This is a genomic window from Thiothrix lacustris DSM 21227 (assembly GCF_000621325.1).
In the GTDB taxonomy this organism is placed as follows: Bacteria; Pseudomonadota; Gammaproteobacteria; order Thiotrichales; family Thiotrichaceae; genus Thiothrix; species Thiothrix lacustris.
Genome location: NZ_JHYQ01000021.1, coordinates 1 through 57185 on the forward strand (window position 1 = coordinate 1; position 57185 = coordinate 57185).

A 57185-nucleotide genomic window follows, 5' to 3' on the forward strand; every position below is an offset into this window, starting at 1 on the left:
GTCAACAGTCCGAAAGGTAGAGCAGGACTTGGAATAAGAGAATGGACATGCCCCGACTGTGGGGAGCTGCACGACAGAGATGTCAATGCAGCCCGGAACATTCTCACGGCAGGACATTGCCGTCTCGCAGGAGGAATCCCCCGGCTTTAGCCATGGGGAGGATGTCAATATAGGCTACAGGTATTGCCATACAATCACAGCAGGGAGAGAACATGAAAGTACGCGCATTCTTATGGATATTCCTCTGGTGTTTGCCGCTGTTCAGTAGCAGCTTGCACGCGGATGAGCTGACGAATTTGCTGACAGGCAAGACGGATAGCGCAGTGGCGGGTACTGACAAGGTGATTTCGACCGGCAGTTCTGTGCAAAGCGATAAAAAAATCCGCGAACGCTTGCAAAGCATTTTCCGGGAGCTGGAGGCTATCAAAACCGTCAGCATCAGTGTCAACAATGGCGTGGTAACGCTGGATGGCGAAGTCGACTCCAGCGCTTCTGAAACCAAAGCCTTGCAGTTTGCCAAGCAAGTAGAAGGCGTGGTGGAGGTTCAAAACGCTCTGGTCATCAACCGCAGCATGAGTAAACGCCTGCAAAATACTTGGGACAAGTTGCTGGTCATGGGCAAGCAGACGATTGCTGCCTTGCCGCTGTTCCTGTTGGGTTTGCTGGTGTTCCTGTTGTTTTGGATGCTGGGGGGCTGGATTTCTCGGCGGCAGAACCTGTTTCGTCGCATTAGCCCGAACGCTTTCATTGCCAACTTGCTGGGGCAAATGACGCATCTGGTGTTTATTATGTTTGGGTTGGTGTTGGCGCTGACTCTGTTGGATGCCACCGCCTTGCTGGGCACGATTTTGGGTGCTGCGGGGATTGTCGGGTTAGCGGTTGGTTTTGCGGTGCGTGATACGGTGGAAAATTACATCGCCAGTATTTTGCTGAGTGTGCGTAACCCGTTTGAAGTTAACGATTTGGTGAATATTGATAACTTCGAGGGTAATGTTGCCAGCCTCAATTCACGCGCCACCGTGTTGATTTCACCGGATGGCAATCATATCCGCATCCCCAACGCGACGGTGTTCAAAGCGATTATCACCAATTTTACCCGTAACCCTGAACGGCGTTTCCAGTTCGATGTCGGTGTCGATACGAATCAAAACCTACTGGTTGCCCAGACGCTAGCGTTAGAAACCCTGCGAATCATGCCCGGTGTCATGCCAGACCCTAAGCCTGCGGTGCTGATTGAAGCCTTGGGGGATTCCAACGTGCAACTCCGTATTTTCGGCTGGGTTGATCAGCGCCAGCATAACTTCGGCAAGGTACGTAGTGAAGCTATCCGGGGCGTGAAACAGGCATTCGACCAAGCCAGTATTGTCATGCCAGAACCGATTTACAATTTGCGCATCAGTCAGCAAACAGAAACGCCAACGGCACTGAAACCGTCGGTGGCTTCTGTGATAGATCGGCGTGACGTGCAAGATGTTAGCGCTGACCGCACCATTGCAGACAAAGTGCAGGAAGAACAGCAAGCCAGTGACTCGGAAAACCTGTTGACAGCCAACGCCCCGAAAGAATGAGCCATGCTTCAATCTCATCCTTGACAGCCTGACAGCTTTCATCAAGGATGAACGCATGATTCCAAGGTGTGAGAAGCGCAATGTTTGATATTTTGATTGTCGGTGGTGGCATGGTCGGCGCAAGCCTTGCGGTTGCGCTTAAACCCCTGAAACTGAAAATCGGCCTGATCGAAGCTTTCAACTTCGGCGTGGCGGAACAGCCCAGTTATGACGACCGTTCCATCGCCTTGTCTTACGGTTCCAGCCGCATTTATCAGGGCATGGGCTTGTGGGAAAAGCTGCGTGCCGGGGTAGAAAGCATCCAGCATATCCACATCTCTGACCGGGGACATTTCGGTGCAACCCGGTTGGAAGCGACACAAGAAAAGGTTCCCGCCTTGGGGTATGTGGTAGAAAGCCGGGTATTGGGCAAGCTGCTGTACGAAGAACTGACGCAAGACGCCAACATCGAGCTGATCGTTCCGGCGAAAGTGTTTGCGGTGACGCAAGACGCCGACAGCGTGCAGGTAAGTATCGAACGCGATGGCGTGGTGGATAGCGTGCAAACCCGTTTGCTGGTGGTATCTGACGGCGCGAATTCGGCAGTGCGCGACATGCTGGGGATTGCAGCCACCCGCCGTGAGTATCACCAGACGGCACTGATTGCCAATGTCACCACCGCCGAACCTCATCAGCAGCGGGCTTACGAACGTTTTACCCCGAATGGCCCATTGGCCTTATTACCTTTGACCGAAGGCCGCTATTCATTGGTGTGGACACATCGTGATGAGGATGTGGCAGCAACAATGGCGCTGGATGATGCTGCATTCCTGCGCAAGTTACAGGCTGAGTTTGGCTATCGGCAAGGCGAATTCGTGCGGGTCGGGCAACGTGCCACCTACCCCTTGGTATTGCAGAAAGCGGTGCGCGAAGTAGCAGGACGTGCGGTGGTGATCGGCAATTCTTCGCACGCGCTGCACCCGGTGGCGGGGCAGGGCTTGAACCTGGGTTTGCGCGATGTGGCAACCTTGGCGGATTTGCTGGCGGAAGCGGCGCATCATGGCACTGACCCCGGCGACGCTACTTTGCTGGCGGATTATGAGCAGCGCCGTCAACCCGATTACCAAGCGGTGGTGCAATACACGGATACCTTGGTGCGGATTTTTTCCAATGATTTTGCGCCCTTGGGTCATGCACGGGCAGGGGGCTTGCTGGCGGTGGATCGTGTACCCGCGTTGCGCCACTGGATTACCCAACAAAGCATGGGCTTACGGCATCGTCAGGCGCGTTTGTCGCGGGGGTTGGGCTTGCAGGTATGATGGATGCGATCGTGGACGGTTTGGCAGACCGTGGCTGGTTGGTCGTGCCGGGCTTGCTGACACTTGCTCAGGTGCGAGCTTTGCGTGAGCAGGCACAAGCGCAATGGGCGGCTGGGGAGTTCCGCGCGGCAGGCATCGGGCGCGGGCAGGGGTTGAATGTCAACGAGTCCATCCGGGGTGATCAAGTGCAATGGCTGGAACAGGCTGAGTCGGGGGCATTAGCGGACTATCAGGCATTCATGGAAGCCGTGCGGGTAAACCTGAATAGGGCGCTGTATCTGGGCTTGTTCGAGTTTGAAGCGCATTTTGCCGTGTATGCGCCGGGTGCATTCTACCGTGCGCATCTGGATAATTTTCGTGGCACTTCAGCGCGGATTGTGACCGCGATTCTCTACCTGAATGAGGATTGGCAAACGGCCGATGGCGGGCAATTGCGCCTGTATACCACGGGTGAAGAAGGCGGCGAATATGTCGACCTATTGCCCGAAGCCGGGCAATGGATCTTGTTCGACAGTGCCCGCTTCTGGCATGAAGTGTTGCCTGCCCGTCGGGAACGTTTCAGTTTGACGGGCTGGTTACGGACGCGCGGCACGTTGGTTTAAGCGTCGTTGGCCGCACCCGCTGTGTCGGGTTTGCCATTGCGTTTGGGGTAGGGGTAAAGCTTATCCAGCGGCACTATCCTGCCATCGGCTTGTACGATGCGGCAATGCTGGCGGCGCAAGTCACGCGGCTCTTGCACACCACAGGAATGCGCCACGGTGCTGACTTCATGCACCAGATTGCGGTGGTAATGGGCAACCCGTGCGGCTTTGTCTTCCACCACCAAGCCTTTCTGAAGTTTCGGGTCGTGGGTGGTAATGCCGGTGGGGCAGGTGTTTTTATTGCATTGCATGGCCTGAATACAGCCCAGTGAAAACATAAAGCCGCGCCCGTTATTGATGAAATCAGCCCCGGCACACAATGCCCACGCCACTTGCGAGGGGTTCAGCAATTTCCCAGCAGCAATAATGCGGATGCGTTCCCGTAAGCCGAATTTGTAGAGCATATCCACCACGTTGGGCAGCGATTCCTGAATCGGCAGGCCGACGTAATCCATCAAACTCATGGGTGCTGCGCCTGTGCCACCGTCCGAACTGTCGAGAGTGATGAAATCGGGGGCGCTTTCGAGGCCACGGCGGTTGATTTCGTGCAAGAGTTTTTCCAGCCAGCGATACCCGCCAATTACTACCTTGAAACCGACCGGCTTCCCAGTCACTTCGCGGATGTGGTTGAGCATGTCCAGTAAGTCTTGCTCATTGGTGATTTCCGGGTGGCGGTTGGGGCTGATCGAGGCTTGGTGTGCGGGGATGCCGCGAATTTTGGCAATTTCCTCACTGACTTTTTCTGCCGGTAAAATGCCACCTTTGCCCGGTTTCGCGCCTTGGCTGAGTTTTAGCTCGAACATTTTGACTTGTTGAAGCGCGGCGACTTCGCGCAATTTGGTGTCGCTGAGTTTGCCTTCCAGATCGCGCACCCCGTATTTCGCCGTGCCTATCTGAAATACCACGTCACAACCCCCTTCCAGATGCACGTCTGCTAGCCCGCCTTCGCCGGTATTCAGCCAGCAACCGGCCTGTGCTGCCCCACGTGACAGGGCGCGAAGTGCAGGTTTGGAAAGTGCACCGTAACTCATGGCAGAAATATTGAAAAACGACCGTGCATCATACGGGTGGCGGCAATAGGGCCCGATGCGGCGCGGCTCGGTTTTGGCGATGTCCGTATCCAGCACCGGATAGGCACAGTTGACGAACAAGGTTGTACCGGGAACATTGAGGTTGATGGTTGAACCAAACGCCACGGTGTTATCCAGGTTTTTGGCGGCACGGTATACCCATGAACGTTGAGCACGGTTGAAAGGCATTTCTTCCCGGTCCATCGCAAAAAAGTATTGGCGCAGGAATTCCCCCATGTGTTCCAACCCGTAGCGAAAATGCCCGATCACCGGGTAATTGCGCAAGATCGCGCTTTTAGTCTGGCGGATGTCATGCAAGTAAACACCTATGCCAAGGAGTATCAAAACCCCCACGGCAACAATGAACAAGGTTGCCATAAACTCCAGTAGGCCGAGGAAAATACTGCTATTCATTTATCGTTCTCATCGTAGATTAACTTTTTTTCATCAAAATCCAATCCAGTTTCTAGCAGTACTCCGTAAGTAATAGCAAGTGGTTTAGACGAACCACGTTAATCACCCGATTATCCCTGCTCTTGGAGAATGGCTATGAGAACACATCACACACTGGCACTGGCGACCCTGACACTGGCAGTATCCAGTGCCGTACAAGTACAGGCATCCAGCCACCGCGAAGCGCCTTTCATTACCGAAAACCCCAAGGTTGATGCCACTGACTTCTACGCTTTCCGCAGCTATGAGGGGGGGCGCGAAGGCTACGTTACCCTGATTGCCAACTACAACCCGCTGCAAGACCCGTATGGCGGCCCCAACTATTTCAGCCTGTCACCCGATGCGCTGTATGAAATCCACATCGACAACACGGGCGATGCTAAAGAAGACCTGACCTTCCAGTTTCAAGTGACTAATGAGCTGGGCAATGACGGCAAAGGCATTAGCTTGTCGATCGGTGGCAAAGACATCCCTGTCCCGCTCAAGAATATCGGTGCGGTTACGGATACGGATTCCAGCAACCTGAATTTCCGCGAATCCTACAAGCTGACCATGGTTAATGGCGACCGGCGCACCGGCGAAAAGCACGCCGCCGTTAACGCTGCCAACGGTAGCACCACCTTTGCCAAACCGTTTGACAATGTGGGTAGCAAAACTTTCAGCACACAGGCTTATGACCAATACGCCCACAGCTTCATCCAGAACGTGCAACTGACCGGCTGCCCGGCTGGGGCGCAAGACGGGCGGGTATTTGTCGGGCAACGTAAAGATCCTTTCGCCGTCAACCTCGGGGAAATCTTTGACTTGGTGAACCTCGACCCGACAGCTTCAGCGGATGCCAAACCAGATGCATTGGCAGATAAAAACGTCACGACCTTTGCCCTCGAAGTCCCCATCGGCTGTTTAACCGGCGGCAACAGCAACGGCATTTTCGGCGCATGGACAACCGCCAGCTTGCCACAGGTTAGCGTGCTTGACCCAACCCCGGATAAGCTCAAAGCCAAAGTCAGCGGGGGCGCTTGGACGCAGGTTTCCCGCCTCGGTATGCCACTGGTCAACGAAGTGGTCATTGGCCTGCCCGACAAGAACCTGTTCAACGCCAGCCAACCCAAAGATGACGCTGCGCAATTCCTGAATTACGTCACTAACCCCAGCCTGCCGGTTCTGCTGAATGCGCTGTTTGGCGTGACGGCTCCAACGGTTGAAGGCCGCCCTGACTTGGTGGCCGCTTTCCTGACAGGCTTGAAAGGCGTGAATGCTGACGGTTCAGCCGCAGAAATGCTGCGCCTTAACACCGGCATTGCCCCGACCATGAAAGCTAACCAGAACAACCTCGGCGTAGCCGCTGGCGATTCCGCTGGTTTCCCCAATGGTCGTCGCCCCGGTGATGACGTGGTAGATGCGGAACTGCGCGTTGCAATGGGCTTGCTGTGCCACCTGCCACTGGGTTTGTGTACACCGGAACAAGCGCCTAGCGGGACGATTCCTTACACCGACGGCACACCGCAAAACGCGGGTCAGTTTGGTGAAGCCTTTCCTTACCTGACCACGCCTCTGGCTGGTTCACCCAACACAAACTAAGGGAGGCATGTCATGAAAAGCCAATACTGGAAACTCTCCACCAGCACCGTGTTGCTCACGTTATTAACCGCTTGCGGTGGTGGCAGCGGCGGTGGTAATACGACCGATAACGGTGGCGGAACCAGCACCTCCGCCAGCCGGGTACAAGCCATCGCCAATGCTTCGATGACCGCGCAAGCAACCGATGTCACCGACCCCGTGGGTCTGCAACAAGACATTACCAGCGTGTTTGGTGCGGCTGACGGCACACCTATCCCGGTCAATACGGGCGATACCGTGCAAACGGTTATCAGTCGGGCAGCGGGGCAATAACCATGAACCTGAAACAGATACGACCCTCATCTGTTTCCCCTTTGACAGGGCGGCGTTACGGCACTGTCCTGTGCTTTTCCCTCCTGTTGGGCTTGCCTGCCACGTTGCAGGCAGCCCCCCATATTCCAAGCAGTGAGAGCGAAGTGCTGGAAGTGTTACCCACCCAGCTACGGGGAAACAACGACCCCATCAGCCGCCTGCGGGCGCAATGGCGTGCTAACCCGCAAGATGTGACGACAGTCGCGGCGCTTTCCCGCCTTTATATCGAAACCGGGCGCGAACAGTCCGACCCGCGTTACTACGGCTACGCCGCCGCACTCTTGCAACCGTGGTGGCAACAAACCGATCCACCCGATGAATTGTTGCTGTTGCGTGCCACCATCCGCCAACATAACCACGAATACGTTGCCGCCACCCAAGACCTTGAGCATTTGGTGAAACGTAATCCTGCCAAGACCCAAGCATGGTTAACCCTTGCCACGGTTCAGTTGGTCAATAAGGAATATGCTGCCGCCCGTCGTAGTTGTTCCGCGCTGGCAACGCACGCTTCAACCTGGTTTGCGACCCTCTGTTACAGCCAGGTCATGAGCCAGAACGGTGAGGCGGAACGTGCTTACCCCCTGCAGATCACGCTGTTGCCGTCCTTGGGCAAGGAACAAGTGGAATTACGCCAATGGGTACTCACCTTGCTGGGTGAAACGGCTGCCCGTATCGGTAAAGTGCCTGAAGCTGACCAGCATTTTCAGGCGGCATTAGCCGAACCGCGTCGCGACAATTACCTGTTGCGGGTGTACAGCGACTTCCTGATCAGCCAACAACGCCCGTTGGACGTTATTACGCTCTTGCAAGATAAAACCAGCGATGATGCGCTGCTGTTACGCCTCGCCATTGCCAGCCGCGATGCTCGGCAAACGGCTGAAACCGCCCGCTACCAAGCCCTGCTCGAAGCCCGCTACCAAGCTGCCAAGCTGCGCGGTAGTACGCTGCACGCAGAGGATGAAGCCTTGTATGCACGTACTTTTGGAGCAGCAACATGATGATGAAACACCACCTCTATTACTTCTGGGGAATCTGCTTGTTGCTATTGCCACTAGCGGCTTTCGCTCACAAACCCAGCGACAGCTACCTGTTTTTGCAGGATCAGCCGGACGGTAAGACCGGCTTGCGCTGGGATATTGCATTGCGCGATCTGGAACAGGCTATCGGGCTGGACAGCGATGCTGACGGCAAGATTACGTGGGGCGAATTGCAACGCAAACAGGCCGCGCTGGATGCTTACGCCCTCAGCCGTTTGCATCTGCAACAGGGCGGCACGGCCTGCCAGCCCCAGACCACAGGTTTGCAAACCGAAACCCATACCGACGGCGGTTATGCGGTGGTAATGATGGACGCGGGTTGCCCGGCTACTGCCAGTGGAGCCTTGCAGGTGGAATATAGCCTGCTGTTTGATATTGACCCGACGCACCGGGGTATCCTGCTGGATCAGCGGGCAGATTCGGGGGCGGCTTCCTACATTTTTTCCACCGACCACCCCACGCAGGAATTGACCGTGCAAAACAGTGGTTGGTTGTCGGTTTTGCTGACGTATATCCGTGAAGGGGTCTACCACATCTTGATAGGGTTCGACCATTTGCTGTTCATTGCCATGCTGATCCTGCCTGCTGTGCTGGTGTTGAAAAAACGCCAATGGGAACAGGTGGAATCGTTCCGCCCGGCTTTGATGAATTTGCTGAAGGTGATTACGGCGTTCACGGTGGCGCATTCCATTACCTTGTCGTTGGCGGTGCTGGGTGTGGTGGATTTGCCCTCGCGCTTGGTGGAAGCGGCGATTGCGCTGTCGATCATTGTGGTGGCGGTGAATATCCTGTACCCCATCATTACCCATGATCACTGGAAGCTGGCGTTTGTGTTCGGGCTGCTGCACGGTTTTGGTTTTGCCAGTGTGCTGAGGGATCTGCAAATGCCTGCCGGAGCACTGGCGGAAGCGCTGTTCGGCTTTAATGTCGGGGTGGAACTGGGGCAATTGCTGCTGGTGTTACTGGTGTTCCCGCTGGCTTACTTGTTGCGCCCGACCCGCTTTTACCGGGTGGGTGTGCTGAACGGGGCGGCGAGTATTACCGTGGTGTTGGCGGGGTTGTGGTTTGTGGAGCGGGCGTTTAATACCAAGCTTCTGTGGTCGTGAGGAGTTTAAAAAACGCTTATCTATTCAGGAAAAGCGTAATGTTACGCGGAACAATTCGCCAATTTCCTCAAACGTAATCCGTTCCTGCATTAACTTCAGCATCATGGGAATTCCCCTGCCCAAACCGTCGAAGTAGCGTAGGTTATCGAGGTATTTCATCAGGAAGATATTGCGCGGGGCGGAGTTTCCGTAGCGGATTTTCGTCAGTGTCAGGGTATTAGCGAGCTTACCGGGGGATGTGATTTCAATCCTGTTACTGTAGACATGCACCTGTATTTTACGCTGGCTGAGGGAGTAATCGCGGTGGGCAACAGCGTTCACCATCGCCTCACGCAAGACTTTGAGCGGAACCAGCACGGTTTCACTGCGGCGAGTGCCTTCAATGACGGATGGGTTTGGCAGGAAAAGCTGGAGTAAGGCTACGGTCTTGTCAATCAGTTCGGGCAGTGTTCCCAGTATTTCCTTCTTGTCCACAAGATCATCTGTAATGTCATTACCTTTGAAAACTGCAAACATGATGGAACTGTGAGGCAGGCGGCGTTGGGGTTGTTTGCCGAACATCAGCAAGCCACCCACAGTTGCCACCTGTTTACCTTCGAGTTCGGTCAGAATGTCGGCATTCAGCAGCAGGCTTTGCTGTTCATCGTCTGGCAGGTCGATGAAGGCGGTGTCGTAGTAGGTGCGGTAGTAATGGTCAACCAACCGGAAGTCGATGCCTTCAATGCCCGTATCAGCAACAGGGGCTGTATCGAAATGCACTAATCCCGCTTGCTGAAACAGGCGACTCAATTCCTCTTTGGTTGCGGTGCGGTTGGTTGAGCCGATTCGTAGCCAATACTTGCCATCCAGCGTTTGAACGTCAGCCGACTTGAATTCAAGCTGGGCATTTTCGCCTTGGGTGATCAGTTGTTGGATATTGTTAGGCATAAATTACACACACAGCACGCATTAAAGGAAAGATTATTGTTTCTGCATTCTAGCAAAATCTTTCAACGCATCACGGGGCATCTTCAGCATGAATCTGATGAATAGAGTCAGGAATGGGTGAATCGTTCGAGGGGAAGATACCGATGGTGACTGGCTCATGCTACTATAGCTATAACTATCCACATGGAAATAGCTATGCGTACCTTGCAAATGACCTTCGACGATGATTTGGTAATAGAACTGGATCAGGTTGTCCAAGAAAGCCACACCAACCGTTCAGCCTTCACCCGCGAAGCGCTGCGGATGGCCATTGCTCTTTATTACCAACGTAAGCTGATTGAAAAACACCGCGCTGGCTACCTGCGTCATCCTGTCGCCCCCGATGAATTTTCAGTGTGGGAAGATGAGCAAGCATGGGGTGATGAATGAAGCGCGGTGAAATTCGCTGGTATACGTTCAAAGAACCAGACAAGCGTCGCCCTGTCATGATTTTGATACGCTCCGACATTATCCCGTATTTGGGTGAGGTGACGATTGCGCCTATCACCACCACTATCCGCGACATCCCCAGCGAAGTGGCATTGACCACGCAGGACGGTATGCCCCGTGAATGTGCCATCAATTTTGACCACATCCAGACCGTGCAAAAAGGCAAGCTGGGAGCTTTGATTACCACGCTTTCCGCGCATAAGCTGGCTGAAGTTGATCAGGCGGTCAGCTTTGCTTTGAGCTTGAATGGTCTTGATGGGTTTTAATGTCAACCCTGATCGCCCGCTTTCCCCGGTCGACTCAGTTCTTGCGGCAACTGCGTAATCTCGCAAGGGCCGCGATACTGTTCCGGTACATCGCTTGGGCATTCACCGCCCGCTTCATTACCCGGCACGGCGAAATCAATCTTGCGGGGGTAGGGCAGATTCAGCCCGTTCATGATGGCGATAAATGCTTCCTGCGAGGTGTTGTTACCCAAGCGCGGGTTGCGGTTTTTTTCCTGCCCGATGGTGGTGATTTGTCTGCCTTCGTAGTCATGCGCCGGGTAAACCAGCGTTTCATTGGGCAAGGTAAAGAATTTCTCGGTAATGCTTTGGTACAGCGTGGCGGGGTCGCCTGACTGGAAATCGGTACGTCCGCAGGCTTCAATCAACAGCGCATCGCCTGAAAACAGGATTTTTTGCATCCCGTTATCCAGCAGGTAGGCGTGGTGATGACCCGTGTGCCCCGGTGTAAACAGCGGGTGCAACTCAAGCTGACCCACCCGGAACACGCGGTTTTCCTCAACACCCAAGTCGGCGCAAGCGAGTTTGTCCATCGCTGGAACCACGATTTTACTGCCGGTGTAAGCCCGCAATTTACGCGCACCGGTCAAGTGGTCGGCGTGCATATGGGTTTCCAGCGTATAGGTCAGCTTCAACCCCAGCTCCTGCAATACCGCCAAGTCGCGCTCAACCGTGTCAATCACCGGGTCAATCAGCACGCACTCGCCCGTGTGTTCACAGGCTAGCAGGTAGGTGTAAGTGCTGGAGTCTTGCTCGAAAAGTTGTTTGAATATCATTTGTTTTCTCCTGTTGCCTAAAGAGGGTTTACGGGATGGTTGCGAGAAATTGCTGAACATCGCCGTAGCTAGGGCTAAGCAACCGCAACGGCGCTGCCAGACTGCCAATAATCTGCACATGATCGACACCGGGGTACAGTTTCACCTGCACCGGCACGCCCGCTTGTTGCAAGGCTGTGGCAAAGCGGCGGGTATGCAGCGGGCGTACACGGGTATCCGCTTCGCCATGCAGTAACCATACCGGCGGCATACCGGGGTGAACATTCCTCACCGGCTTCACCACTTGCGGGTCAGCCTTGGGGAAAACGGGGATCACTTCCGGGTCATCCAGCGGCAAATCGTAAGGCCCCGCCAGTGCAATCAAACCTGCCAAGCGTGCAGTAACGCCGCGTTCCTGCACGTAGTGTGTATCCGTTGCCAGTAGCGCTGCCGTGTGTGCGCCGGAAGAATGTCCCATCAGGATATAACGCTGCAACGGCTTGCCCAGCAAACGTTGGGCATTCACCTCAGTATAGCGGATAGCATCCGCCACATCGTCAATGAAAGCGGGGAAACGCACCTGCGGATACAGGCGGTAATTGGGGATAATGACGGGATAGCCCAACCCGGTCAGTGCTTGCGCAACAAAGGTAAAATCGGCCTTGTCGCCTTCCCGCCATGCCCCGCCGAAGACAAACACAATCGGTGGCTTGTCTGTCGCCGCTTTGGGAAGGTAAATATCCATATCATGGCGTTCACCGCTGGCGTAGGTGGCGTGTTTAAGCGTATAGCCGTCGGTTGGCAGGACAAAATTCAACACATCGGTGGATTTCAAGGTGCTGCACCCGACAGCAGTCAGCAAGATGAAAACGACTATAATGGCAAACCCTGTTTTCATCTTGCTATCTCCTTAAGCGGGTAACGCACCTTTCAAAAAGGCCAACGCGCCGGTTTCTGTTTTCAATCTGCCATGATGCACGCCTTTGGAGGCAAAGTGGTAATCACCGGCTTTCAGATGTAAGTCGCCGAACCACAATTCGCCTTCCAGCATGATGCATTCCTCATCGAAGGGGTGCGGGTGGCCGGGCATTTCAAAACCGGGCGACAGTTTTGCCAAATAGGTTAGCAGACCGGAATCGCCTTCCCGATGCAAAATCTTGATTTGCGCACCGGGCATGGCTTCAAACCATTCGCCTTCATTGGCGCGGACGGTGGTGAAACCCGGTAAAATACCCGCTTCTTCCTGCGCAATGTTGCTGAGGATGTTATTGCGCATCCGTGCATTTAACTCCGGCGGAAGCTCCACTTCCTCCTGATTCTCTGCCAACAGCAGCAGGATGTCTTCGTCCAGCACAGGCGGGGCGACGCTTGTATTTTCATGATTTGCCATAATATCCCCCTTCTACGAGGTCAGTTTTTGTCAGTGCTGCACGCAAAATGCTTTGGGCGCGGCGCAGGAGGGTCTTCACCGTACCCAATGGCTCGCCGGTGTATTCGGCGATTTCCTGGTGGCTCATGCCACGGTAGAACGCTAATGCAATCATTTGACGTTGCTGCCCATCCAGTAGTTTCAAGGCTTCTGCCAATTCGTGACCCTGTTCCACACCCAGCGTGTTAGACAGCGGGTCAAGCATGGCGGTGTCGGCCACATCGTAATCGTCTTCCAGCGGTATTTGGTTGCGGGTGGCGCTGCCTTCCTTGCGCACAGCGTCGATGGAACGGCTATGTGCCATCATCAACAACCAGCCCAGCGGGGTGGCGCGTTCGGCGCTGTAGCTGGATGCGTTATGCCACGCTTGCATGAATACATCGCTGACGATTTCTTCCGCCAGTTCTTTATTGGCAGTCACTTTGAGGGCGACGGCAAATACGCGCCTGACGGTTGCATCGTAAAATACCCCCAGCGCTGCCTGATCGCCTCGCTGGATTTTTTCCAGCAAGACGTAGAGTTCACCCTGATCCTGCAACATTTATACTTCTCCACTAAAACAAGTACCTAAATACTAGCATAGAGATGATCAGGCTCACGATCTCCAGTAGCAATCCTGTAGAAAAAGGCGCTTGTATCAGGCAGTACGTAAGTCAGTGCCCAAGTGGATTGCGTTGGCGATGCGTTGCGGTGACTTATTTCCCGCGCACCTGTTCACGGTAGAACAAATTCCAGGTATCAAACGGGTAAATCTTGCCGTTTGGTTCGACGAAATGGGTGCAGGAACGTTTCACCGAGCCAATATCGAAATCGTATTTGTCCATGAAGGCCATGATGACGATGCGGAACACGTTGTCGTAACTCAGCCCCGCGCTTTCAATTTTCGGCAGGCAACACAGCAGGGTTTGCAGGTTGTCGGTGGTTTGTTCGCTGCACGCATCCAGCGAAAACAGTTTCAGGAAAGCGTCTTTCAGCCCGGCACTTTTTTCAAAGGTAATGGTGTTGTCTACGCCTTTGAGCAATTCTTCGCGCGGTAGCAAGCCCGTCACCGGCACGATTTCCCCGCCCATTTTGATGCCGTAGCCGATGGAAATGTTTTCCGGGTGGCAGGGCAGTGGAATCATGTCTTCATCGCCAAACGGGTTATCGGCTTCGACGATGCGGGTACGGATTTCGCTTAGGGTAATGCGGTTGGCGGGTTTATCGCCGTCGTTGCGCCCCGCATCTTGCACGGGTTGGAAAGTAATGCCGCGCACGCATTGCCATTGCTGGGCAAACTGGATGAGCTCGCCGATTTCAGCATCATTCACGCCTTTACGGATCACGCAGACCAGTGTGGTGGAAATATTGTGCTGTTCCAACTTTTCCAGTGCTTGCTGGCGAATCTTGCGCATATCTTGCCCGCGAATGTTTTGCAGTGCGGCAGCTTGGAGCGAATCAAATTGCAGGTAAACCTCGAAACCCGGCTTGAGGGTGGCGAGTTCTTCCACCAAATGCGGGTCGCGGGCAATGCGGATGCCGTTGGTATTGAGCATCAAATGGCGGATCGGGCTGGCTTTGAGGCGGCGCAAAATGTCCATCAATTGCGGATGCAAAGTCGGTTCACCCCCAGATACTTGCACCAGATCGGGCTGTTGTTCGCTTGCTAGCAGGGTTTGCAGCATGATTTCAATGTCCTCCATGCTGCGCGGATTGCCCATGCCGGGCGCGGAATTGGCGAAACACACTGGGCAGTGCATATTGCATTCGTCGATGATTTCAAACAGCGCCAGGCAGGAATGCTGTTCGTGATCGGGGCACAAGCCGCAGTCGTGCGGGCAACCTTTGTTGATGTCGGTCTGGAATGTGTTCGGCATGTCGCCCGGTTTCAGGTATTCCTTGCAGCGCTTGTAATACGCAATGTCGGTGGAAACCAGTGTCTTTTGCACCCCGTGTTCCGCACAGCGTTTCTGGTAATACACATTGCCGTGCTGAAACAGGATTTTGGCAGGCACTACCGCGAGGCATTCCTCACACAAGGATTGCGTTTGCCCGTAGAAAATATACGGACGGGCTTTATTCGACATGGTGTTGACTCCGGTTGAGCATGAACAGCGCATACACCAGCAGCGCCAGACAAATCCAGTGAAACAGGTTCAAGCCTGCTAATACGGGCGGATAGGGTTTGAGAAATTCCCAGATAAAGCGTTGCCCAGCGTACACCAGCACGAACACGTAAAAACCTTGCCGTTGCCAGAAGGCAGGCTGGCGCGGGTAATTGACCAGCAGCACCACGAGGAAAGCCAGCATGGTAAAACTTTCATACAACTGCACCGGATGCCGCTGGAGGCCATCACCAAAATTCACCCCCCACGGCAGGCTGGTTTCCGTGCCATACGTGAAATCCGGCAACCCGGCAAGGAAGCAGCCGACCCGCCCGACAGCAATCAGCATGATCAGGCCGGGTACAAAGGTCAGCCCGGTCGACTGGCGGATTCCGGCAAAATACTTGAACACTTCCGCCGCCACAATTGCGCCAAACACGCCACCCAACAGGCTTTTGGCAGTACCCGCATGACCGGACAAGTGCAAGTTGAGCGTGCCGAACAGTGTACTGCCTACGACTAATCCCAGTAGCAAGGCCAGCAGGTAGTAATGGTGTTGTGCGGCTTGGGTGATCCCCGCCGGGCGTGGCAGCCCAACCTTGCGCCGGAACCAGAGGCTCATCAGCACGCTGCTTGCCAAGGCTAGCAAATCAAAGACAAAGTGGATAATCACGCTGGTTTAGCCCCCAATGCGCAAGCCACCGCCAACATTATCGACCATGATGCATCCGCCGGTTGCCAGCAGCGGAATGCCAATGGCGGCTACAGCGGCCAGCAATAACAGTTCGGATGCTGGTTTATCCTTGCGAACAAAATGCCGGGCAGTTTTGAATAGCAAAAAGCCTTCCGCCAGCACAATCAGCGCGTTCCAACTTGATGCTAGTGGGGCATTCGTTGCCGTGACTAAAAGAAAAAATCCGAACAGTAATAAAGCCAGCAAGCCCGCTGACCACAGCAGCCAGAACACAAGGCTCCAGCCTAATGAATAGGTATTTGATGTCATGATGACTCCTTCAATCGTCGTGTATTGAAGGAGTATGGGATAAATTGGGATTCAGGTGTTAGCGGTTTGCGCTATCAGGAGAACTCATCCCATTTCCAGCGGTCATCTTTTTTGACTGGTGCAGGCTTAACAGGTGCAGCAACGGGGATGGGTGTCGCTTTCACAGTATTGCGCTGAACGGGTCTTCCATTGCTCGCCAGTTTGCTATAGGCATTCAATACACGGCGGGTATAAACCGCAGTTTCTTCAATCGGCACGTTCGCACCATAACGGTCAACACGTCCTTCACCGGCATTGTAGGCCGCAATAGCATGGGGCATGCTGCCACCATAACGATTGAGGAGCCAGCGTAAATAGCGTGTGCCTCCATCAATGTTTTCAGCAGGGTCGAAGCGGTCATTTACCCCAAAGCGCTTGGCCGTTGCGGGGATAAGCTGCATTAAACCACCTGCACCCTTGTGGGACTTGGCTTCATTGCGGAAGCAACTTTCAGCGGTAATCACGGCTTTGATCAAGGCAGGGTTGACGCGGTATTTGATGGCAGAGTTGTTAATGGCCTCATTGTAAGCGTAGGCTTTTTGGTGCAGGACGCTTACCTGTTGTTGATCACACGACCCAGCAAAACTGCTGACCGACACACTCAGCAAAGCAATCGACGCACCGAGTTGCTTGGCAAATTTCTTTATTTCCATGAATAAAACACAATCACTACTATAAGAAGACTCGAACCATTCTAGCCCATAACTTTTATTACTAACAGGCTTTGCTTGAATTGTTGTCGTTTAAGGGGGGGCTTGTGTAAGCTATTCAGGCTGTGTCAGAAACGAAAGGTACTTGATTCGCATGAATGTTATTGACCTCGACCGCCGCCACGTCTGGCATCCCTTCACCCAAGCCCAGACTGCGCCCGACGCTATTCCCATCACTTCGGCAAAAGGCATTCATCTTTACGCTGAAGACGGGCGGGAGTTTCTCGACCTGATTTCTTCGTGGTGGGTGAACCTGCATGGCCATGCGCACCCCACCATTGCCGCAGCGATTGCCAAGCAAGCCCACACGCTGGAACAAGTGATTTTCGCCGGATTCACCCATCAACCCGCTGCGCAATTGGCGCACGAACTGGTGCAACGTTTACCCAAGGGGCTAAACCGCGTGTTCTTCAGTGACGACGGTTCCACAGCGGTAGAGGTGGCGTTGAAAATGGCGCTGCAATATTGGCGCAACCACGGCGAAGGCCAGCGCACTCGTTTCCTTGCGTTTGAAGGTGGTTACCACGGCGATACAGTCGGCGCGATGTCAGCGGGGAAGGGCAGCGGATTCTTCAATACCTACGGGAGCTTATTGTTTGAGGTCGGCTTGCTGCCTTTCCCAGAAACATGGGATGGCGACACTGAGGTTGAGGCGAAAGAACAGGCTGCATTGGTTCGGTTGGATGAGTACCTCGCCGCCCACGGCAATACCCTTGCAGCAGTGATCATGGAGCCGCTGATTCAAGGGTCATCGGGAATGCGTATGTGCCGCCCCGAATTCCTGCAAGCCTTAGCAGCGCGGTTGCGTGCCGCTGGTATCCTGCTGATTTTCGATGAAGTCATGACCGGCTTTGGACGCACGGGTGCTATGTTCGCCAGCCTCAAAGCGCAGGTGACCCCGGATATTATTTGCCTGTCGAAAGGGCTGACGGCGGGTTTTCTGCCCATGTCGGTGACGGTGGCGACTGAGGCGATTTATGCTGCGTTTCTGGGCGATAGTTTTGATCGGGCGCTGGTACACGGGCATTCGTTTACCGCTAATCCGCTGGGATGTGCGGCGGCATTAGCTTCGCTGCAAGTGTTTGAGGATGAGCAAACCTTGGCGAAATTGCCACTTATTGAAGCATGGCATCGCCAAGGATTGGCAACATTGGCAGCACACCCGATGGTGCAACGGGTACGGGTGATGGGGACGATTGCTGCGTTTGACGTGGCGGTAGCGGATGCAGGTTATACCTCGCCAATCGGGGCGTACCTCAAAGCGTTTTTCCATGAGCGTGGTTTATTATTGCGTCCTTTAGGTAATGTGGTTTACTTATTGCCACCGTATTGTATTAATGAACAAGAACTGGTTCAGGCGTATTCTGTGATTTTATCTGCATTAGAATCCCTATCGCCGATTTGATTGATTAATGTATTGATGCGGATTAATTTCTGGGTTTTTTTCATCATTAAGTTGGATGATGGTTTTGAGTGTTGTTGGTGTATTTTTAGCTTATATTGTTAATTCTATTAACTTGACGATGAGCGAGGAGTATAGCTGATGAGTATAATAACTTTTCCAATAAAATCTTATAATGATGAATTAGCCGTTAAGAAAGCAAATGTGGTAGCGACGAGTATTCTGTTGTCTGTCTTGCTGGGGGCTTGTAGCGGTAATAATGGTTCATCTGAATCAGCGAGCAATACAACGGGAACGACAGATGCACCTGTGACGGCGAGTACGGGTTCTACAGGATTGACGAGTGCTTCTGGTGCAACTGCTGCTAGTACAGGAACCGGTAGTGCTGTTGGTGTTTCTGGTGGTGTTAGCACTACGGGAAGTGGTACAGGCACAATCGGTACCGTTAGTGCTGTTGGTGTTTCTGGTGGTGTTAGCACTACGGGAAGTGGTACAGGCACAACCGGTACCGTTAGTGCTGTTGGTGTTTCTGGTGATGTTAGTAACACGGGAACCACTGGTATGGGTAGTAGCGACGTTGGTGGTGGTTCTGCTAATGCGAGTACAACCGGCGCTAGTTTACCGCCTTATTTCACTAAACTGGCGGACAATGGTTCAACATTGCCAGCTGATGCAAGTGTGTGGAGTTGTTTGCTAGATGCCAGAACCGGGTTGATTTGGGAGGTGAAGACCGATGACGGTGGCTTGCGTGACAGAGATTGGCTCTATCGGTATAACGGTTCCGCTGGTTTATCACCAGCAGGTACTGACTATCCTTGTGTCGGGATATCCGCTTGTAACCCCATGTCTTATATAGAAACGCTGAATGCTTATGGCATCTGTGGTCACACAACATGGCATTTGCCGACCGCCAGTGATATGGCAGGAATTGCTGAGCCACATGACACACCGCCACACATTAATGTGATAGCTTTTTCTGTGAAAACAGATGTGCCTTATTGCATTGCCAAGGCAACGTCAGGACATTACCAAGGCGTCCACTTTGGCTTGGAAGTACCCGCAGGTGCTGATTTGCAGAATGCTTTAAGTATTGATATGCAAGATTATGATTTTGAATGCAGGGTATTAAGCGTCAGTAATCAATAATTACATTATATTTAATAAAATTTATGATCTGGAGTAATGAGGTTATCCCAACTCCAGTATTAACTGAAGCTATTCAATAATGCTCCTATTAACTGATCAGTTAAAGAGGGGCGGATATCATTAATCTTTTGCCTGTGATGATTAGAAATTATGCTATAAATACGCTGCGAGGTTCACGTTTTATTTATCAATAGGGATAGTTGATTTATGCATAATAAAAATTGCCAATTAATCAAGCGTAGTATGGTGTTATTCATTGCGAGTCTGTCAGGTATTACAGGATGTTCTACCATAGGCCATATGAAGGATTTAAATAGTGGTTCAGATGCCAATCTGAGTTCAGATGAAATTGCCACGTATGCGGCTAATCAAGAGGCCGTCTATCAGTCATTACTGACCTTGGCGGGTTTGCCGGATCAGCCAACGAGCACAGAAGAGTGGAATCAGGTGATCATGGCGGGTGTGCAATATTCCAATCAGAAGTGTGAAAATTACCTGGATGCGGTGAATTGGTCTAAGCAGGGAAGCCAGCGTGAGAGCAGTTTGCTGGGGCAATCCGGTACTTTTACCAACGGGGTGATGGGTATTGCCAAAGCCAGTGCACGTGAACTGGCTTTGACGGCAGCAGCGTTTGGTTATGCTCGTGCGGGTTTTGATACCTTGAATGAGGATGCGTTAGCAGGGCTGGAAGCCTCCTCTGTGCGCAATTTGGTGCATACCATGCAGCAGCAGTATGTGGAACGCATTCATACCAATCAGTACACCAACAAGGTGGGCGCTTTTAATGCCTTACAAGGCTACATCCGTTTGTGTATGCCGGGTAACATTGCTGCTGAAGCGAATCAAGCGGTACGTAGTGCTAAAGCCGTTGATCAGTCAGGCATGAGTAGTATCAACATGGCACCCGCTATTTCACTTAATGGAACAGCACCTCTGGTTAGTGAGTCGCTGCTAACAGTGCCAAGCTCACCGTAAGGTATTCTCACCGGCGTTCCTCTGTCCGCTGGGGTGAAATTTATCATCCACAGCGGCTGTGTTGCTTAGACGTTGCCAAACACCTCACGCTGCAAGCCGCTAAGCTGCACCAGCCGCGCATTCAAATTCAACTCAATACCGCGCCAGAGGGAGGTTTGTCCCTCGCGGGTTCCTAGATGCGGCAGGATGGTGTCTTCGATCATGCGCGAGTGTTCAAGATCGAGTTCGATGTGTCCGACAAACAATTCCAGCGCGTCTTCGCTAATGCCGGGGACGGTACGCAAGCCGGTCAGCAACATGCGGTAATAGGGTGGAATTGGCCATTCCCCGGCAATGCCTGCGACGCCGACGGCTGCTAGCCAATCGGTGCCTTGGGTCACGCGCATCATGGTGTCGATGTAGCCTTGCTGTTCGGGGGTGATGGGGGCGTGGGCCATCTCTGCGTCACTGAAATCCAGCGCCCGCAGCAATTTGCGGTAAACTTCCATGTGTGATTTTGACGGGTCGCCGTTGCCGTATTCATCGTACAAAATATCCGCCAATACCGCCTGAATGCGTTCATCTGGCGTTACGCCCAGCGCGTTGGCTTGATACAGGCGCGTGCGTAAAATATGCGGGTAATACAGCAGCGCAAAAGTGCGTGCCTGTTCAAACGTCAGGGCTTGTGTGGAAAACTGGTGTAGGAATGGGTGACGCAAAAAAGGGTGCTGATTGACGCGTTCTTTGAGTTCTTGCAGGAAAACAGGTGCGTTCATGTGCTAGTGCCTTCTAAAATGGGGTAGGTGCGTAACTGTAGCAGCAGTGGCTGCCGCGCTGAATTTTCCATAAGTTTTAACTGATATACCACCGTAATGCTCAAGAAACTGTTGATTTTTATCCGTGCGCTGGCTGTGGCGCTGTTCCATGACATGCATCAGGGTAGCCTTACCTTGCGGGCGATGGGGTTGGTATATACCACGCTGTTGTCATTGGTACCGTTGCTAGCCTTGAGCTTTTCGGTGCTGAAAGGCTTTGGGGTGCATAATCAGATGCAGCCGTTTTTGCTACGTTTGTTTGCACCAATGGGGTCGAAGGCGGAGGAGCTGACTACTCAAGTACTCGGGTTTGTCGATAATGTGCAGGTCGGGGTACTGGGGTTTGCGGGTTTGACGATTTTGCTCTACACCGTGGTGTCGCTGATGGGCAAGATCGAGGAAGCCTTCAACCATGTGTGGCGGGTCATGAAGCCGCGCTCTATCGTGGCACAATTCCGCGATTATTTGAGCATGGTACTGGTGGGGCCTATTTTGATTGTGTCCGCGCTGGGGGTGTGGAGCTCGCTGGGTAATCTGGCGTTGTTGCAAACCATTGCAGGCGTAGAACCTCTGGGGGTGTTGCTGAATGTCGTGGTGCAGATTAGTCCGACAGTCTTGATTGTGTTGGCTTTTTTCTTTGTTTACCTGTTGATGCCGAATACACGGGTGCAGCCTTTAGCGGCGTTGGGTGGCGCGGTATTGGCTGGGTTGGCGTGGCAGGTGGCTGGCTGGGTATTTGCCTCTTTCGTGGTCAGTTCCGGGCAACAAACGGCTATTTATTCGATTTTTGCTAGCTTGTTTTTGTTCATGTTGTGGTTGTATGTGGGCTGGATTATTGTGCTGACGGGAGCACGGTTGGCGTATTATTTCCAACACCCTGATGCGGTGTATTTGCCCCAACAACCGACCGAAACCAGCGTGCAAACCCGTGAAATGCTGGCGGCGGTGGTATTGCGCGAAATCGGCGAACGCTTCCTTAACAAGCAGGAACCAGCGACGCTGGATGTATTGAGCCGGGCAATTCCGGTATCGCGTTTGCTGCTGGAAGATTTGCTGGAAGACCTGATGGAATACGGCATTCTCAGCCGCGACGACGATGACCCTGCCCATTATTTACTGCGGGTTTCGCCAGCAAAACTGACGGTGGCAGAAATTAGGCACTGCTTCTGGCAAGGTAATCACCAGCAGCAACGGCAGGCGCGGCAAATCCAGCGCCAGACCGGCTTGGCGGATGCGTGGTTAGCGGATGTGGCAGCCCATCAACAAATGAGCATCAGTGAGTTGCTGGCAGAGGCTAGCGCAGCCCCGCCAGATCAAACAATTGCCCATACTCCCGCATCGCGTAACGATCCGTCATCCCCGCAATGAAATCGGCAATCGCACGCGCCCGCCCGGCCTCGCCGTCAGCCGTTTCATAACGTTTGGCGAAGGCTTGGTATTTCGGGGTCAGTAGGCGCGTGTCCTGCATGTAGGCTTCAAACAGCGCCCGTACTACCTTCCGCGCCCGCCAGGTCATGCGGTAAACGGTGGGGTGAAGATACAGGTTTTCGCGCAAAAACTTCTTCAGCACATTTTTCTGCTGGCGCATTTCGTCGCTGTAACGCATCAGCGCCAGCGGTTGGGCGCGGACTTCCGCCAGCGTTTGCACGCCCGAAGCCGTAATCGCGGCACGGCTGCTTTCGATCAAATCGACCACCATGCAGCCAATCAGGCGGCGCAAGGTTTCGCGGATCAATCGCCGCCCTTGCAAATCGGGGTAAGCCTGCCGCACTGCCTGATATTCCACGGCAAACACTGGCACGTCCTGTAACTGTTCCAGCGTGATCAGGCCGGAGCGTAAGCCATCCTCAATGTCGTGGTTGTTGTAGGCAATTTCATCGGCAAGGTTGGTGAGTTGTGCTTCCAGCGTTGGCTGGGTTTTGTTGAGAAAACGTTCGCCGACATCGCCCAGTTGTTGTGCGTGTTTCAAGGCGCAGTGCTTGAGGATACCTTCGCGGGTTTCAAAGGTGAGGTTGATGCCGGGAAAATCGGCGTAGCTGTCTTCCAGCACATCCACCACGCGCAGCGATTGCAGGTTGTGTTCAAAGCCACCGTAGGCTTTCATGCAATCATTGAGCTCATCCTGCCCGGCGTGCCCGAACGGGGTGTGCCCCACGTCGTGGGAAAGCGCAATGGCTTCGGTAAGGTCTTCGTTCAGCCCCATGCTGCGGGCGACGGTGCGGGCAATTTGTGCCACTTCCAGCGAATGTGTCAGGCGGGTACGGTACAAATCGCCTTCGTGGTTGACGAATACCTGCGTTTTGTATTCCAGCCGCCGGAAGGCTTTGGCGTGGATCACGCGGTCGCGGTCACGCTGAAATTCTGTGCGGTACGTCGGCGCAGGTTCGGGGTAACGCCGCCCTTGGGTGTGGGCGGGGTCAGCGGCGTAAGGGGCGATGGTGTTCATGCTGCCTTCCATATTGCTATTGCTGGAGTATACCACGCGGCATTATTTCGGTTTGATGGGGGTGATTTCTACTCGGCGATTGGCAGCCCAAGCTTCAGCAGTATTGCCTTCTACCAGCGGTTTGCGTTCGCCATAGAAGCGCAGGTCGAATTGTTCTTCTTCGACACCTTTGTCCACCAGATAGTTGCGGATAGCGACGGCGCGGCGGGCAGAAAGCACTTCGTTGTATTCGTCGTCGGAACGTTGGTCAGAATGAGTTTCGACGCGGTAACGGTATTGCGGGCAGGCTTTCATATTATCCGCGACTTTACCCAAAATCCCGCTTTTGGCCGCGCTGATGCTTGCGGAGGCGGTTGGGAAAATCTCGGCGTATAGCAAGATGGCAGTGTCGCAAGCCAGTTTTTGGGTGTCATTGGTTTCGCGAATTTCGATTGGCTTTGCAGCAGCTTCTTCAGGTTTTGGTGCTACTTCCGCTTTTTCTTCTACAGGTTTGCTGGCTGCGACTGGTTCCGTTTTTTTGTCAGCTTTGGTGTCTGTTTTGCCTTGTTTGGTTAACCATTCTTTGTGATCTTTGTCTGCTTTTTGTTTGGCAGCAATGAAGTCATCCACCGTTTTGAGTACGGCCTTGCTGAGCCAGCCCCCAACGTCGGAGCAGTCAGTGGTGTTGTCGCCTTGACCCCATGTCCCCAGTTTGTAGTTGAGGGTTGGGTCGCGCAGGGTCGTTGCACCTTGGGTAAAGGATGTCCAGATGCCAGCGCTGCAACATTGCGGATTGTATTCGATACGTGGTTCACCCGGTTTGAAGGGGCCAAGGTGTTTAGGAAAGCTGGGAAACATGCTCATTTCCGGTTGTCCCGGGGTTTTTTCCATTTCTTCCTTGCTCAACAGGCGTAATCCTGCGTCGTTCAGGCGTTTGACGACGGCTTCTTTCAGATCTTTTTGCAGCTTGACGTTTTTGGGTTTGGCACTTTTGATTACGTCGTCGATATTGATGTTGACGCCGGTCAAGCCGTGTAGGGAAATGCTGCTGGGTTGGTAATCTTCCTTGCTGACTTCCAGAGGGTTTTTGCTGCACTCGGCGTAGAACTCAGGCTTGCCACTGACGCTGGATGCAATGCTTTGTTTAATTTCAGGCGCGTCAGGCTCGGCTGCTTTAGCTGGTTTCGCTTCGGTTTTGGTCGGTTCGCTTGGTTTGGCCGGTTTCGCTTCGGTTTTGGCCGGTTCGCTTGGTTTGGCTTCTTCAGCATTGACGTTTAACGTCATCATGCTAAGGATGGTACAGAGTACCGTCAGCAAGTATTTAGAAAACATCTGGTCACCTATTTGTTTTTATGTATGCTTGTTTGCATGATACGGGTACGTTTGTCTGGCTTCAATTGACTTCCGACGACTGCCCCGTAAGAATGACATTCCCCAGTGCAGGAATAACAATAACCATGCTGCTTCCTATTCGTACTCTGTTATCTGTGATTGTGAGCTTGTCTAGCGGACTGTGGCTGAACGTCGCTTTGGCTGATGAGACACCCACGGCAAAGCCACAATATTGCCCTGCCCGTATCGCTGAGCTGAATGACCGTGACAAGAAAATCGCCAAAGTTGCATGGCAATACTTTGAGAACAATATTCAGTCAGAAACGGGCTTGGTGAATGCCGTGGATAATTATCCCTCTACCACGATGTGGGATGTTGGTTCTTCCCTCGCGGCATTTATTGCGGCGGAAAAGTTGGGGCTGATCCCGCGTGACCGTTTTGATCGTATGACTGGGCATTTACTGAATACCTTGGAAAATCTTGATCTGTTTAATGGCGAAGCACCCAACAAGGTTTACAATACTCAAACCGGGGAGAAAGTCGATTACCGTAATAAGCCTTCGGAACGAGGGATTGGTGTTTCGACGTTGGATTTGGGACGTTTAGTGTCATGGTTGAATGTGTTGTCCTGCTTGCATCCGCAACATCAGGACAAGGTGCGTAAGGTCTTGGAAAGCTGGAATTTCTGCCGTCTGTTAGAACATAACGAGATGTATGGTCTGAAGCTGGACGACAAGACAGGCGGGGTGGAAATACAGCAGGAAGGTCGTCTCGGTTATGAGCAATACGCGGGTAAAGCGTTTCAGCAATTGGGCTTCGACATGAGTTTGTCGGCGCGTTACCATAATCAGTATGCAACTAAGGCAGAGGTTTCTGGTGTGGAATTGCTGGTTGATTCCCGGGATGCATCTACCCTTGGTGCGCACAATTACGTGGTGTCGGAATCCTATGCGATGGATGCGCTAGAGCATGGCATTGACGATGAAAACAAGCCGTTATTGGAAAATATTTACAAGGTACAGCAGCGTCGCTGGGAGCAATCCGGTACGGTGACGGCCGTTTCTGAAGACAATCTCGACCGCAAACCTTACTTCGTTTACAACACCATTTTCAGTGATGATATTCCGTGGGCGGCGATTACTGATAAGGGTGAAGATATGTCAGACATGCGTAGTCTGTCAGTCAAGGCGGCGTTTTCGATGGCCTATTTATTCCCCGACCGTGAATACAGTAAGGTATTGCGTGATGCGGTAATGGATGCGCGTAACCCGAAGGGCGGTTGGTATTCTGGTATTTATGAGGATTCTGCAAAAGGTTTTAATAAAGCAACTACGGCGAATACCAATGGTGTTGTTTTATCGGCTTTCTTGCACAAGCTCTATGGTCCTTTAAACCACCAATGTGATAAATGTGGCAAGGGCGCGAGTTTGAGTGATGAGTTTTTGAAGTTTAATCAGGATAAAAAGGCATGTCTGGCAAAGCTTAAAACTGCCAGCCCTTACTCACCGTAATTGCCCCGTCTTTCAGGTTGTCGCCGGGGAAATCGTTTTTGCCGTAGTTGGAGTATTCGATCTTTAAACCACCCGGTTTGGGATTGGAATAACCAATAACATAATTCCAGTTCGGCGTGCCGCCTTCGAGGGGTATGCTGGCTGTGGTACGGGTATAGACATTGGGCTTGGGATTCCATTGCATTGTGCCACTCAGGCTGGGTTTACCGTTGACAGGAATACTCAGGTTGGTGGACGCGGCTAGTTTGTGTTTGGTCAGTTTTTCAGATTTAATTTTTTTGCCAATATTCACCACAGCTTTGTCTAGTGCTAAGCCTTCATCCGGGGATATGGGTCCCCAGTTATTGATCTGCGCTGACCAACCGCCCGGTTTGCTATCGTTGTAGCCCCCGCTCCACGAATAGCCTAGTGCGCCGTCTTTAAATGAGGCATTACCGCTGACAAACCAGTTGGGTTTGGGTGACCAGGTTACGCTGGCGGATACACTGTTACTGCCATCCTTTAATGAGATTGTGTCAGCAAAGCTGCCCGCTAGCCGTAATTTCTTTGTCTTGCCCTTTTTTTTACCTTTGTTCATTCTATTTTTATCCGTGCCAATAATCCCGGTCGTGCTATGGGATTGTTGAGTGGAGTCGTCGTCTTCGGTGTCATCTTCTTCTTCGATATACATTGGAATATCACCGCCTGCGGCTATTGGCATAATGGCAGGTAGGCTTGCTGATGCGACAGCTAGCGGCGGTGATTCAGAAACAGGAGGGGGGGGCGGAAGTTGTTCAGCTTCGGTGGCTGTGCCTATCTCACCTTGAATGCCTAGTGGTTCTGGTAATGCTTCTACTGCCTGTGGCAGTGAGAATAGTTCTAATGCTATGGGTTCTGGTTGTGTCGATATAGGGTATACGGTCGGTGAACTTACCCGATCTTCTGATGGTTTTTTCTGTGATTTTTGGCGTTCACCCTTATTCGGGGTTTCTTTGTTGACGGCTAATTGCACGGGTGCTCTTTTCTGTGGGGTCACTGGTTTATCTTTTTTAGCCGTTTTGGTCGCTATGCTTTTGGGGGTGTCATCAGGTGCTTTGGTGATTGGTGGCTTATCTTTCGTTGTCGGTGGTGTTGGCTTTTTTGCAACCACTTCACATGCCTCATCCCATTTGAAGGGATAAGCTTGAGGGACTTCTTCTGTGATGTCCGTTAATGCTAAGGCTTGGTTCAGCACGGTATTGGGCGGCGCATCTGCTTCGCTAGCCAGTAAGCCCGTTTCGGGGTGCGGAAAGCATCGTTGACGGTAGATTTGATGCAAAAATAAGTGGTACGCACTGGGTGCGATACGAATTTCATCCAGTAAGAGGGGTACAAAACGGTCGTCAGGATCAGGAGTCAGAAAGCCCCATTCACGAAAACCTCGCCATTGTAAGGGGCTATCATTAGCGGCTAATTGTTTGCGTAATTCTTTTCCAAGAAAAGTCAGATTATAAAATTTCTGTTCTTTCAAAACATCGCAGTAGTTCCATTGTAAGGCAATTCGCTCGGCATCTTCGCGTAATTCCGGGAAACGTTCCGTTGTGGATTTTAGGGTATGGAGAGCAATGTCGAGCAGCCCGGCATGGAGTGAGGATTCGGCTTTTTGCCCAAGCCATTCATCTGGCCACGGCTGCTCAGGCCGGGTGATATTATTCAGCGATGTGAGTATTTTCTGTGCTGACTGAGCGTTGGTAGCACAGTGCAATGCGGCCAGTTTTTGCTGCAATGGTGGTGGGGAGGGGTACGCCATGATTGGCGAAATCCCCCCCATCCAGCCCAAGGATAGCAGTAAAATTTTACTGAGTGGTGCAGACATCACACGTTTTAGCAGGAATGATTGCTGTCTTTATTTCGCGTTGGCATTTTTTGCACATAGGGTAGAATTCACCGTATTTTTTATACAATAACATACTCAGAACGATACCATTGGTATTGGCTGTAATCGCTTTATTGTAACCGCCGCCGCTTTCGTAAATACCGGAGTACCAGCCACGATCAGGGTCATAGGCTGAACTGACGGTATAGACAAGTTCCTTGCTGTAAGGGTCATTGGGATAGAGCAAGGCCATGGATAATGCTGCTTTTACTGAGGTGGTTTTGAGGTTGTCGTAACGTACACCTTTATCAGTAGTGGTATTCCATGGCAACCCTGCCGTGAAAATGGTGTTGTAGAGGAAGTAAGGTTTTTGGTCAATATTGTCTTCGGAAACGGCGGTTATAATGCCAGTTTCTTCCCAACGCCGCTTTTGAACGTTGTAAATGTTGTCCAGCAATGGGCGATTTTCATCATCAATACCGTTCTCAATGGCATCCATGGCATACGATTCAGTAACAACATAGTTGTATGCGCCTAAGTCGCGTGGATCACGCCGGTCATAGGCAATCGGTACGTCGTAAATGTTGATGCTTGTGCGAAATTCGTTGTTGTACGTGGCTGCAACATGCTGGTCGTAGCCCAATTGGCGGAAAATTTTACCGGCATATTGCTCATATCCTAAACGCCCTTCTTGTGCCACGACGATGTTTTTGGTGGCCGGGTCGCGATAAAAGCCAAACATTTGGCCATCTTTGATCAGGCGCTTCATGTCCCAGCGCTCTATGGATTTTTTGGCAGGGTAGGCATATTTAGGGTGCATACAACCGAGGGTATTGAGCCATGACACCATCCGTGCTAAATCGAGTGCGGAAACGCCAATGCCATCGGGGCTGGGTTGGTTGCGGTAATCGACCATTTCACCTTTGATAGTGTTGTATACTTTGTTAGGTGCTTCTTTGTTAAATAGCTCCATGCTATTCAATGTTTTGAACATGGCACGAATACGCTCATCAAATGTTTTGTCGTCAATGAGGTCGAAATCACGAGCGGCAATAGTGGCGGCTAGTGCTGAGCCAGTATCCCACATGGTGGTGGAGGGGTATTTATCCGCAGCGTTATACAGCCCTGTTGAAGGATTATAGTTATTTTCAAAGTACTTCCACGCAATTTTAGCCATATCTAGGTCTGTACTGCACAGTGCTTGCGGCGTTCCTAAACAACTGTTGCTTGGGCCTGTCGTCAGGGCGCAAAAGGTATCATTACGCCCAGCGCCAGCGCCTGATTTGAACATCTGTAACAAGTTCGTGGAGTCTTTGCTGGCGCTAGCTGTACTGGTGGATGTAGCACCCTGACTAATGAAAAATATAATGATGCCTGCCAGTAGTAAACCCGCTAGCCATGCTAATCCTGTTTTTATCTTATTGTTATTCATTACCTAGTTCTCCTAGAACCGCTTCGATTTCTTTGCGTACAGTATCGGTTGTTGTGCTGGTATCACCGCTTTTCCAAGCTGCCATGAGTTTGTCAATGGGTCCCATCAGCCCTTGTAGACGTGCTTTTTGTGCGCTAAGTGTTTCACTGGCTTGCCATAGGGGCTTTTTGGTGCTGAGAATTTTTTCAGCCGCTTCTTTGCCTTTCCCATCTGTGCGTAATTGATTGGCTTGTTTGATGGTATCAAGAATGGTTTTCAGGTCAGTGCGTTGTTTGATCAATGCCTGTTTTTTCTTTTCGGCCTCATCGGCTATTTTGCCTTGTTTACTGGTCACTGAGTCAATGGCGTCAATTTTGGTTGCTAGTGGCGCAAGTGTTTCTGTGAGTACAGTTGATGAGCCTTGTTGTAGCTCAATGAGTGTGCGCAGTTCTGCGTGAAGCTGCTGGTTTTGGAAAACCAGGTACCCGATCAGCACCAGTAACATGCTGAGTAATACATGCTGAAAAAGATTCATGGATGATATGCCCTCTTTATTTTTGTTATTTTTAGTCTGGTGCTTGTCTAGGCTGTCACTAAGCACCATTCCTCTAGTGTTGTTGCCAAGGTATTAATCTGGATGGGTTTGGTCAGGCAGGCATTCATACCAGCCGCTATATAGGCTTGTTCGTCACCTTTCATGGCATTGGCGGTCAGGGCGATAATGGGTAGGTGGCGATCAGGAAATTCTGCACGAATTTTTTCGGTAGTTTCTACGCCACTCATGCCAGGCATCTGGATGTCCATCAGTACCAAGACGAAATCTTCGCGGCGTAAGTAGTCGAGTGCCTCGAAACCATTTTCTGCCAAGGTGAAGTGATAGCCGAGCTTGTTGAGCATGCCTTTAGCAACCATTTGGTTGACCTTGTGGTCTTCCACTACAAGGATGCGTTGATTGCCACCATCGGCTACAGGTTTGGCTGCCGTTGCGGATGTGCTCGGTGGTGGGGCGGCAGGTTCTCCAGTAGCGTCTGTGATGATCGGCAATTCAAACCAGAAGGTGCTGCCGACACCTTCAGTGCTGTTTACGCCAATGGTGCCCCCCATTAAATGGGTTAGCTTGCGGCTGATGGCTAGGCCTAGCCCAGCACCGCCGTTATTGTGTTGGTCGTAACGGCTGATTTGGCTGAATGCGTGGAATAGGCTATTCAGTTTTTCTGAGGAAATGCCCATGCCAGTATCTTGTACTTCAAAACGCAGTGTTTTGGGATCTGCTGGGGTACGAGATACTCGAACGGTGATTTGTCCAGCCGTGGTGAATTTGATGGCATTACTAATGAGGTTGAGTAATATTTGGCGTAAACGTAATGGGTCACCGCACAAATGGGTGGGAATATCTTTCTCAACTGCTAGCACCAAGTTTAAGTGTTTCTGGCTGGCAACTGTGCGCATGGTGTCGATAATGTTAGGCAGAATGCCACACAGGAGAAAGGATTCTTCCAGTACTTCCAGCTTGCCTGCTTCTAGCCGAGAGATGTCAAGAATGTCGTTGATAATGCCCAGCAATGATTGTGCAGATTGTAGGACAGTGTTGAGTTGTTGGGTTTGTTCGGTATTTAGAGGCGTGTCTTGTAGCAAGGTGGCCATGCCGATAATGCCGTTCATCGGGGTGCGAATTTCATGGCTCATGGCTGCTAGAAATGCACTTTTTGAACGGCTAGCTGCCAGTGCCTGATCACGCGCCTCGGTCAATTCATGGGTGCGTGTTGTAATCGTGTTTTCTAGGGCGTTTGCTATTCCCCGCAATTCTTGATTAGCCTGATACAGTTCCAGACTTTTGCTTTCCAGTAACTGCTCAGCCTGTTTACGGGCGCTCCGTTCGCGTTCCAGTCGGCCTTGCAGGCGAGTTAATTGGTCGATCATTAGGCTGCCATCCGCGTGATGTGGAACTCAGCGTGAGTGCCCTTACCAGCGGAACAGTCCACCATGTCAACTTGGGCTTTGATTTGATAGTGAGTGATGCAGCCCTCTAACAGCCCTTCTGCCAGTGTGGCAAAAGGGTGTGGTGAGCGGTAGATCATGATCAGTTTTTGCGTGCCTTCACGGTGGGTTTCAAAGGTTGGTAGTTGGGCATCCGGGTAAAGTTTATGTACTTCTACGTGAATGTAGTTTTCGATGGACTCGAGAAAGTCGAATATATCCGGGGTGCTACTGAAGAATGTCGGGTAAAGCACCACAAAGCGTCCGAATAGGAAATGCCCAAATGCTTTGACTAAGGCAGGCACAGGCACGCCTGTTTGTTTTGATAGGTTTTGAATCAGAGTGACTATTTCAGAATGTGGGTAAGTGCCAACAGCGGTGTAAGCCCCGCCGGAGGGCAGATTTGACGCTTCGATAATATCGTCAACCTTGTCGGCGGAAAAGGTCTGTTCCACCATGTCCAAAAATTCTGTAAACACCAAGCCTTTCATTAAATTGATTCTCTTTTGTTTTTTGTATTATCTTTAGTAAGCAATCACAGGTTGTTGCTTAAGCCATTCAAGAACTTTGCTATATTCAGTTTGTAATTTCTCTAAATAGATGGCTGCTGCTTGTTGGTCATTATTTTCACGGTAGTCTTCTAACAAGTGAGCAAGCTCCGCCAGTTCGAAAGCGCCAATGAGTTTGCTACTGGATTTTAGTTTGTGGCAAATCGCCCCAACTTGAGCGCTGTCGTGTATTTCAACAGATTGTTTTAATGTGATTATGCATTGATCTGTATCTGTGATGAAAAACTCAACCAGCTCAGCAAACTCATCTGCCATAATTTCCTGCAACATGATGTAAGTTTCTGCATCAACAGGGGTATTTGTCGTGGTTGTCATTTTGATTACCCATTAGTGTATTGTCCGGTTTACTGTAATTATGCCATTTGCCGGAATTGTGTTTTTATAATTTCCGTCTATATCGACAGATTATCTTTTGATGGTATCATAGAACTATTCGAGTGTTAATAACATCATAAAAACAAGATATAAGTATGAAAATCCTAGTTGTCGATGATGCCAGAGATATGCAATTGATCTTGCGCCGCATCCTGACCCTAATGGGGCATCAGGTCGTCCTTGCTAATCACGGGCAGGAGGCGTGGGAACTCCTCCAGCAGCACAATTTTCAAGTCGTGATTAGTGATTGGGTGATGCCCATTATGGATGGCCCGACATTGTGTCGAACGATTCGTGCTGCGGAGCTACCCCATTACGTTTACATCATTTTGCTGACAGGCATGTCTAGTAAACAAAACCTGATCCTAGGAATGGAGGCGGGTGCAGATGATTTTGCGACCAAGCCCATCGTGCGCGAAGAGTTGGAGGTGCGTTTACGTGCCGCTCAGCGGGTACTGAATCTAGAGCAGACGCTGGAGGATAAGAATCGGAATCTGGAAGGTGTCAATCAATCGCTATCAGCTACTCAGGCGTTGATTCAGAGCGATCTTAAACGTGCAGCGAGTCTACAAACAGGGGTATTACCGGTTCACAAGGCATTTGGTCGCCTGTGTGTTGATTGGTTTTTTCAGCCTGCTCAGTACATTGGTGGTGATACGTTTAACTATTTTCCGATCAATGATGATTTGTTTTTTTTCTATTCCATTGATGTGTCTGGTCATGGTATTTCCGCAGCCTTGTTGTCGATGTGTTTGCAAACCCTGCTGAGCTCAACAGGTGAGCTGTATTGTCAGGATGAGTTGACGCGGGAGAATGCTGCCACTTTTCCAGCACGTTTGGCTGAGAATTTGAACCATCATTTGAATCATGTGCTGGATACTGGCGATCATTATTTAACGTTGATCATGGGGGTTGTGGATACAGCAGAAGAGCGTCTGCATTTTGTGCAAGCTGGTCATCCGCAACCTTTCTTGTATGACCCTTCGACGCAGCAGATTGAGCGGATTGATTGCACTGGCTTCCCCATTGGGCTAATGCCTGATATGGAGTATGAAACCATTAGTCTGCCATTTCCTACAGGTAGTCGTTTTGTTTTGTACTCGGATGGCATCTTAGAATTGCATCATGCATCAGGTGAGCCCATGACTGAAGATGACTTACAGACCTGTTTACAGGCGTTGATTGGCTTGCCAGCGCGGGAACTTGTTTCCCGCTTGGGCGAACAACTTGGTTTGGGTAAGGAAAATGAAGACAAGCCTGATGATATTTCTCTGTTAATCATTGATTCTTGTGGCTAGCCAAAACCATTAATTATAGATATAGTTTATTCATAAATAGAAAATACTAAAATTACATCAATCGAAGAGGATAACAAGAATGAAGCTCTCTACTCATGTACAAGGCGAATTCACCATTGCCGTCATTGGCGAAACACGTATGGATGCCGCCGTAGCCCCAGAACTCAAACATCAAATCTCCCAACTACTCAATGATGGTGCAACCCGTATTGTGTTGGACCTTAGTGCCGTAACCTTTATGGACAGTAGTAGCCTCGGCGCACTGGTCAGCCTGCTGAAAATGGTTGGCAACCGTGGTGATCTGATCATCGCTGGTTCAAAGGGCATCGTTGCTGACCTGTTTAAGCTGACACGTATGGATCGTGTCTTCCGCATGGCGGATAGCGTGGATGCAGCACTGGGTGCTGTGGCAGCGTAATTGGTGCGAATGACTATCTGAGAAAAGGGGGCTTCCGATGAAAGCGATGATACTGGCGGCAGGCAAAGGGACGCGGGTGCGCCCTATTACCAACGAGATGCCAAAACCGATGATCCCGATCCTGCGCAAGCCGGTCATGGAGTCCATCGTCGAACTATTACGCGCCCACAGCGTGCGTGAAATCGTGGTCAACACTAGCCATTTGGCACCGGTGATCGAAAACTACTTCCGCGATGGCAACCAGTTGGGTGTCCACATTGCTTATTCTTACGAAGGCTACATGACCGACGATGGGTTGGAAGGAAAAGCCCTAGGTTCGGCGGGGGGCATGAAACGTATTCAGGAATTTTCTGGCTTTTTCGACGAAACATTCATTGTGCTGTGCGGCGATGCGTGGATTGATCTTGATATCAGTGCTGCATTGCGTCAGCACCGTGAGAATGGCGGTATTGCGACCATTATTTTGCAGGAAGTCCCACACGAAGAAGTGCATAAATACGGGGTAGTGAAGCTCAATGAACAGCAGCGTATTGTGCAGTTTCAGGAGAAACCTAAGCCAGAAGAGGCCGTTTCTAACCTGATTAATACGGGGATTTACATCTTTGAGCCGGAAATCTTTAACTACATTCCCTCAGGTGTTGAATATGATATTGGTGGCCAATTATTCCCTGCCTTGGTTAGTGCAGGTGAGCGATTCTTTGGTGTGAAAATGGATTTCCAATGGGTCGACATTGGTTCTGTGCCGGATGTATGGGCGGCGACTCGAAAAGCCTTGTTGGGGGAAATCGAAGGTTTTCGTATGCCAGGCAAGCAAGTACGACCCGGTGTTTGGACAGGTATAAACGTTAGCATTGATTGGAATATGGTTAAAATCAAACCACCTGTTTATATCGGTAGCAGCACTAAAGTTGAGGCCGGTAGCAAGATTATCGGCCCCTGCATGATCGGTGCAAACTGTTTGGTGGAAGCGGGTGCGGAAATCAGTGAATGTTTGATTAGTGATTATACCCGTATCGGCAATATGGCAACCTTGGATAACAAGCTGATCTTTGGTGGGGATTGTATTTCACCGGATGGCACGGTGCTCAATGTGAGTGAAACTCAGGTTCGTTGGTTGGTCAGCGATATGCGCAGAGTGCTGAACCCTAGCGATATTCATGACATGATGCTTTTCAATAATATGCTCAGTTTCTACGGGGAACTGGCAGAAGAGGCGGAGGCTGCCTAATGGAAACAATTTACCAACAATACAATATTCGCCTTTCCATCGATAGCCGTTTGGATCAGGTACGGGTACTGTCTGGTGCGTTACGCGGTATCGGTAAAGAACTTGAGCTGTCTGATGAAAAGCTTGGGCAACTCGAACTGATGATGGTGGAAGCCGTCAATAATGTCATTGAACATGCCTATCAAATGCAGGGCGGTAACGATGTGCGGGTTCGGGTGGAATACAGTCCGGCAGAAGTAAACCTCATTATCTCTGATAGTGGACGTACCATGCCCGCTTCACTGCACTCTGAAGTACGTGAAATGCCTGATCCTGATGACTTGCCTGAAGGTGGGTGGGGTATGGGCTTGATCCAATTGTTGGCGGACTCTATCCGTTACAACATTGATGCGACAGGGAACCACTTACACGTCAACAAGCTACTAGCCTGACAATGAAACACCTTGTCTGGACGGTATTGATGGTGTTCTTGCTGCTATTGCAGGGATGTAGTGTCATGCCGTCTGTTCAACCGGTGGCTGTTCACCATGCCGGTTCGTTGAATGGAACATGGGAATTCCTGCCTTCTGGTTCAGCAGCTATGCCCGCCGGGAATGCCCAATGGCAAGCCATCAACGTTCCCGCCAACTGGTACACCCAAGGCTATGATCATCATGGCGTTGCGTGGTATCGGCTCAAGTTTTCTGCGCAAACTTCCTCAGAAACGGTGTCTACCCTGCATTTCGGCGGGGTGGATTACTTTGCGGATGTATGGCTGAACGGGAAGCAGATCGGGTCACATGAAGGTTATTTTCAGCACTTTTCGTTCGATGTTTCGCAGAACCTGAAGGCTGGCGAGAATACCTTGCTGGTCAGGGTGAACAGTCCGCAAGAAAAAGCGGAAGATTATTCGTTGCATAAACGCTTGATCAAAGGCATTTTTTCGCACCACGATACGCGCCCCGGTGGTGCTTGGTCGGATCGTGGGCAAGAGCGTAATACCGGCGGTATCTGGGGTGAGGTGAATTTGCGCCAGACGCAGCAGGTACAAATTTCACCGCGCCAAATCCGCGTCCAGCCCACCAAAGGCTTGGAACAATGGTTGGTGTCGGTGGATCTGGATGTGTTGGGGAAAGTGCCGCAGGGTACGGAGTGGCAATGGTCGGTTGAACCTGTTGGGTTTGCCGAAGAGGGCGTATGCAATACGCCCCTACAATGCCCGCGTAGGGGCGTATTGCATACGCCCTCTTTATCCATTCCCATCACCAATCCCAAACGTTGGCATCCGCACGGCTACGGCGACCCAAACCTCTATAAGCTGACCGTCAGCGCAGTACAAAACGGCAAGGTGCTGGATAGTTTCGAGCGCACTATCGGCTTCCGCAAAGTCCGCCAGTCACCGCAGGAAATCTGGACGATTAACGACCAGCGCATCCAGCTCAAAGGCACTAATTACATTGCCAACCAGTGGCTTGCTGAGATGAAAACGGAAGATTTTCGCCGTGACATCCAGTTGATGCTGGACGCCCATATCAATACCGTGCGGGTTCATGCTCACGTTACCGCCCCAGAGTTTTACCGCCTGTGCGATGAAATGGGTTTGATGGTGTGGCAAGATTTCCCGCTGCAATGGGGGTATCAGGATACGCCGGAATTCCAGCAGCAAGCCGTTGCGCAAGTGGGCGACATGATCCGCCAGTTCGGGCAATACACCTCCATCATTCAGTGGACACTACACAACGAACCGCCGTGGGATGCGGATTGGATGAAGTGGAAATACAAGGATTACGACCCGCAGCAAAACAAAGTACTGGATAACCAGCTCTATCGCGCTGCTGTTGCGCTGGAGAAAACCCGTCCGATCAGCATGATTTCCGCGACCAAGGAACACCCGTGGCTGGGCTGGTATTCCGGGAGCTGGCTGGATTATGCCAAACCGACCAAACACGCCACCATTGCCGAATTTGGGGCGCAAGCTTTACCCGATAAGGCTACGTTGAGCAAAATTCTGGGACATGAGGCGGAATTTCCCACGACGGATGCACAGTGGCAAGAATGGGCATTCCACAATTTCCAACGCAAGGAAACCCTAGAGATTGCCAAAGTCCCGCAAGGCAAAACGCTGGATGAATTTATCACCAATACCCAGCAATATCAGGCGCGGTTAAACCAGCTTGCGGCAGAATCTTACCGTCGGCAAGCCTATCGTCCGGTGGGGGCGCTGTTCCAGTTTATGCTGGTGGAAGATTGGCCTTCGATGAATTGGGGTATGGTAGATTTCTGGCGTAAACCCAAACCGGGCTATTACGCTTTGCAACGTGCCTACCAACCGATTTTGCCGAGTTTGGCTTGGGACAAGGTTGACTATAAGGCAGGCGAGTCGGTCAGTGTGGGCTTATGGGCATTGAATGACAGCACTGCCAGTTACCCGCAAGCGCAGTATCAGGTCAAGCTGTTACGCGGCAAGCAAACGCTGGATACGCAAACGTGGGCATTTGAGCTGAGCGCGGATATGCACCAGCACTTGCATGATTACCGAGTACCGGCAACTGAAGCCGGTGAGTATCGCCTTGAAGCCAGCATTCTTGATGCTAAAGGGGCATTGTTAAGCACGAATGAATACCGCTTCACCCTCCAATCACAACAATAAAAATGAGTTGCTATGGGATTCTATTTCGACAAGTTTGAAGAGCGCAAACCTGAGCCGCCGCTGGCATATTCGGCGGTTACGGAGAGCATTTGGCAATTTTTCGCGGTTATCGCCCTGACGTTAGGCGCATGGTATTTGTGGTGGCGCTGGACGGATTCGCTTAACCCAGATGCCTTGTGGTACGCCATTCCTTTGGCGTTTGCGGAAACCGCGTCGTATTTTGGCTTGGGTTTGTTCGTGTTCAACTTGTGGAAAGTGCAGGATTACGAGCAATTGCCACCGCCCGCTAAACTCGACGAGGTGGTGCGCCCCGGTCATGGCGAAGAACGTCCGTTGAAGGTGGATGTGTTTTTCCCCAGCTACAACGAAGACGTGGAACTGGTGCGCCTGAGCATCCGCGATGCCAAAAAAGTGACGTATCCACACGCGATTGACCTGAAAATTTTCGTGCTGGATGATGGCAAACGTCCTGCCATGCGTCAGGTGGCGGAAGAAGAGGGCGTCGGTTACATCACCCGCACCAGCAATATCGGTTTCAAAGCAGGCAATTTGCGCAATGCGATGGAACAGACCCACGGTGATTTTATCGTGATTTGTGACGCGGATACCCGCCCGTTCCCCACTATTCTGGAACACACGCTGGGCTATTTCCGTGACCCGGATGTGGCATGGGTGCAAACCCCGCAATGGTTCTTCGATCTGCCGGAAGGCAAGCGTTTGCCGGATGTTTTGGGTAAATACCTGAAAGCACCGGGGCGTTGGATCGGCAAAGGCGTGGAAGCGGTGATCGGCGAAATGCGCGTTGGCGAAGACCCGTTCGTGAATGAGCCGAAAATGTTTTACGACATTATCCAGCGCCGCCGTAACTGGGCGAATGCGTCGTTTTGTTGTGGGGCTGGTTCGATCCACCGGCGCGAAGCGGTGATGGAAGCCGCGCTCAAAACCTATTCCGACACCATCGAAAAGCAGGTGGGCAAGCAGTCCAAACAGTTGCAGAAATTGATGGGCGGAGAGGCGCTGGATAGCGGTTTGGTGCAGGAAATGCGCCATCAGGTGGCGGGTGAGGAAGAATTTACCCCCTACCGTTTCCACGTTTCCGAAGATATTTATACCTCTATCGTGCTGCATTCGGATGAGGATCGTCATTGGAAATCGGTACTGCACCCGGCCGTCGAGTCCAAAATGTTGTCGCCGCAAGACTTGTTGAGCTGGACGGTGCAACGCTTCAAATACGCAGGCGGCACGCTGGACATCGTGGCGCATGATAATCCGATGACGCGTAAGGGCATGAGTTGGGCGCAACGGTTGATGTATGGGGCAACCGCGTGGTCATACCTTGGCGGTATCTGGAACATGATGTTTCTGGTCGCGCCGTTGATTTACCTGTTTAGTGGCATTGCGCCGGTGAGTGCTTACACTGGGGACTTTTTTCTGCACATCCTGCCGTTCCTGATTGCGATGGAGCTGGCCTTCATGGTCGGGACGTGGGGCGTTGCGGGCTACCGTTCCAAGGCGAGTTACTTGTCGTTTTTCCCGGTTAACTTGCAAGCGATTTGGACGGTATTGAAAGGTGAACAGATCAAATTCCCGGTGACGCCGAAAGACCGGCAAGAGGGCAATTTTTTCCATCTGGTGCTGCCACAATTTGCGGTGATTGTATTGACGGTATTGGGGATTGTTTACGCCAGCGTGCAGTTTTTTGTGCTGGGTAATCATGAGTATTCGATGGGGGGTATTCTGACCAATCTGTTCTGGGGCTTGAATAACATTCTGGCGTTGAGTGGTATTGTGATGGCGGCATTTTGGCAGCCAGATGCGGAAGAAGCCGTTACCGAGGAAGTAGCTCAACCCCAACAGCATAATAATAATGAGGTGACAGTATGAGTTTTAAACAGAGCTTGGTGCGTGCGCGTAGCCATTTGATTTTTTTGACGGGGTTAGTCACCGCGTTTGGTTTGGTTGGCTGGTTGGAAGGGCTTAGTGTCGGCAATGCGAATACGCCTGAGGCGATTATTGAGGCCAATGCGGATGTGAAAATTGCCCCGACGCGTCCGCTGACTGCGCAGGAAATGGCGTGGGCGAAAACGGCGTGGCGTTATTTCCAGAACAATACCATGCCGGAAACCGGGTTGGTGAACTCGGTGGATAAGTATAATGCCTCCACTTTGTGGGATACCTCGTCCTACCTAATGGCGGTGATTGCAGCGCAGCGCTTGGGCATTATTGACCAGAACGAATTCGATACGCGTATTGCCAAGGCGCTGGATTCCCTGACGAAAATGCCGCTGTTTGAAGGCAAACTGCCGAACAAATCCTACAACACGATTTCCCTGCAAATGGTGGATTACACCAATCAGCCGAGTGAAAAGGGGATTGGTTGGTCAGCGATCGACATCGGGCGGGCATTGGTTCCGCTGAATGTGTTGGCGTGGAATTACCCGCAGCATACCGCTTCGGTCAAAAAAGTGATGGAACGTTGGGATACGCAGCCGATGCTGGTGAAAGGTACGTTGCAAGGTGCGGCGGTTACTGCTGCGGGCAAAACCGAATACCTTCAGGAAGGGCGTTTGGGTTATGAGGAATACGCGGCGAAATCCTTCAACCTGATGGGGTTGGATGTGGCTAATGCTTTGCGTTACACCGATTTCCTCACGTTTGTTGATATTGATGGCATTCAGGTGGCAACGGATAGTCGCAGTGCGCAGCAATACGGGGCGCATAACTACGTGGTCAGCGAACCGTACATTCTCGATGGTGTGGAATTCGGCTGGGATCATCTATCGCAGGAATTGGCATGGCGCGTCTACAAGGTGCAGGAAAAACGCTTTGAGGATACTGGCATCCTCACCGCTGTGTCGGAAGACAATATCGATAAGCCGCCGTATTTCGTTTACAACACCGTGTTTACCAATGGCAAAATTTGGAATGCGATCACCGAAAAAGGTGAGGATGCCAGCCAGTTCAAAACCCTGAGTACCAAAGCGGCGTTTGGCTGGCACATGCTTTACGAAACGCCTTACACCCAGAAACTAATGGATAAAGCCGCCACGTTAACTGACCCGGAACGCGGTTGGTATTCCGGGGTGTATGAAGTCAGCGGTGAACCCAATAAGGCGCTGACTGCCAACACCAACGGCATCATTCTGGAGACGTTGGCGTATAAGCAGAGTGGTAAGCTGATGAAATTGGGGAAATAATTAAATTTCCCGATTCAATACCCGTTTGAGTGCTGCCGGATCAAAGTCGGCGGTGACGATGGATTCGCCCAGCGATTTCATCAGGATGAGGCGCAAGGTGCCATCCAGCACTTTTTTGTCTACTGACATATAGCGGGTGAAATCCTCGCCCGTCATCTGTGCGGGCGGGACAACCGGCAAGTTGGCGCGTTGCAGGATGTGGCGCGTGTAAGCCACATCATCCGCCGCCAGCCAACCCATTTGCTGTGACAGTTCCGCCGCCATTACCATGCCAGTAGCGACCGCTTCGCCGTGCAGCCAGTTCCCGTAACCCATTGCCGCTTCAATCGCGTGGCCGAAGGTATGCCCTAAATTGAGCAATGCGCGTTGCCCGGATTCGCGTTCATCCGCCGCTACGACTTCTGCCTTGTGTTCGCAGGAACGGAAAATCGCGTAGGTGAGGGCTTCCGGGTCACGCGCCAGCAGTTTATCCATGTTCGCATCGAGCCATTGCAGGAACGCGGGATCGCGGATCAGGCCATACTTCACCACTTCGGCAATCCCGGCGCTGAGTTCGCGGTCGGGCAGGGTGTTGAGTGTGTCGGTGTCGATCAGCACGCATTGTGGCTGGTGGAATGCGCCGATCATGTTTTTGCCGAGCGGGTGATTCACCCCGGTTTTGCCGCCGACGGATGAGTCGACCATGGCTAGTAAGGTGGTGGGAATCTGGATAAAGTTGATGCCGCGCTGGTAGCTTGCCGCCGCATAGCCTGCCATATCGCCGACGACACCACCACCCAGCGCAATCAACGTGGTTTTGCGGTCAGCTTTGCTTTCCAGCAAGTGGGTGTAAATCTGGTTGAGTACGTCGAGGTTTTTGTATGCTTCGCCATCAGGTAGGGTGACGGTGGAATGTTTCAGGCCGGTCAGCATTTGCTGGACAGCAGTCAGGTAGAGCGGGGCAACGGTGGTGTTGGAAACCACCACGGCACTGTTGCCTTTGATGTGGGGCGTAACCAGTTCGGCCTGTTGCAGCAAGCCTTGCCCGATGTGGATCGGGTAGCTACGCTCGCCAAGCTCAAGATTCAGCGTTTGCATGGGTAACATCCTGTAATTGTTTTAGTTTGGCGTGAATGTCACGCAGGATGACATTCACTTTTTGTTTGCCGGTAGGCATGATCAAATCAGCAACTTCCATGTATAACGGTTCACGGGCTTTGAGTAAGTCCCGCAAGGTTTGCATGGGGTTGGCGGTTTGCATCAAGGGTCGGGTTTTGTCGTGGCGGATGCGCTGAAAAAGCTGTTCAGCCGAGGCACGCAGGTAGATGACCGTGCCACCTGCCTTGATGTGTTCGCGGTTGCTTTCCCGCAAGACACTGCCGCCGCCGGTGGCGATCAGGGTATTGGGTAAAGCGGTTAGCTCGGCAATGACCTGTTCTTCACGCTCACGAAAGCCTGCCTCGCCTTCAACGGCAAAGATGGTTGGAATACTGACGCCTGTGCGTTCTTCGACTACCTTATCGGAGTCGTAAAATGTTAGGTTCAGTCGACGGGCGAGTTGTCGGCCTATGGTGGATTTTCCCGCGCCCATCAAACCCACCAGGATGATGTTATTTTGCATCCCGGATTTATGCCAGTACCGGGCGCGGGAATCAAGCGACTTGTGTGTTTCCCTTAGGATTTACTGTCCACAATCTTGGGCGTGACAAAGATTAACAGCTCATTATTGGTCTTGCTGTTATTGTCTGTACGGAACAGGCGACCCAGGATAGGCACGTCGCCCAGCACGGGGACTTTGCTGGTGCCATTGGTGTTGTATTCTTCATGGACACCGCCCAATACGACTGTTTGACCGTTTTCAACTAGCACTTTGGTCTGGATCTCACGGGTATTGATGCTGGGAACCCCGGAGTATATCGAGCCGACAGTATCTTGGTTGACTTTCAAGTCCATCGAGATGTGCTCATCCGGTGTGATTTGAGGGGTGACTTCCATGCTGAGCACCGCTTTTTTGAAGGCTACGTTGGATGCGCCACTGGAAGATGCTTGCTGGTAGGGCACTTCCACACCTTGTTCAATCAGCGCTTTGGTCTGATTGGAGGTGATTATCCGTGGGCTGGAAATGGTTTCACTTTTGTTTTCTGATTGTGAGGCAGAGAGTTCTAGATCGACGAGGAAGTCTTTGCTGAGAATCGAGAAGCCATAGCTGCCGATAGCACCGGTCACCGGTAAGTTGACGCTGAGGCGGTCACTGAGGCTTGGGATGGTCACGCTACTAGTACCCGTGGTATCTGCTAAGGCTTGGGTGGCGCTTTCCCAGTATTCGTCGGTGCCTGTGCCGAGCGTGCCTGTACCAATGCCTATACTGTCTTGGTTAATCCAGGTTGGGGTGATGCCAAAGCGTGCACCGAGTTCCTTGCCGAAGGAGTCGCTGGCAATGACGATGCGTGATTCGATTAGCACTTGCGCAACAGGGACATCTAATGCCTTGATTAATTCGCGAATGGATTTAACTTGTGCAGCGGTGTCTTGTACTAAGAGTGTGTTGGTGCGCTCATCTACCGATGCTTTGCCACGGGGGGAGAGCAGGGATTTTTTGTCTTCGCCACTGTTGGATTTTTCAATCAATGTCAGCATGTCGGCAGCTTTGGCGAAGTTGATGGCGATATATTCCGTTACCAACGGTTCCAATTCTTGTTTGGCTTTGATGGATTCTAGCTCTTGCTGTTCCTTGGCATTGAGTTCTGCGGCAGGTGCTACCCAAATGACGTTGCCATTTTCACGCATGTCTAGGTTTTTGGATTCAAGTACGATATCTAACGCTTGATCCCACGGTACATCTTTGAGGCGCACGGTGATGTTGCCTGTAACGGTGTCGCTGACCACGATATTTTTATCGGTGAAGTCGGCGAGTAGTTGTAATACAGCTCGAACTTCAATGTCTTGGAAGTTGAGTGATAATTTCTCACCCGTAAAGTTTTTCTTTTTCTTAGCACCTACCAATTTCTCTTCTGGGATAGCTTTAAGTTTATCAACTTGGATAGTGTATTCAGTGCCATTACGCTTGGTGCTGTATTCAAAGCCTTCATGGGCAGTAATGCGAATGCGAGCATTTCCACTGCGTTGTGCAATATCAATGTTGCTGACTGGCGTGCCAAAATCTGTGACATCCATGCGCTTTTGCAGGTTGGTTGGGACGTCTGTGTCTGCGAGTGTAATGGTGATGGTATTCCCACTTTTATCCTCCTTAATGTCCGTATCGGCTGACGATAGATTGATAATAATGCGCCCGCCGCCATCTGATTCGCGGCGGAAGTCTACGGATTGTAAAAGTGGCGCAGCATTAACGATGGGTTGAGGTGGCGGTGGTGCGATGGTTTGCTTTTCTGCCGGGGGAGCTGTGTACTGAGCTGCGATTGGTTTGGGTGCTACAACAGGGGCTACAGCAGGCGCTGCTGTTGGTGTGACGGCAGCAGGTTGTGTCACAACAGGTGCTGCTGTACTGCCGGGTGGTGTATACCATGCGTAATCTTTTGGTAAGGCACTAGGTAGCGGTAATTCTGGTAATGACACGGGCGCGGTGTTGGTGGAATGCTCGTTATTCCAGCTGGGTTGTGAGTCAGCCGCAAGGCTTTTTGCTGCCGGTGTTGCTAGCTTGTCTGGTGCAGCTTTACCACTGCGTTGCACGCCAATGTTAGGTGCTGCTGAGTTCTTTGGATTGTCAAACAGCATGACAACCGTATTGCCACGTGATTCGACTGTGTGGTCGACTAAACCATTTAAGTGGACAACAACACGCGCTTTACCTTTGTTGTTGGCAGCGTCAATGGTTTGGATTTGTCCTAGGTTAATGGCTTTGCTACGGCTATTCGTGCCAACTTCGGTAGCGGGAAAGTCGAACACTAAGCGTGAAGGGTTTTCCATCATGAAGCCTTTGGGTAAGGCAACCGGAGAGCTGAACTGCAACTGGACTTCTGTTTTGTTGCCAGCAATTTGGGCAGATATGTTTTGTAGCTGTGCGTCGGCTGCCCACACCAAGCTACTGGCTGGTGTACAGGCCATGAGAATTGCCAAAGCAACACTTTGCTTTATTGTTTTCATTTTGTTGCTAGTCCTGTTTGTTATTTTTTTACATCTTTTAGGTCAGAGAGAGCAATGGCACTTTCCCGTTCTTTGAAACCGCCGAAACCGTTTTCGACAATTTCTTGTACAGTTATATTGGTTTCTTCGACTTTGCTGATTTTACCGTGGTTTTTGCCAAGGTAATTGCCTGCGCGTGCTCGGTGGACAGCGCCATCGGGTATGCGTATTAGCGCCCACAGTGAGTTGTTTTGGTTGATGGTGCCTACCATGCGTAAACTGTCCAACGGAAAGCTTTCCAGAAACTCAGGAACGTGATTCGGATCGGGCATGATCGTGCTGCCAGTGTCTGCTTTGACGTCTGGTGCGAGTATTTTTGAGTCAAACGGATCCATTTCATGCCCAGGGTAGATGAAACGCACGTAGGGCTTGACTTCAGGAATAGGGTCAATGGGCGATGCCGGTTTCGCTTTGACTGTTTGTGTATATTGTTCTAGGTCGCTCATGTCGCTATTGCAGGCACTTAGTAACAGGAGTGTGCTTAAACTGGCGACTAATCTCAGGGCGTGCTTCATCCTTTACCCCCTGTTTTGCTGGCGCTGTTGTTGGTGGCTGTATCGTTGTTGCTATCTTCTAAATAGCGATAGGTTTTCAGGATGGCTTCCATACGCAAGCGGCCTGTTTTTTCTTCAGGTTTTAGGTCAATATTGTTGATGGTAACAATTCTAGGTAGGCCTGAAATGTCACTGACAAACGTTGCTAGTTCACGATACGAGCCTTTGGCGATGATCTTGATGGGCTTTTCTGCATAAAATTCCATTTGTACTTCATTTTGAGGTTCAAACAGTTCTAGGGCTAAGCCGTTGGATAAGCCTTTTTCAGAAATATCCAGAATCAATCCCGGAATTTCTGTATCAGAAGGAAGCTGGCGCAATAGAATGCTGAAAGAACGCTGCATGTCTGCTAGTTGTGCTTGGTACTGTGGCAGTTGGCTAGCACGTTTTTGCTTCACTTCAAGATCACTACGGAGCTGTTGCTCTTTGGCTTCAACGCCCGCGAGTGCATCAAGCTCATCAATAATAATGAGTTGATAACCTAGGAGTAGAATGATGATCAGAATAGCGGTTAATGCTATTGATTTGATCGACCAAGACACACTGCCTGGATCATCGACTAGGTTATTAAGTTCGTGCAGATTCATGAGCCACCCCCCGATTTTTCCGGTGTTTTGATCTGATCGGTTGTTGCTTCGCCATCTTTGCCTTGGCGTAGCAGCTGGGTGACATCTAGCTTGAAATCTCTTAAAAGAATGTCGGCGTTTTTCTCATCCGGTTTGGTGGAAATGATGTTCAAGTTAGATGAGCTTAACCATGGGGAGGCATCCAGTCGGTTCATATAACTGGAAACCCTTGCATAGGATTCGGCTTTGCCTTCAAGTTGCACTTTGGTATTTTCTTGCCTTAGAGAAAGTAAATACATGCCTTTGGGGAGTGCATTTACCATTTCATCCAATAGGTGGACAATAGCAGGGCGTGTGCTTTGTAAATCCTCGATAACCTGCATCCTATCAAGCAGTGCTTGGCGAGTGGCATCGAGTTGTTCAATTTCCTTGATCTGCTTTTCTAGTGCCTCAATTTCGGTGGTGAGAAATTGATTGCGTTGTTCCTGGTATTCGATGGATGACTGCATGTACTGATGTGCACCAAAGACACAAGCAGCGGCGAAGGCGGCACTCGTGCCCACTAAGAGGAAAAACTGTTTCTTTTTTTCCTCTCGGGCTTTTTCTCGCCATGCGAGAAGGTTTAAGCCTGCCATTACTCTAGTCCTCGCAGTGATAAGCCAGCCGCAATCAATAACGCTTGCATGTCGTTAGTGAATCTAACCGGGCTGACGCGTGAGCCAAGGGCCACTTGTGTGAAGGGGTTTATTACCCGAACGGGAATGCCGATGGTGGACTGGATTTGTTCATCTACTCCGGGAATACGTGCACAACCACCACAAATAAGAATTTGTGACACGCTATCCTTTTGACTTGAAGCGTAATAAAACTGGAGGAAACGATGCAGTTGACGCACCATGCTGTCTTTAAAAGGTTCCAGTACTTCTGAAACGTAGTTTTCCGGCAGATTGCCTTCTTTTTTTGCTAGACCCGCTTCCTGCCAAGTTAGGCCATAGCGGTGCATAATTTCTTCGGTTAATTGGCGACCACCAAATACTTGTTCACGGGAAAAAGTTAAGCGACTTTGCTCGAACACGCTAATGCCCGTCATGGTCGCGCCAAAATCGACGATAGCGAGTGAGTCATGTTGGCTTAACTCACCGGTTAGGTGACGTAATACCTTTTCCAGCGCATGGGTTTCTGTGTCTACAATGTCCACAGTTAGCCCGGCCATTTCAGCGGCTGCGACGCGAACTTCGACATTTTCTGAGCGAGTCGCGGCGAGAAGCACATCCACTGATTCGGGCGCATTTGCAGAGGGTCCAAGAATTTCAAAGTCGTAATTAACTTCGTTCATTGGATAAGGAATGTGTTGCTCTGCTTCCATCGACATCTGTGCTTCTAGCTCAGCTTGCGGGATGCTGGCAGGCATTTGGATGATTTTGCTGATTGCCATGGAGGTTGGAATGGCAAGGGCACAATGTTTTAGTTTGGAACGGCTATCCCGTAGGGCACGACGAATAGCTTCGCCAACCGGTTCCGGTTCTACGATGTCTTTTTCATTAGCCACTCCTTCTGGTAAAGGAGCAACGGCGTAGCTTTCGATCCGGTAATCGCGCCCTCTACGGGTCATTTCCACCAATTTGATGGCAGAAGAGCTGATGTCCAGGCCGAGTAGGCTTTCTTTACGAGGATATATTGAAAACACAGGCAATTCCGGGGTTATTGTTATTATTAAACGTTATTATTCATATCTTTTAATTATTTTCAGGTCAATGGTAGCGTCGAATCTCAAAATAGTCTACTCTGCCCGTCTTGGGTGGCGTGCTTTCAGATAAACGGGAGCCGTGCGTAAATGAATAAAAGTCCAATATAGTCATGCGGTTCATCTATAAGTTTTTTCAGCTTGTTTTAGGCGGTTTTTTTGCGCTTCTCACCTTGGGAGCTTTGGGTTTGTTCGCCCTTTATTCCCATTATGCTCCTCAGTTACCTGATGAAGCGGAATTGCGTAAAATTGATATTCAGGTACCGTTGCGTATTTATACACGTGATGGTGAGTTGTTGGCGGAGTACGGTGAGCGACGCAGCCGTCCCGTTACCTTGTCTGCCGTTCCGCGCAATTTGACGCAGGCTTTCATCGACATTGAAGATGCCCGTTTTTACGAGCACCAAGGTGTCGATATCAAAGGTGTATTGCGTGCATTGCGTAATGTCGTGTCGACCGGATCAGCCAGTCAGGGCGCTAGTACCATCACGATGCAGTTGGCTCGAAATTCCTTTCTTGATTCAGGTAAAAACCTTGAGCGAAAGTTCAAGGAAACCTTGCTAGCCATTAAAATGGAGCAAAATCTCACTAAAGATCAAATTCTTGAGTTGTATTTGAACAAGATTTATCTGGGTAATCGAGCCTATGGGATTGCTTCTGCGGCTGAAACTTACTACGGCAAAAGCTTGAGTGAATTAACCTTGGCTCAGTGTGCGATGATTGCTGGTTTGCCTAAAGCGCCTTCGCGTTACAATCCTTTAGCTAATCCTGAGCGTGCGATGATTCGCCGCAACTACATCCTCAAGCGCATGTTGGAGTTGGGACATATCTCCCAACTGGATTATCAAACAGCGCTAAATGAACCCAATACTGCTGAAAAACACAAGACTGAACTTGATGCTAATGCCCCTTATCTGGCGGAAATGGTGCGGGCAGATATCGTTAAGCGTTTCGGCGCAGATAACGCTTATACAGAGGGCTACCATGTTTACACTACGTTGGATTCGGAAAAGCAAGTAGAAGCGGCTGAGTCTTTGCGTAAAGCCCTGATGGCCTATGATCATCGGCATGGGTATCGTGGTGCTGAAGATAAGGTTGATCTCGGTGATTTGAAAACCGAAGATGATATGCTTGATAAGCTCTCTACCTATCCTGTGTTTGGGGATTTATTTCCAGCCTTAGTCTTGAGTGCTAACAGTAGTGTTGCAGAGTTATTGGTTGGCGAAACACGTGTGACCTTGGATCTTGATGCTGTTAAGTGGGCGCGTGAATTCAAGACTGAAGATCGGCGTGGTTCAGCACCGAAGCGCGTCAGTGATGTATTGAAAGCAGGGGATATTGTACGTTTACGGCAGACGGATAAGGAAAAAAATACATGGACATTGGCACAAGTACCAACGGTCGGTGGTGCGTTAGTATCGCTTGATCCCAGTGATGGCGCGGTGCGTGCGGTGATGGGTGGGTTTGATTTCTACCATTCTAAGTTTAACCGAGCTACGCAGGCAGTGCGCCAGCCGGGTTCCAGTTTTAAGCCCATTATTTATGCTGCTGCTTTGTCCAAAGGCTTTACGCCTGCCAGTGTTGTGAATGATGCCCCCTTGGATATTCCCGGTAGTACGTGGAAGCCTTCAAATTTTGGTGGCAGATATATTGGCCCTACTACCTTACGCGAGGCGTTGGCCAAATCCCGCAATCTGGTCTCTATTCGCTTGTTGCGCAGTATTGGTGTGAATTATGCAATTGATTTTGCTACTCGATTTGGATTTCCCAAAGAAAATTTACCACCCAATCTGACACTGGCTTTGGGCACGGCAATGACAACACCCATGGAAATGGCAACTGCTTATTCAGCTTTTGCAAATGGTGGATACAAAATTAATTCCTATTTTATTACCCGCATTGAAGACCGTGATCATCGCGTATTATTTAAAGAGACATCCCCTCGGATTTGTGAAAGTGAGTCTGATGTCTGCGTTATCAAGCCAGAAGCAGATGCTAAAAAAGCCAGTGATAAGCCAGTAGATGACACTAAACCAGAGCCTAGTAAGAAGGATGTCTCTGGCAAACCTATTTGGGAAACGGCGGCAGTTGAGCATCCAAAGATCGGTGAAGAGGGTGTATACCCAGCCGCTAAACGAATCATGGACAGTCGTACTCATTATCAAATTGTTAGCATGATGCAGGGTGTTACACAGTTTGGTACGGCAGCACGTGCGGGGCGTGCGTTGAATCGTAAAGACATTGCCGGAAAAACAGGTACGACGAATGATCAAAAAGACGCTTGGTTTTGTGGTTTTACGCCTGAAGTTGTGACGATTGCTTGGGTCGGTTTTGACAATATGGCGAAGCTTGGTGAAGGTGAAACCGCCACTAATGTGGCATTGCCGATGTGGATTGACTTCATGCACCGTGTGTTGAAGGGTGAGCCTTCTAAAGAATGGGAAAAACCCGTTAATATCAAGGAAGCTGATTTAGGATTAGGGGTTGAGAGTAAGCCTAAATCTTCTCGTCAGAAATCAACTTCTTCTAATAAGAAAACCACTCCGAGTAATGGGTTCCAGTATAAAAATGAGCGTGATATTGCTCCTCGTCAAGTGAGGCGCCCTAATGTGCCTGCTGCACAGCGCCCTCCTGAGCGAGTGGAAATTCCTGAGCAGCTTTTCTAATGCGAACTAGTCGGGATGAATTGCGCCATTTGGTGGCAGATGAGGCGGCTCGCTTGATTTATGACGATGGTATGCGTGATTATCGTCTGGCAAAATTACGGGCAGCAGAAAACTTGGGAGTGAGAATGCAGGGTAGTGCCCAGCCCACCAATGAGGAGGTTGAGGAGGCTATCCACCAGCGCATTCAGTTGTTCGATGCTGATACCCACCCTAGTTTGCTACGTCATCATCGTGAAGTGGCACTTGAGGCGATGGATTTTTTGCAAGCCTATCGTCCCTACCTGACTGGAGCCGCTTTAGAGGGAACATCCAGCCCGCATTCTGCTGTTACCTTGTATTTGGGTGCGGATAGTGTGGAAGAGGTGATGTTTTTCCTAGAGGATCAACATATCCCGTTTCAGATCCATGAGCGCCGCACCCGCTTAGGTAGTAAAAAACAAGATTATTTCCCTTTGTTACGCTTCTATGTTGATGATGTGGAAGTGGAGCTGATGGTATTCCCTCAGGACGACCGATTTGCAGGTGCGCCAATCAGTCCGATTACCGGGAAGGCGATGAAGCGAGCGGATCGGAAAAAAGTAGCGGTGTTGTTAGGCTAATGACGGATCATCGTACCTATTTGCTGGAAATTTATGCTGCTGGGCTTGCCGCCGTTAATGGTGAGCAGGCTGTTTACCGTGCCTTACTGGCCAGAGGCAAACGTGAGTCTGGTCATGTTGTCGCGATTGGTAAGGCTGCCGATGCTATGTTCAGCGGCGCAGCCCGTTATCTGAAGGGTAATCTGCAAAGCGGTTTGGTGATTACCAAGCATGGCCATGCCTCCTCGCTTGTAAGGGATAACGTACAGGTTATTGAATCTGCCCATCCGATCCCTGACGAGTCCTCTCTGCAAGCCGGTGAAGCCTTGATGGCTTACTTACAAAACCTGCCTGAAGACGCATCCGTTCTGTTTCTGATTTCTGGTGGAGCATCGAGTTTAGTGGAAGTGCTGGATGAGGGGTGGAACTTGCCTCGTTTGCAGCAAGCGACCCACGACATGCTGGCGAATGGTGCTGTCATCAGTGAGATTAATGCCATGCGTCGCACGCTCTCTTTGATTAAGGGCGGTAAGCTGTGGCAATACCTTGGGAAGCGTTCAGTACGTTGCTTGCTGATGTCCGATGTGCCCGATGATGATCCGGCAGTGATTGGTTCTGGGTTATTGTTTCCTGCACCAAACCCCGATTTTGACTGGGAAATAGTGGCTAGCAATCAGCAAATGCTGACAGCAATAGCGACTGATTACCCTGTGCATATCATGCCCGATTTTTTGGAAGGGGATGCGGAGGTTGTTGCCCATCTTTGTGTGGAACACTTACGCAATAGTGAGCCTGGGCTCTATGCGTGGGGAGCTGAAACGACGCTGGAACTGCCTCTCAATCCGGGATATGGAGGGCGCAATCAACACCTTGCTTTAACTGCCGCGCTGTATTTGCGTTCTGATGACAATATTTTATTGTTGGTAGCGGGTACGGATGGGACAGATGGTGTCACAACAGATACCGGGGCAATAGTCGATAAGAACAGCGTACAACGTGGAAAATATCATCAACTGGATCCATTGGTTTGTTTGCAAACAGCTGATGCGGGTACATTCCTTGCGGCTAGTGGTGATTGTATTCATACAGGGCCCACGGGTACAAATGTGATGGATATGATTCTGGGTTTGAAATTGTCATGAAAAATCTTTACGCGGCAGCGTATGCTTGTCTGATGGAAACTGACCTTGAGCAAAAGCTTTTGAGTGTTCACCAACTCTATGTTGATTGGCAGGCCGGTGCTTTATTACGTGAAAATCGGCCAGATGTTCCCGTATTAGCGATTTTAGTGCCGGGGCGTCCAGCTAAGCCGGAACTTGTTCATCCCAAACAGGTCAAACAACGTAAGCTGACTACTCCAGAAGGGCAGAAGGCTTTGTTACATGCTGTGGCACATATTGAATTTAATGCAATCAACTTAGCGTTAGATGCTGCTTATCGTTTTCGTGATTTGCCTGACGCTTATTATGGTGACTGGTTACAGGTGGCGTCGGAAGAAGCTTATCATTTCAGTTTATTGCGTGAGCGATTGCAGGATTTTAATTGTGCTTACGGTGACTTGCCAGCACACAACGGTTTGTGGGAGCAGGCGTGTAAAACGGATCATGATGCATTAGTACGTATGGCATTAGTTCCTCGTGTGCTGGAAGCACGAGGCTTGGATGTGACGCCGGGGATGATGCAGCGCTTACGTGAGGTGGGGGATGAGTCGACCATTGCCATTTTAGAAATCATTCTGCGGGATGAGATCGGGCATGTTCGGATTGGTTCTCACTGGTTTCGCTATTGTTGTGAGCAACGAGCGCTAGAACCAGAGGCCACTTTTCGGAAGTTAATACGTGAAGTATTACAGGCGCCATTACGTGGCCCATTTTATACAGAAGCACGTTTACAGGCCGGGTTCAGTGCTAATGAATTAGAACAGTTACAGGCAATGGAATAGCTGTAAAGAAAGCCGTTTATCGGATGCAATAGCCATTGCTTGAATGGTGGCAAGCATTTTCTAAGGTTTTCCGGCAGAATCTACTCTATTAGCCTAGATTAATAGGCGGCTTATTCAATGAGTGTCTTGTCATTATGAAAAAAACAGATCAAACACTATGGGCAGTGTTTTTTGCCAGCAGTTTGCTGTGCATTCCCGTTAGCTCTTATGCTGGCGATGTCTCAAGTACATCATGCATGGGGAGTAGTGCAAAAGTACTTAACAAAAATGCCGAGCCTTATAAGGTGGCTATCTCGCAAGCAGCTAAACGTTATGATGTTAGCCCATCACTGATCAAAGCTGTCATAGCATCCGGTAGTTGTTTTAATGCTGTTCAGGTTTCCCCCAATGGGTCTGTTGGTTTGATGCAACTTAGGGCTGATACTGCTAAGCGTTTTGGTGCGTTAGAGGTATTGAATCCTGAAGCAAATATTGATGCTGGAACCCGCTATCTGAGTTATTTATTGAAGCGCTATCAGGGAAGTTTGGCTGAAGTGTTCGCTGCTTATGTTAGTGATGGTGGTAGGGTTGGGGAAGAAGTGGCAAAACAAGTGCCATTGAGTGATATTCGTGACTCAGTCAATCAATTGCTCAGCACTTTACTCAAACTGGAAAATAATAAAAAAACGAATCGTCAGGCACTAGCCTTATTGAAGACGTGGGGTAAAGAGGAGAAAGCCTATTTCTCAGCATTATCCGAATTACCCAAGCCGGATGAGAAAGCCGCTAAAACTTGGTTTCAATCACGTGTAGCCAGTGTTCACTATCCTCGTACCCCAGAGGCTAGAGGATGTGGTGGATTTGGCGTGAAAACCTTGCAAGGCAAGGCAGCACCGTATGAAAAAATTATTCAGTCAGCGGCAAAGCGCTATAGTGTTAACCCTGCTTTGGTGAAGTCAGTTATCGCCGCAGAAAGTTGTTATCGTGAAATGGTGGTTTCTCATAAAGGCGCGTCTGGTTTAATGCAGCTTATGCCTGAAACGGCTGCTGAGTTGGGTGTGATGGATATCTTTGACCCAAGTGAAAATATCAATGCAGGTACTCGTTATCTAAGTTGGTTGCTAAAGCGTTATAACGGAAGTCCTACTCATGCTATTGCCGCTTATAATGCTGGTGCTGGCAGGATAGAGCAAGGTCAACCTGTGACAATAACGTTTAAAGAAACCCGTGGGTATATCAGAACTGTTCTAACTAATCTGACTAAGTTGGAACAGGGTAAAAACTCCATCGCCAATGCTCAATTATTATTAGCTGATTGGCAGCAAGCCGAGCTGGCGTATCAGGCTGCTTTACGTGGTGAAACTCTCGCTGTTGCTGAGCCACCTGCTGAGGCAGAAATTGAAGGGACAGGAACCTTGATGGATGGACAAGTATTGAATCAAGGTGTGACTACTGGCATGGTTTTACCCGCAGAGTCAGAATCGCTTGCTAAGAATTTGGCATTCCAACGCAATGAGAAAACTCCATTGGCTTCTGCTCAGGTTGCTGAACAACTTGACCCCAATGTACATCTGATTTCTTCTATTAATCAGGATATTGTGCGAGTAAAACGCATTAGTGCGACGACTATTGAAGAACCAGTAGTGGCGCCAGCAGAACCTTTGGTCACAGAGGCACCTGCTTTGATCGTAGAAGAACCAGCTTCAGCCCCTGTTGTTCCCGAACCCGAGGTTCAACAAAATGGTTTGATAAGTTGTGCCAGCTTGCCATCGTCTGTTATTGCGCAGACTGCTGAGCGTGGTAGTGGTCGTTATGGTGCATTTTTCTACTTCCCACAAGCCGGTGATACGATTGAGCTGGTTGCAAGTAAATTAGGCATTCACCCCCAAGATTTACTGTCGCTCAACCATATACGCTTAGATACAGTGCTTGTACCGGGACGCGATTTGAAAGTGGCGGAGTGTGCTCGACCCTGATTGCGAGCGTATGTGAAATTTTCAGTGTGTTGCTTCATGTTTTGGTAGAATGCTTTCATGGAAGAAAGTTTATCGTTTGTTGTCACACTTGAAGGTGGTGCGCCTTCTGTTCAGCTTGTTGTGCTTGAAGGTTACAGCCACCCCGATCGTATCATGGAAATCCCGTTTGGATTGCTGGATTTCCGTGCGCTTGTGCGTAGTGCCCAGTCTGGTGGTGACTATTGGATTGTAAATACCACGCCTGATTTGCCTGAGTTTCAAGTGGAATCTGCTATTTTTGTGCGTCATCACGACGGCAAAATTCTTTGGGATATCGTGTTTGAACACTATGAGCCTTTCCTTGATATTGAGCTTGCCGAGGATGAGGAAGAAGATGTACTCGAGGATTTTGATGAAAATGTCATCACATTGAGTTTTGACCCTTTTCAGTACGCCAGTGCCTTGTATCAGTTTTGTCAGCTTTATCCGCAATTCAAACCCATTACCTTTTTGCCAAAATCTGCTGATGAGAATCTGAGGCTTGAGCAGTTTCTTCCACAGCTACACATCCTGTGGAGACGTTATGGTGAGAGAAGTGGTTTAGTTAGCCCGGATGGCTTATTGATCAGTGAATCAGATGTCTTTGCAAAACATGCTGAAGAGCAGTGGACAGATGAGGTATTACGCGCTTTATTGGAAATGCGTTTTGGTCGGATTCTTGGCAATATTGATGATTATTTAAGTTCCTTGCCAGCGGATGTATTGGCTAAGTTAGAAGCTGACAGTGCTAGCATCGAGCTTGCCTTGAATGAGCGTTGGGAAAAATTGGTTAATTCCCTAACGGAAGAAGAAGCCGAAGCGTTGGAAAATGATCAAAGTCAGAGCAAGTTTCCTAACAGTTTGAAATTGCGTCTGATGCGTGAGTTTTTGGCTGGAAATCCATCCGTATTGTTGGGACATGCCCATGTCGTCGGTAAAGATAATCATACACCCGACAAAGTTATCAGCTTGGAATCCTGGAAAAAAGAGAAAGATTCTGCGCTCGGCTCACAAAACTCCACACATGAAGATTGAATTGATCAAGTCTATCCAGTGACTATCTCTCGATAGTCACTGTTAGTGTGATGCAGTACTTATTGTTTGCGTGGCTTAAGTCTAAAGATTGCAAGCAAGCCAAGTAATAACCCTGAGATGGGCAAACTACCACCACCACCGCTCGTTGTTGTTGTGCTTTGTGATGGCTCACTGCTACTACTGGAAGAAGATTGGCCGCGTGTTTTTAGTTTTTCAATGACATTTTTAGTAATCAACCCGACTTGTGGATCGTTTAGGCCTTCTGCCCAGTCGATTGTGGGAGCAGTAAATACCACCCCCCCATTCACTGTTGGCTGGAAGATGCCCATAGTGCCCCAGCCCTGACCTGCGTAGTTGTTATGAACGACGCCCGGTACAAGAGAAGGTGAATTGACAGCATAGGCGGGTGTTGTTGCTAGTATCTGAAAGTTACTGGGAGTGCCATCTTCTCCAGTAACTACTGGTTTGTTATTGGACATACTAAATAATGCACCATCAACCTCATAACCCACGACTGATCGGCTGTTGACATCATCCCCACGTCCAAAGATATTGCCATTGGCCAAATTAGTGCCTGTAAATGCCCAATGTGTCGCATCAGTCACTTTGAAGCCACCATAGGAGCCATCATCACCACTACCATTTTTAACATAGTATTGTTG

Annotated in this window: 55 protein-coding genes (1 of these 55 running past the window's edge); 28 read left to right on the top strand and 27 right to left on the bottom strand. The window is 50.6% G+C overall.

Annotation, left to right across the window (positions count from 1 at the left end):
• Window positions 1-33 precede the first annotated feature (33 nt).
• From Q394_RS21945 to Q394_RS0111040, 4 genes are all read left to right on the top strand, one after another.
• Window positions 34-150, top strand: coding sequence for a zinc ribbon domain-containing protein (locus Q394_RS21945; protein ID WP_425426750.1), 117 nt, complete (start codon window positions 34-36; stop codon window positions 148-150).
• A 62-nt stretch (window positions 151-212) separates the two neighbouring features.
• Window positions 213-1568 carry a mechanosensitive ion channel domain-containing protein gene (locus Q394_RS0111030; protein ID WP_028489344.1) on the top strand — a complete coding sequence of 452 codons (1356 nt, stop codon included), beginning with the start codon at window positions 213-215 and terminating at the stop codon, window positions 1566-1568.
• An 80-nt stretch (window positions 1569-1648) separates the two neighbouring features.
• Window positions 1649-2866 carry a 2-octaprenyl-6-methoxyphenyl hydroxylase gene (gene ubiH / locus Q394_RS0111035; protein ID WP_038141249.1) on the top strand — a complete coding sequence of 406 codons (1218 nt, stop codon included), beginning with the start codon at window positions 1649-1651 and terminating at the stop codon, window positions 2864-2866.
• Window positions 2863-3468: a 2OG-Fe(II) oxygenase gene (locus Q394_RS0111040; protein ID WP_028489346.1), complete on the top strand. Its 606-nt coding sequence runs from the start codon at window positions 2863-2865 to the stop codon at window positions 3466-3468. Before ubiH ends, Q394_RS0111040 begins: the two co-directional genes overlap by 4 nt.
• Here the strand turns inward: Q394_RS0111040 and Q394_RS0111045 are convergent.
• The gene (locus Q394_RS0111045; RefSeq protein WP_028489347.1) at window positions 3465-4991 is read right to left on the bottom strand and encodes an FMN-binding glutamate synthase family protein; all 1527 of its coding nucleotides are present in this window, start codon (window positions 4989-4991) and stop codon (window positions 3465-3467) included. The genes Q394_RS0111040 and Q394_RS0111045 overlap by 4 nt on opposite strands.
• 135 nt (window positions 4992-5126) lie before the next feature.
• Here Q394_RS0111045 and Q394_RS0111050 point away from each other — a divergent pair, with 135 nt between their 5' ends.
• From Q394_RS0111050 to Q394_RS0111065, 4 genes are read left to right on the top strand one after another with little or no spacing between them, the layout of a single operon-like run.
• Window positions 5127-6611 carry a DUF4331 domain-containing protein gene (locus tag Q394_RS0111050; protein WP_038141252.1) on the top strand — a complete coding sequence of 495 codons (1485 nt, stop codon included), beginning with the start codon at window positions 5127-5129 and terminating at the stop codon, window positions 6609-6611.
• A 12-nt stretch (window positions 6612-6623) separates the two neighbouring features.
• Entirely contained in the window at window positions 6624-6923 is a 300-nt protein-coding gene (locus Q394_RS0111055; RefSeq protein WP_028489349.1) for a hypothetical protein, read from the top strand.
• A 2-nt stretch (window positions 6924-6925) separates the two neighbouring features.
• Window positions 6926-7960, top strand: coding sequence for a tetratricopeptide repeat protein (locus Q394_RS19925; protein ID WP_051543292.1), 1035 nt, complete (start codon window positions 6926-6928; stop codon window positions 7958-7960).
• Entirely contained in the window at window positions 7957-9105 is a 1149-nt protein-coding gene (locus Q394_RS0111065) for a HupE/UreJ family protein (protein WP_084260437.1), read from the top strand. The genes Q394_RS19925 and Q394_RS0111065 overlap by 4 nt, the downstream gene beginning before the upstream one ends.
• 24 nt (window positions 9106-9129) lie before the next feature.
• Here Q394_RS0111065 and Q394_RS19930 read toward each other — a convergent pair whose 3' ends face one another.
• Entirely contained in the window at window positions 9130-10032 is a 903-nt protein-coding gene (locus tag Q394_RS19930) for an ATP-binding protein (RefSeq protein WP_051543293.1), read from the bottom strand.
• Window positions 10033-10227: 195 nt separating this feature from the next.
• On the opposite strand from Q394_RS19930, the gene Q394_RS0111075 reads away from it, so the two are divergent.
• Together Q394_RS0111075 and Q394_RS0111080 are read left to right on the top strand one after the other, a co-directional pair.
• Window positions 10228-10461 (top strand): hypothetical protein, encoded by a 234-nt coding sequence (locus tag Q394_RS0111075; protein ID WP_028489351.1) that lies wholly within the window; start codon window positions 10228-10230, stop codon window positions 10459-10461.
• Entirely contained in the window at window positions 10458-10787 is a 330-nt protein-coding gene (locus Q394_RS0111080) for a type II toxin-antitoxin system PemK/MazF family toxin (protein ID WP_028489352.1), read from the top strand. The genes Q394_RS0111075 and Q394_RS0111080 overlap by 4 nt, the downstream gene beginning before the upstream one ends.
• Window positions 10788-10789: 2 nt before the next feature.
• Here Q394_RS0111080 and Q394_RS0111085 read toward each other — a convergent pair whose 3' ends face one another.
• The 8 genes from Q394_RS0111085 to Q394_RS21490 form a co-directional block, all read right to left on the bottom strand.
• Complete coding sequence (locus Q394_RS0111085; protein ID WP_028489353.1) at window positions 10790-11581, bottom strand: MBL fold metallo-hydrolase; 792 nt, start codon at window positions 11579-11581, stop codon at window positions 10790-10792.
• A gap of 28 nt (window positions 11582-11609) precedes the next feature.
• Window positions 11610-12458: an alpha/beta hydrolase gene (locus Q394_RS0111090; protein WP_028489354.1), complete on the bottom strand. Its 849-nt coding sequence runs from the start codon at window positions 12456-12458 to the stop codon at window positions 11610-11612.
• A gap of 12 nt (window positions 12459-12470) precedes the next feature.
• Entirely contained in the window at window positions 12471-12950 is a 480-nt protein-coding gene (locus tag Q394_RS21485) for a cupin domain-containing protein (RefSeq protein WP_051543295.1), read from the bottom strand.
• Entirely contained in the window at window positions 12937-13530 is a 594-nt protein-coding gene (locus tag Q394_RS19940; protein WP_051543297.1) for an RNA polymerase sigma factor, read from the bottom strand. Before Q394_RS19940 ends, Q394_RS21485 begins: the two co-directional genes overlap by 14 nt.
• Window positions 13531-13684: 154 nt before the next feature.
• A complete protein-coding gene (locus Q394_RS0111105; RefSeq protein WP_028489355.1) occupies window positions 13685-15055 on the bottom strand; it encodes a radical SAM protein in 1371 nt (456 codons plus the stop codon).
• Complete coding sequence (locus tag Q394_RS0111110) at window positions 15045-15746, bottom strand: prolipoprotein diacylglyceryl transferase (RefSeq protein WP_028489356.1); 702 nt, start codon at window positions 15744-15746, stop codon at window positions 15045-15047. The genes Q394_RS0111105 and Q394_RS0111110 overlap by 11 nt, the downstream gene beginning before the upstream one ends.
• A gap of 6 nt (window positions 15747-15752) precedes the next feature.
• On the bottom strand, window positions 15753-16076 hold the full coding sequence (locus Q394_RS0111115; protein ID WP_028489357.1) for a hypothetical protein: 324 nt from the start codon (window positions 16074-16076) through the stop codon (window positions 15753-15755).
• Between the two features lie 74 nt (window positions 16077-16150).
• Window positions 16151-16768 carry a lytic transglycosylase domain-containing protein gene (locus Q394_RS21490; protein ID WP_051543301.1) on the bottom strand — a complete coding sequence of 206 codons (618 nt, stop codon included), beginning with the start codon at window positions 16766-16768 and terminating at the stop codon, window positions 16151-16153.
• A gap of 151 nt (window positions 16769-16919) precedes the next feature.
• Here Q394_RS21490 and bioA point away from each other — a divergent pair, with 151 nt between their 5' ends.
• From bioA to Q394_RS0111140, 3 genes are all read left to right on the top strand, one after another.
• Window positions 16920-18230, top strand: a complete 1311-nt coding sequence (gene bioA, locus Q394_RS0111125) for an adenosylmethionine--8-amino-7-oxononanoate transaminase (RefSeq protein ID WP_028489358.1) — start codon at window positions 16920-16922, stop codon at window positions 18228-18230.
• 138 nt (window positions 18231-18368) lie between these two features.
• On the top strand, window positions 18369-19373 hold the full coding sequence (locus tag Q394_RS21950; protein ID WP_084260438.1) for an Lcl domain-containing protein: 1005 nt from the start codon (window positions 18369-18371) through the stop codon (window positions 19371-19373).
• A 300-nt stretch (window positions 19374-19673) separates the two neighbouring features.
• Window positions 19674-20348: a hypothetical protein gene (locus Q394_RS0111140; RefSeq protein ID WP_028489361.1), complete on the top strand. Its 675-nt coding sequence runs from the start codon at window positions 19674-19676 to the stop codon at window positions 20346-20348.
• A 65-nt stretch (window positions 20349-20413) separates the two neighbouring features.
• Here the strand turns inward: Q394_RS0111140 and Q394_RS0111145 are convergent, their stop codons facing one another.
• Window positions 20414-21103 (bottom strand): iron-containing redox enzyme family protein, encoded by a 690-nt coding sequence (locus Q394_RS0111145; RefSeq protein ID WP_028489362.1) that lies wholly within the window; start codon window positions 21101-21103, stop codon window positions 20414-20416.
• Window positions 21104-21199: 96 nt separating this feature from the next.
• Between Q394_RS0111145 and Q394_RS19950 the strand changes: the two genes are divergently transcribed.
• The gene (locus Q394_RS19950) at window positions 21200-22510 is read left to right on the top strand and encodes a YihY/virulence factor BrkB family protein (RefSeq protein WP_051543305.1); all 1311 of its coding nucleotides are present in this window, start codon (window positions 21200-21202) and stop codon (window positions 22508-22510) included.
• Here the strand turns inward: Q394_RS19950 and Q394_RS0111155 are convergent.
• Both Q394_RS0111155 and Q394_RS21495 read right to left on the bottom strand, forming a co-directional pair.
• A complete protein-coding gene (locus tag Q394_RS0111155; protein ID WP_028489363.1) occupies window positions 22437-23588 on the bottom strand; it encodes a deoxyguanosinetriphosphate triphosphohydrolase in 1152 nt (383 codons plus the stop codon). The genes Q394_RS19950 and Q394_RS0111155 overlap by 74 nt on opposite strands.
• A gap of 42 nt (window positions 23589-23630) precedes the next feature.
• A complete protein-coding gene (locus Q394_RS21495) occupies window positions 23631-24899 on the bottom strand; it encodes an OmpA family protein (protein ID WP_051543307.1) in 1269 nt (422 codons plus the stop codon).
• Window positions 24900-25024: 125 nt separating this feature from the next.
• On the opposite strand from Q394_RS21495, the gene Q394_RS19970 reads away from it, so the two are divergent.
• Window positions 25025-26410: a DUF3131 domain-containing protein gene (locus Q394_RS19970; protein WP_051543309.1), complete on the top strand. Its 1386-nt coding sequence runs from the start codon at window positions 25025-25027 to the stop codon at window positions 26408-26410.
• Here Q394_RS19970 and Q394_RS0111175 read toward each other — a convergent pair.
• The 6 genes from Q394_RS0111175 to Q394_RS0111200 are packed head-to-tail and all read right to left on the bottom strand — an operon-like array spanning window position 26382 to window position 32516.
• Window positions 26382-28178, bottom strand: coding sequence for a hypothetical protein (locus Q394_RS0111175; RefSeq protein WP_156946835.1), 1797 nt, complete (start codon window positions 28176-28178; stop codon window positions 26382-26384). The two genes, Q394_RS19970 and Q394_RS0111175, sit on opposite strands and share 29 nt — an antisense overlap.
• 46 nt (window positions 28179-28224) lie before the next feature.
• The gene (locus tag Q394_RS19975; protein ID WP_051543311.1) at window positions 28225-29676 is read right to left on the bottom strand and encodes a DUF3131 domain-containing protein; all 1452 of its coding nucleotides are present in this window, start codon (window positions 29674-29676) and stop codon (window positions 28225-28227) included.
• The gene (locus Q394_RS0111185; RefSeq protein ID WP_028489365.1) at window positions 29669-30190 is read right to left on the bottom strand and encodes a hypothetical protein; all 522 of its coding nucleotides are present in this window, start codon (window positions 30188-30190) and stop codon (window positions 29669-29671) included. The genes Q394_RS19975 and Q394_RS0111185 overlap by 8 nt, the downstream gene beginning before the upstream one ends.
• A 47-nt stretch (window positions 30191-30237) precedes the next feature.
• A complete protein-coding gene (locus Q394_RS19980; RefSeq protein ID WP_051543312.1) occupies window positions 30238-31575 on the bottom strand; it encodes an ATP-binding protein in 1338 nt (445 codons plus the stop codon).
• Complete coding sequence (locus tag Q394_RS0111195) at window positions 31575-32123, bottom strand: heme NO-binding domain-containing protein (protein ID WP_028489366.1); 549 nt, start codon at window positions 32121-32123, stop codon at window positions 31575-31577. The genes Q394_RS19980 and Q394_RS0111195 overlap by 1 nt, the downstream gene beginning before the upstream one ends.
• Before the next feature lie 33 nt (window positions 32124-32156).
• On the bottom strand, window positions 32157-32516 hold the full coding sequence (locus tag Q394_RS0111200) for an Hpt domain-containing protein (protein ID WP_028489367.1): 360 nt from the start codon (window positions 32514-32516) through the stop codon (window positions 32157-32159).
• Between the two features lie 155 nt (window positions 32517-32671).
• Between Q394_RS0111200 and Q394_RS19985 the strand changes: the two genes are divergently transcribed.
• From Q394_RS19985 to Q394_RS0111235, 7 genes are all read left to right on the top strand, one after another.
• A complete protein-coding gene (locus Q394_RS19985; protein ID WP_051543314.1) occupies window positions 32672-33874 on the top strand; it encodes a PP2C family protein-serine/threonine phosphatase in 1203 nt (400 codons plus the stop codon).
• A gap of 79 nt (window positions 33875-33953) precedes the next feature.
• The gene (locus Q394_RS0111210; RefSeq protein WP_028489368.1) at window positions 33954-34292 is read left to right on the top strand and encodes an STAS domain-containing protein; all 339 of its coding nucleotides are present in this window, start codon (window positions 33954-33956) and stop codon (window positions 34290-34292) included.
• 37 nt (window positions 34293-34329) lie between these two features.
• Window positions 34330-35520 carry a nucleotidyltransferase family protein gene (locus tag Q394_RS19990; RefSeq protein ID WP_051543316.1) on the top strand — a complete coding sequence of 397 codons (1191 nt, stop codon included), beginning with the start codon at window positions 34330-34332 and terminating at the stop codon, window positions 35518-35520.
• Window positions 35520-35951: an ATP-binding protein gene (locus Q394_RS19995; RefSeq protein ID WP_051543318.1), complete on the top strand. Its 432-nt coding sequence runs from the start codon at window positions 35520-35522 to the stop codon at window positions 35949-35951. The genes Q394_RS19990 and Q394_RS19995 overlap by 1 nt, the downstream gene beginning before the upstream one ends.
• Before the next feature lie 65 nt (window positions 35952-36016).
• Window positions 36017-38149, top strand: a complete 2133-nt coding sequence (locus Q394_RS0111225) for a glycoside hydrolase family 2 protein (protein ID WP_169735895.1) — start codon at window positions 36017-36019, stop codon at window positions 38147-38149.
• Between the two features lie 12 nt (window positions 38150-38161).
• A complete protein-coding gene (locus Q394_RS0111230) occupies window positions 38162-40033 on the top strand; it encodes a glycosyltransferase (protein ID WP_028489370.1) in 1872 nt (623 codons plus the stop codon).
• Window positions 40030-41346, top strand: a complete 1317-nt coding sequence (locus tag Q394_RS0111235) for a DUF3131 domain-containing protein (RefSeq protein WP_028489371.1) — start codon at window positions 40030-40032, stop codon at window positions 41344-41346. Before Q394_RS0111230 ends, Q394_RS0111235 begins: the two co-directional genes overlap by 4 nt.
• Here the strand turns inward: Q394_RS0111235 and aroB are convergent, their stop codons facing one another.
• From aroB to Q394_RS0111270, 7 genes are read right to left on the bottom strand one after another with little or no spacing between them, the layout of a single operon-like run.
• The gene (gene aroB / locus Q394_RS0111240) at window positions 41347-42423 is read right to left on the bottom strand and encodes a 3-dehydroquinate synthase (protein WP_028489372.1); all 1077 of its coding nucleotides are present in this window, start codon (window positions 42421-42423) and stop codon (window positions 41347-41349) included.
• Window positions 42404-42946: a shikimate kinase gene (locus Q394_RS0111245; RefSeq protein ID WP_028489373.1), complete on the bottom strand. Its 543-nt coding sequence runs from the start codon at window positions 42944-42946 to the stop codon at window positions 42404-42406. The genes aroB and Q394_RS0111245 overlap by 20 nt, the downstream gene beginning before the upstream one ends.
• A gap of 53 nt (window positions 42947-42999) precedes the next feature.
• Window positions 43000-45426, bottom strand: coding sequence for a type IV pilus secretin PilQ (locus Q394_RS0111250; RefSeq protein ID WP_028489374.1), 2427 nt, complete (start codon window positions 45424-45426; stop codon window positions 43000-43002).
• Between the two features lie 20 nt (window positions 45427-45446).
• Window positions 45447-45980: a pilus assembly protein PilP gene (locus Q394_RS0111255; protein ID WP_028489375.1), complete on the bottom strand. Its 534-nt coding sequence runs from the start codon at window positions 45978-45980 to the stop codon at window positions 45447-45449.
• Window positions 45977-46606: a type IV pilus inner membrane component PilO gene (locus Q394_RS20000; RefSeq protein WP_051543320.1), complete on the bottom strand. Its 630-nt coding sequence runs from the start codon at window positions 46604-46606 to the stop codon at window positions 45977-45979. The genes Q394_RS0111255 and Q394_RS20000 overlap by 4 nt, the downstream gene beginning before the upstream one ends.
• Window positions 46603-47220, bottom strand: a complete 618-nt coding sequence (locus Q394_RS20005) for a PilN domain-containing protein (protein ID WP_051543322.1) — start codon at window positions 47218-47220, stop codon at window positions 46603-46605. The genes Q394_RS20000 and Q394_RS20005 overlap by 4 nt, the downstream gene beginning before the upstream one ends.
• Window positions 47220-48272, bottom strand: a complete 1053-nt coding sequence (locus Q394_RS0111270) for a pilus assembly protein PilM (protein ID WP_028489376.1) — start codon at window positions 48270-48272, stop codon at window positions 47220-47222. Before Q394_RS0111270 ends, Q394_RS20005 begins: the two co-directional genes overlap by 1 nt.
• Window positions 48273-48442: 170 nt before the next feature.
• On the opposite strand from Q394_RS0111270, the gene Q394_RS0111275 reads away from it, so the two are divergent.
• From Q394_RS0111275 to Q394_RS0111300, 6 genes are all read left to right on the top strand, one after another.
• Complete coding sequence (locus tag Q394_RS0111275) at window positions 48443-50995, top strand: penicillin-binding protein 1A (protein ID WP_028489377.1); 2553 nt, start codon at window positions 48443-48445, stop codon at window positions 50993-50995.
• The gene (locus tag Q394_RS0111280) at window positions 50995-51594 is read left to right on the top strand and encodes a hypothetical protein (protein ID WP_028489378.1); all 600 of its coding nucleotides are present in this window, start codon (window positions 50995-50997) and stop codon (window positions 51592-51594) included. The genes Q394_RS0111275 and Q394_RS0111280 overlap by 1 nt, the downstream gene beginning before the upstream one ends.
• Window positions 51594-52715, top strand: coding sequence for a glycerate kinase type-2 family protein (locus Q394_RS0111285; protein ID WP_028489379.1), 1122 nt, complete (start codon window positions 51594-51596; stop codon window positions 52713-52715). The genes Q394_RS0111280 and Q394_RS0111285 overlap by 1 nt, the downstream gene beginning before the upstream one ends.
• The gene (locus Q394_RS0111290; RefSeq protein ID WP_028489380.1) at window positions 52712-53515 is read left to right on the top strand and encodes a ferritin-like domain-containing protein; all 804 of its coding nucleotides are present in this window, start codon (window positions 52712-52714) and stop codon (window positions 53513-53515) included. Before Q394_RS0111285 ends, Q394_RS0111290 begins: the two co-directional genes overlap by 4 nt.
• A 134-nt stretch (window positions 53516-53649) precedes the next feature.
• The gene (locus tag Q394_RS21500; RefSeq protein WP_051543324.1) at window positions 53650-55470 is read left to right on the top strand and encodes a transglycosylase SLT domain-containing protein; all 1821 of its coding nucleotides are present in this window, start codon (window positions 53650-53652) and stop codon (window positions 55468-55470) included.
• A gap of 57 nt (window positions 55471-55527) precedes the next feature.
• Window positions 55528-56523 (top strand): hypothetical protein, encoded by a 996-nt coding sequence (locus Q394_RS0111300; protein WP_028489381.1) that lies wholly within the window; start codon window positions 55528-55530, stop codon window positions 56521-56523.
• A 59-nt stretch (window positions 56524-56582) separates the two neighbouring features.
• On the opposite strand, the gene Q394_RS0111305 is transcribed toward Q394_RS0111300, so the two are convergent.
• Window positions 56583-57185, bottom strand: the 3' end of a protein-coding gene (locus Q394_RS0111305) for a N,N-dimethylformamidase beta subunit family domain-containing protein (RefSeq protein ID WP_028489382.1). It continues 1017 nt past the right edge of the window; the window shows 603 of its 1620 coding nt (coding positions 1018-1620); its start codon lies beyond the right edge, outside the window; the stop codon is at window positions 56583-56585.

Bases quoted from the DNA above. Each gene is read 5' to 3' on its own strand.
- Q394_RS0111285 (WP_028489379.1), top strand. From the start codon at position 51,594: ATGACGGATCATCGTACCTATTTGCTGGAAATTTATGCTGCTGGGCTT.
- Q394_RS0111145 (WP_028489362.1), bottom strand. From the start codon at position 21,103: ATGAACGCACCTGTTTTCCTGCAAGAACTCAAAGAACGCGTCAATCAG.
- Q394_RS0111065 (WP_084260437.1), top strand. From the start codon at position 7,957: ATGATGATGAAACACCACCTCTATTACTTCTGGGGAATCTGCTTGTTG.
- Q394_RS0111255 (WP_028489375.1), bottom strand. From the start codon at position 45,980: ATGAAGCACGCCCTGAGATTAGTCGCCAGTTTAAGCACACTCCTGTTA.
- Q394_RS0111090 (WP_028489354.1), bottom strand. From the start codon at position 12,458: ATGAAAACAGGGTTTGCCATTATAGTCGTTTTCATCTTGCTGACTGCT.
- Q394_RS0111210 (WP_028489368.1), top strand. From the start codon at position 33,954: ATGAAGCTCTCTACTCATGTACAAGGCGAATTCACCATTGCCGTCATT.
- Q394_RS0111050 (WP_038141252.1), top strand. From the start codon at position 5,127: ATGAGAACACATCACACACTGGCACTGGCGACCCTGACACTGGCAGTA.
- Q394_RS21950 (WP_084260438.1), top strand. From the start codon at position 18,369: ATGAGTATAATAACTTTTCCAATAAAATCTTATAATGATGAATTAGCC.
- Q394_RS19950 (WP_051543305.1), top strand. From the start codon at position 21,200: ATGCTCAAGAAACTGTTGATTTTTATCCGTGCGCTGGCTGTGGCGCTG.
- Q394_RS0111230 (WP_028489370.1), top strand. From the start codon at position 38,162: ATGGGATTCTATTTCGACAAGTTTGAAGAGCGCAAACCTGAGCCGCCG.
- Q394_RS20005 (WP_051543322.1), bottom strand. From the start codon at position 47,220: ATGGCAGGCTTAAACCTTCTCGCATGGCGAGAAAAAGCCCGAGAGGAA.
- Q394_RS19975 (WP_051543311.1), bottom strand. From the start codon at position 29,676: ATGAATAACAATAAGATAAAAACAGGATTAGCATGGCTAGCGGGTTTA.
- Q394_RS0111185 (WP_028489365.1), bottom strand. From the start codon at position 30,190: ATGAATCTTTTTCAGCATGTATTACTCAGCATGTTACTGGTGCTGATC.
- Q394_RS0111250 (WP_028489374.1), bottom strand. From the start codon at position 45,426: ATGAAAACAATAAAGCAAAGTGTTGCTTTGGCAATTCTCATGGCCTGT.
- Q394_RS19990 (WP_051543316.1), top strand. From the start codon at position 34,330: ATGAAAGCGATGATACTGGCGGCAGGCAAAGGGACGCGGGTGCGCCCT.
- ubiH (WP_038141249.1), top strand. From the start codon at position 1,649: ATGTTTGATATTTTGATTGTCGGTGGTGGCATGGTCGGCGCAAGCCTT.
- Q394_RS21500 (WP_051543324.1), top strand. From the start codon at position 53,650: ATGAAAAAAACAGATCAAACACTATGGGCAGTGTTTTTTGCCAGCAGT.
- Q394_RS0111075 (WP_028489351.1), top strand. From the start codon at position 10,228: ATGCGTACCTTGCAAATGACCTTCGACGATGATTTGGTAATAGAACTG.
- Q394_RS19985 (WP_051543314.1), top strand. From the start codon at position 32,672: ATGAAAATCCTAGTTGTCGATGATGCCAGAGATATGCAATTGATCTTG.
- Q394_RS0111200 (WP_028489367.1), bottom strand. From the start codon at position 32,516: ATGACAACCACGACAAATACCCCTGTTGATGCAGAAACTTACATCATG.
- Q394_RS0111290 (WP_028489380.1), top strand. From the start codon at position 52,712: ATGAAAAATCTTTACGCGGCAGCGTATGCTTGTCTGATGGAAACTGAC.
- Q394_RS19925 (WP_051543292.1), top strand. From the start codon at position 6,926: ATGAACCTGAAACAGATACGACCCTCATCTGTTTCCCCTTTGACAGGG.
- Q394_RS19970 (WP_051543309.1), top strand. From the start codon at position 25,025: ATGCTGCTTCCTATTCGTACTCTGTTATCTGTGATTGTGAGCTTGTCT.
- Q394_RS0111140 (WP_028489361.1), top strand. From the start codon at position 19,674: ATGAAGGATTTAAATAGTGGTTCAGATGCCAATCTGAGTTCAGATGAA.
- Q394_RS0111300 (WP_028489381.1), top strand. From the start codon at position 55,528: ATGGAAGAAAGTTTATCGTTTGTTGTCACACTTGAAGGTGGTGCGCCT.
- Q394_RS0111115 (WP_028489357.1), bottom strand. From the start codon at position 16,076: ATGACATCAAATACCTATTCATTAGGCTGGAGCCTTGTGTTCTGGCTG.
- bioA (WP_028489358.1), top strand. From the start codon at position 16,920: ATGAATGTTATTGACCTCGACCGCCGCCACGTCTGGCATCCCTTCACC.
- Q394_RS0111105 (WP_028489355.1), bottom strand. From the start codon at position 15,055: ATGTCGAATAAAGCCCGTCCGTATATTTTCTACGGGCAAACGCAATCC.
- aroB (WP_028489372.1), bottom strand. From the start codon at position 42,423: ATGCAAACGCTGAATCTTGAGCTTGGCGAGCGTAGCTACCCGATCCAC.
- Q394_RS0111235 (WP_028489371.1), top strand. From the start codon at position 40,030: ATGAGTTTTAAACAGAGCTTGGTGCGTGCGCGTAGCCATTTGATTTTT.
- Q394_RS19995 (WP_051543318.1), top strand. From the start codon at position 35,520: ATGGAAACAATTTACCAACAATACAATATTCGCCTTTCCATCGATAGC.
- Q394_RS0111080 (WP_028489352.1), top strand. From the start codon at position 10,458: ATGAAGCGCGGTGAAATTCGCTGGTATACGTTCAAAGAACCAGACAAG.
- Q394_RS0111195 (WP_028489366.1), bottom strand. From the start codon at position 32,123: ATGAAAGGCTTGGTGTTTACAGAATTTTTGGACATGGTGGAACAGACC.
- Q394_RS19940 (WP_051543297.1), bottom strand. From the start codon at position 13,530: ATGTTGCAGGATCAGGGTGAACTCTACGTCTTGCTGGAAAAAATCCAG.
- Q394_RS21490 (WP_051543301.1), bottom strand. From the start codon at position 16,768: ATGGAAATAAAGAAATTTGCCAAGCAACTCGGTGCGTCGATTGCTTTG.
- Q394_RS20000 (WP_051543320.1), bottom strand. From the start codon at position 46,606: ATGAATCTGCACGAACTTAATAACCTAGTCGATGATCCAGGCAGTGTG.
- Q394_RS0111175 (WP_156946835.1), bottom strand. From the start codon at position 28,178: ATGGCGTACCCCTCCCCACCACCATTGCAGCAAAAACTGGCCGCATTG.
- Q394_RS19980 (WP_051543312.1), bottom strand. From the start codon at position 31,575: ATGATCGACCAATTAACTCGCCTGCAAGGCCGACTGGAACGCGAACGG.
- Q394_RS21495 (WP_051543307.1), bottom strand. From the start codon at position 24,899: ATGTTTTCTAAATACTTGCTGACGGTACTCTGTACCATCCTTAGCATG.
- Q394_RS0111225 (WP_169735895.1), top strand. From the start codon at position 36,017: ATGCCGTCTGTTCAACCGGTGGCTGTTCACCATGCCGGTTCGTTGAAT.
- Q394_RS21485 (WP_051543295.1), bottom strand. From the start codon at position 12,950: ATGGCAAATCATGAAAATACAAGCGTCGCCCCGCCTGTGCTGGACGAA.
- Q394_RS0111275 (WP_028489377.1), top strand. From the start codon at position 48,443: ATGCGGTTCATCTATAAGTTTTTTCAGCTTGTTTTAGGCGGTTTTTTT.
- Q394_RS0111030 (WP_028489344.1), top strand. From the start codon at position 213: ATGAAAGTACGCGCATTCTTATGGATATTCCTCTGGTGTTTGCCGCTG.
- Q394_RS0111040 (WP_028489346.1), top strand. From the start codon at position 2,863: ATGATGGATGCGATCGTGGACGGTTTGGCAGACCGTGGCTGGTTGGTC.
- Q394_RS0111245 (WP_028489373.1), bottom strand. From the start codon at position 42,946: ATGCAAAATAACATCATCCTGGTGGGTTTGATGGGCGCGGGAAAATCC.
- Q394_RS0111280 (WP_028489378.1), top strand. From the start codon at position 50,995: ATGCGAACTAGTCGGGATGAATTGCGCCATTTGGTGGCAGATGAGGCG.
- Q394_RS0111045 (WP_028489347.1), bottom strand. From the start codon at position 4,991: ATGAATAGCAGTATTTTCCTCGGCCTACTGGAGTTTATGGCAACCTTG.
- Q394_RS0111155 (WP_028489363.1), bottom strand. From the start codon at position 23,588: ATGAACACCATCGCCCCTTACGCCGCTGACCCCGCCCACACCCAAGGG.
- Q394_RS0111085 (WP_028489353.1), bottom strand. From the start codon at position 11,581: ATGATATTCAAACAACTTTTCGAGCAAGACTCCAGCACTTACACCTAC.
- Q394_RS0111055 (WP_028489349.1), top strand. From the start codon at position 6,624: ATGAAAAGCCAATACTGGAAACTCTCCACCAGCACCGTGTTGCTCACG.
- Q394_RS19930 (WP_051543293.1), bottom strand. From the start codon at position 10,032: ATGCCTAACAATATCCAACAACTGATCACCCAAGGCGAAAATGCCCAG.